Annotated in this window: 49 protein-coding genes, 2 pseudogenes and 1 CRISPR repeat array; of the genes and pseudogenes, 31 read left to right on the top strand and 20 right to left on the bottom strand. The window is 71.8% G+C overall.

The features are described 5' to 3' along the window. Positions 1 to 585 precede the first annotated feature (585 nt). Positions 586 to 3297: direct repeats of the CRISPR family, unit length 29 nt; unit sequence GGGAACACCCCCGCGTGCGCGGGGACCAC. Positions 3298 to 4085: 788 nt separating this feature from the next. The 3 genes from PV682_RS39355 to PV682_RS39345 all read right to left on the bottom strand — a co-directional run bounded on the left by PV682_RS39355 (position 4086) and on the right by PV682_RS39345 (position 7495). Beyond that, the gene (locus tag PV682_RS39355; protein WP_319737079.1) at positions 4086 to 4412 is read right to left on the bottom strand and encodes a hypothetical protein; all 327 of its coding nucleotides are present in this window, start codon (positions 4410 to 4412) and stop codon (positions 4086 to 4088) included. An 83-nt stretch (positions 4413 to 4495) separates the two neighbouring features. Beyond that, entirely contained in the window at positions 4496 to 5854 is a 1359-nt protein-coding gene (locus PV682_RS39350) for a cytochrome P450 (protein WP_319737077.1), read from the bottom strand. A gap of 225 nt (positions 5855 to 6079) precedes the next feature. Beyond that, positions 6080 to 7495 carry an FAD-dependent monooxygenase gene (locus tag PV682_RS39345; RefSeq protein ID WP_319737075.1) on the bottom strand — a complete coding sequence of 472 codons (1416 nt, stop codon included), beginning with the start codon at positions 7493 to 7495 and terminating at the stop codon, positions 6080 to 6082. A 351-nt stretch (positions 7496 to 7846) separates the two neighbouring features. Here PV682_RS39345 and PV682_RS39340 point away from each other — a divergent pair, with 351 nt between their 5' ends. Further along, positions 7847 to 9895: a prenyltransferase/squalene oxidase repeat-containing protein gene (locus PV682_RS39340; RefSeq protein ID WP_319737072.1), complete on the top strand. Its 2049-nt coding sequence runs from the start codon at positions 7847 to 7849 to the stop codon at positions 9893 to 9895. A gap of 189 nt (positions 9896 to 10084) precedes the next feature. On the opposite strand, the gene PV682_RS39335 is transcribed toward PV682_RS39340, so the two are convergent. Beyond that, entirely contained in the window at positions 10085 to 11536 is a 1452-nt protein-coding gene (locus PV682_RS39335) for a glycosyltransferase family 39 protein (RefSeq protein ID WP_319737069.1), read from the bottom strand. Positions 11537 to 11652: 116 nt separating this feature from the next. Between PV682_RS39335 and PV682_RS39330 the strand changes: the two genes are divergently transcribed. The 6 genes from PV682_RS39330 (at position 11653) to PV682_RS39305 (ending at position 17490) form a co-directional block, all read left to right on the top strand. Then, positions 11653 to 12333, top strand: a complete 681-nt coding sequence (locus tag PV682_RS39330) for a response regulator transcription factor (protein ID WP_319737067.1) — start codon at positions 11653 to 11655, stop codon at positions 12331 to 12333. Then, positions 12320 to 13846: a sensor histidine kinase gene (locus PV682_RS39325; protein ID WP_319737066.1), complete on the top strand. Its 1527-nt coding sequence runs from the start codon at positions 12320 to 12322 to the stop codon at positions 13844 to 13846. Before PV682_RS39330 ends, PV682_RS39325 begins: the two co-directional genes overlap by 14 nt. Before the next feature lie 53 nt (positions 13847 to 13899). Then, on the top strand, positions 13900 to 14307 hold the full coding sequence (locus tag PV682_RS39320) for a hypothetical protein (protein WP_319737064.1): 408 nt from the start codon (positions 13900 to 13902) through the stop codon (positions 14305 to 14307). 162 nt (positions 14308 to 14469) lie between these two features. Continuing rightward, positions 14470 to 15132, top strand: a complete 663-nt coding sequence (locus PV682_RS39315) for a nuclear transport factor 2-like protein (RefSeq protein WP_319737061.1) — start codon at positions 14470 to 14472, stop codon at positions 15130 to 15132. A gap of 23 nt (positions 15133 to 15155) precedes the next feature. Continuing rightward, positions 15156 to 16778: a hypothetical protein gene (locus PV682_RS39310; protein ID WP_319737059.1), complete on the top strand. Its 1623-nt coding sequence runs from the start codon at positions 15156 to 15158 to the stop codon at positions 16776 to 16778. 13 nt (positions 16779 to 16791) lie between these two features. Next, on the top strand, positions 16792 to 17490 hold the full coding sequence (locus PV682_RS39305; RefSeq protein ID WP_319737058.1) for a nucleotide-binding protein: 699 nt from the start codon (positions 16792 to 16794) through the stop codon (positions 17488 to 17490). A 2-nt stretch (positions 17491 to 17492) separates the two neighbouring features. Here the strand turns inward: PV682_RS39305 and PV682_RS39300 are convergent, their stop codons facing one another. Next, complete coding sequence (locus PV682_RS39300; RefSeq protein WP_319737056.1) at positions 17493 to 18323, bottom strand: macro domain-containing protein; 831 nt, start codon at positions 18321 to 18323, stop codon at positions 17493 to 17495. A 221-nt stretch (positions 18324 to 18544) separates the two neighbouring features. On the opposite strand from PV682_RS39300, the gene PV682_RS39295 reads away from it, so the two are divergent. After that, positions 18545 to 19939 carry a macro domain-containing protein gene (locus PV682_RS39295; protein WP_319737054.1) on the top strand — a complete coding sequence of 465 codons (1395 nt, stop codon included), beginning with the start codon at positions 18545 to 18547 and terminating at the stop codon, positions 19937 to 19939. A 189-nt stretch (positions 19940 to 20128) separates the two neighbouring features. Here PV682_RS39295 and PV682_RS39290 read toward each other — a convergent pair whose 3' ends face one another. Beyond that, on the bottom strand, positions 20129 to 21256 hold the full coding sequence (locus PV682_RS39290; protein WP_319737052.1) for a sensor histidine kinase: 1128 nt from the start codon (positions 21254 to 21256) through the stop codon (positions 20129 to 20131). A gap of 266 nt (positions 21257 to 21522) precedes the next feature. On the opposite strand from PV682_RS39290, the gene PV682_RS39285 reads away from it, so the two are divergent. Further along, positions 21523 to 22038: a hypothetical protein gene (locus PV682_RS39285; protein ID WP_319737049.1), complete on the top strand. Its 516-nt coding sequence runs from the start codon at positions 21523 to 21525 to the stop codon at positions 22036 to 22038. A gap of 3 nt (positions 22039 to 22041) precedes the next feature. Here PV682_RS39285 and PV682_RS39280 read toward each other — a convergent pair whose 3' ends face one another. Both PV682_RS39280 and PV682_RS39275 read right to left on the bottom strand, forming a co-directional pair. Beyond that, entirely contained in the window at positions 22042 to 23127 is a 1086-nt protein-coding gene (locus PV682_RS39280; protein WP_319737046.1) for an alpha/beta hydrolase, read from the bottom strand. Between the two features lie 32 nt (positions 23128 to 23159). Further along, positions 23160 to 24983 (bottom strand): phosphatidylglycerol lysyltransferase domain-containing protein, encoded by a 1824-nt coding sequence (locus tag PV682_RS39275; protein WP_319737043.1) that lies wholly within the window; start codon positions 24981 to 24983, stop codon positions 23160 to 23162. A 219-nt stretch (positions 24984 to 25202) separates the two neighbouring features. On the opposite strand from PV682_RS39275, the gene PV682_RS39270 reads away from it, so the two are divergent. Both PV682_RS39270 and PV682_RS39265 read left to right on the top strand, forming a co-directional pair. After that, a complete protein-coding gene (locus PV682_RS39270; protein ID WP_319737041.1) occupies positions 25203 to 25778 on the top strand; it encodes a TerD family protein in 576 nt (191 codons plus the stop codon). 41 nt (positions 25779 to 25819) lie between these two features. After that, positions 25820 to 26401 (top strand): TerD family protein, encoded by a 582-nt coding sequence (locus PV682_RS39265; protein ID WP_319737038.1) that lies wholly within the window; start codon positions 25820 to 25822, stop codon positions 26399 to 26401. A gap of 55 nt (positions 26402 to 26456) precedes the next feature. Here PV682_RS39265 and PV682_RS39260 read toward each other — a convergent pair. Next, positions 26457 to 26863, bottom strand: a pseudogene (locus PV682_RS39260) (ATP-binding protein). Positions 26864 to 26879: 16 nt separating this feature from the next. On the opposite strand from PV682_RS39260, the gene PV682_RS39255 reads away from it, so the two are divergent. Together PV682_RS39255 and PV682_RS39250 are read left to right on the top strand one after the other, a co-directional pair. Further along, the gene (locus tag PV682_RS39255) at positions 26880 to 27803 is read left to right on the top strand and encodes a helix-turn-helix domain-containing protein (protein WP_319737036.1); all 924 of its coding nucleotides are present in this window, start codon (positions 26880 to 26882) and stop codon (positions 27801 to 27803) included. Next, on the top strand, positions 27800 to 27982 hold the full coding sequence (locus tag PV682_RS39250) for a DUF397 domain-containing protein (RefSeq protein WP_319737035.1): 183 nt from the start codon (positions 27800 to 27802) through the stop codon (positions 27980 to 27982). Before PV682_RS39255 ends, PV682_RS39250 begins: the two co-directional genes overlap by 4 nt. Positions 27983 to 27993: 11 nt before the next feature. Here PV682_RS39250 and PV682_RS39245 read toward each other — a convergent pair whose 3' ends face one another. Next, a complete protein-coding gene (locus tag PV682_RS39245) occupies positions 27994 to 28284 on the bottom strand; it encodes a helix-turn-helix domain-containing protein (protein ID WP_319737032.1) in 291 nt (96 codons plus the stop codon). An 11-nt stretch (positions 28285 to 28295) separates the two neighbouring features. After that, complete coding sequence (locus PV682_RS39240; RefSeq protein WP_319737030.1) at positions 28296 to 28691, bottom strand: type II toxin-antitoxin system RelE/ParE family toxin; 396 nt, start codon at positions 28689 to 28691, stop codon at positions 28296 to 28298. 248 nt (positions 28692 to 28939) lie between these two features. On the opposite strand from PV682_RS39240, the gene PV682_RS39235 reads away from it, so the two are divergent. From PV682_RS39235 to PV682_RS39225, 3 genes are read left to right on the top strand one after another with little or no spacing between them, the layout of a single operon-like run. Continuing rightward, positions 28940 to 30205 carry a beta-ketoacyl-ACP synthase 3 gene (locus PV682_RS39235; protein WP_319737027.1) on the top strand — a complete coding sequence of 422 codons (1266 nt, stop codon included), beginning with the start codon at positions 28940 to 28942 and terminating at the stop codon, positions 30203 to 30205. After that, the gene (locus PV682_RS39230) at positions 30192 to 31379 is read left to right on the top strand and encodes a beta-ketoacyl-[acyl-carrier-protein] synthase family protein (RefSeq protein ID WP_319737025.1); all 1188 of its coding nucleotides are present in this window, start codon (positions 30192 to 30194) and stop codon (positions 31377 to 31379) included. The genes PV682_RS39235 and PV682_RS39230 overlap by 14 nt, the downstream gene beginning before the upstream one ends. Positions 31380 to 31407: 28 nt before the next feature. Further along, positions 31408 to 31587: a hypothetical protein gene (locus PV682_RS39225; protein ID WP_319737023.1), complete on the top strand. Its 180-nt coding sequence runs from the start codon at positions 31408 to 31410 to the stop codon at positions 31585 to 31587. Here the strand turns inward: PV682_RS39225 and PV682_RS39220 are convergent. Further along, positions 31574 to 31918, bottom strand: coding sequence for an antibiotic biosynthesis monooxygenase family protein (locus tag PV682_RS39220; protein WP_319737022.1), 345 nt, complete (start codon positions 31916 to 31918; stop codon positions 31574 to 31576). The genes PV682_RS39225 and PV682_RS39220 overlap by 14 nt on opposite strands. Positions 31919 to 32021: 103 nt before the next feature. Between PV682_RS39220 and PV682_RS39215 the strand changes: the two genes are divergently transcribed. After that, positions 32022 to 32558 (top strand): NUDIX domain-containing protein, encoded by a 537-nt coding sequence (locus tag PV682_RS39215; protein WP_319737018.1) that lies wholly within the window; start codon positions 32022 to 32024, stop codon positions 32556 to 32558. 65 nt (positions 32559 to 32623) lie between these two features. Beyond that, positions 32624 to 33007 carry a VOC family protein gene (locus PV682_RS39210; protein WP_319737017.1) on the top strand — a complete coding sequence of 128 codons (384 nt, stop codon included), beginning with the start codon at positions 32624 to 32626 and terminating at the stop codon, positions 33005 to 33007. Between the two features lie 15 nt (positions 33008 to 33022). Here the strand turns inward: PV682_RS39210 and PV682_RS44475 are convergent, their stop codons facing one another. From PV682_RS44475 to PV682_RS39190, 5 genes are all read right to left on the bottom strand, one after another. Continuing rightward, on the bottom strand, positions 33023 to 33316 hold the full coding sequence (locus PV682_RS44475; RefSeq protein WP_407705819.1) for an RICIN domain-containing protein: 294 nt from the start codon (positions 33314 to 33316) through the stop codon (positions 33023 to 33025). Positions 33317 to 33568: 252 nt separating this feature from the next. Continuing rightward, positions 33569 to 34018, bottom strand: coding sequence for an RICIN domain-containing protein (locus tag PV682_RS39205; RefSeq protein WP_319737016.1), 450 nt, complete (start codon positions 34016 to 34018; stop codon positions 33569 to 33571). A gap of 122 nt (positions 34019 to 34140) precedes the next feature. Next, positions 34141 to 34467 carry a hypothetical protein gene (locus PV682_RS39200; protein WP_319737014.1) on the bottom strand — a complete coding sequence of 109 codons (327 nt, stop codon included), beginning with the start codon at positions 34465 to 34467 and terminating at the stop codon, positions 34141 to 34143. 66 nt (positions 34468 to 34533) lie between these two features. Next, positions 34534 to 35406 (bottom strand): AraC family transcriptional regulator, encoded by an 873-nt coding sequence (locus PV682_RS39195; RefSeq protein WP_319737013.1) that lies wholly within the window; start codon positions 35404 to 35406, stop codon positions 34534 to 34536. Positions 35407 to 35480: 74 nt separating this feature from the next. Further along, positions 35481 to 36230 (bottom strand): hypothetical protein, encoded by a 750-nt coding sequence (locus tag PV682_RS39190; protein WP_319737011.1) that lies wholly within the window; start codon positions 36228 to 36230, stop codon positions 35481 to 35483. Between the two features lie 225 nt (positions 36231 to 36455). Between PV682_RS39190 and PV682_RS39185 the strand changes: the two genes are divergently transcribed. From PV682_RS39185 to PV682_RS39130, 12 genes are all read left to right on the top strand, one after another. Continuing rightward, positions 36456 to 37436: an LLM class flavin-dependent oxidoreductase gene (locus PV682_RS39185; RefSeq protein WP_319737008.1), complete on the top strand. Its 981-nt coding sequence runs from the start codon at positions 36456 to 36458 to the stop codon at positions 37434 to 37436. Then, a complete protein-coding gene (gene mpaB / locus PV682_RS39180) occupies positions 37429 to 38457 on the top strand; it encodes a daptide biosynthesis RiPP recognition protein (RefSeq protein ID WP_319737006.1) in 1029 nt (342 codons plus the stop codon). The genes PV682_RS39185 and mpaB overlap by 8 nt, the downstream gene beginning before the upstream one ends. Then, on the top strand, positions 38454 to 39260 hold the full coding sequence (gene mpaM, locus PV682_RS39175; protein WP_319737004.1) for a daptide-type RiPP biosynthesis methyltransferase: 807 nt from the start codon (positions 38454 to 38456) through the stop codon (positions 39258 to 39260). Before mpaB ends, mpaM begins: the two co-directional genes overlap by 4 nt. Beyond that, positions 39260 to 40510, top strand: coding sequence for a daptide-type RiPP biosynthesis aminotransferase (mpaD, locus tag PV682_RS39170; protein WP_319737001.1), 1251 nt, complete (start codon positions 39260 to 39262; stop codon positions 40508 to 40510). Before mpaM ends, mpaD begins: the two co-directional genes overlap by 1 nt. Further along, on the top strand, positions 40511 to 41752 hold the full coding sequence (gene mpaC / locus PV682_RS39165) for a daptide-type RiPP biosynthesis dehydogenase (RefSeq protein WP_319736999.1): 1242 nt from the start codon (positions 40511 to 40513) through the stop codon (positions 41750 to 41752). Between the two features lie 43 nt (positions 41753 to 41795). Then, positions 41796 to 41990: a daptide-type RiPP gene (locus PV682_RS39160; protein WP_319736996.1), complete on the top strand. Its 195-nt coding sequence runs from the start codon at positions 41796 to 41798 to the stop codon at positions 41988 to 41990. Between the two features lie 86 nt (positions 41991 to 42076). Continuing rightward, entirely contained in the window at positions 42077 to 42253 is a 177-nt protein-coding gene (locus tag PV682_RS39155; RefSeq protein ID WP_159052161.1) for a hypothetical protein, read from the top strand. A gap of 106 nt (positions 42254 to 42359) precedes the next feature. After that, positions 42360 to 43097 (top strand): ABC transporter ATP-binding protein, encoded by a 738-nt coding sequence (locus tag PV682_RS39150; RefSeq protein ID WP_319736994.1) that lies wholly within the window; start codon positions 42360 to 42362, stop codon positions 43095 to 43097. Continuing rightward, positions 43090 to 43821, top strand: coding sequence for an ABC transporter permease (locus PV682_RS39145; protein ID WP_319736993.1), 732 nt, complete (start codon positions 43090 to 43092; stop codon positions 43819 to 43821). The genes PV682_RS39150 and PV682_RS39145 overlap by 8 nt, the downstream gene beginning before the upstream one ends. Next, a complete protein-coding gene (gene mpaP / locus PV682_RS39140) occupies positions 43818 to 45530 on the top strand; it encodes a daptide biosynthesis intramembrane metalloprotease (RefSeq protein ID WP_319736991.1) in 1713 nt (570 codons plus the stop codon). Before PV682_RS39145 ends, mpaP begins: the two co-directional genes overlap by 4 nt. Positions 45531 to 45576: 46 nt before the next feature. Continuing rightward, positions 45577 to 48015, top strand: coding sequence for a class III lanthionine synthetase LanKC (gene lanKC, locus PV682_RS39135; RefSeq protein WP_319736989.1), 2439 nt, complete (start codon positions 45577 to 45579; stop codon positions 48013 to 48015). Continuing rightward, the gene (locus PV682_RS39130) at positions 48012 to 49145 is read left to right on the top strand and encodes a glycosyltransferase family 2 protein (RefSeq protein ID WP_319736988.1); all 1134 of its coding nucleotides are present in this window, start codon (positions 48012 to 48014) and stop codon (positions 49143 to 49145) included. The genes lanKC and PV682_RS39130 overlap by 4 nt, the downstream gene beginning before the upstream one ends. Here the strand turns inward: PV682_RS39130 and PV682_RS39125 are convergent. Both PV682_RS39125 and PV682_RS39120 read right to left on the bottom strand, forming a co-directional pair. Beyond that, on the bottom strand, positions 49116 to 49910 hold the full coding sequence (locus PV682_RS39125) for a hypothetical protein (RefSeq protein ID WP_319736987.1): 795 nt from the start codon (positions 49908 to 49910) through the stop codon (positions 49116 to 49118). The two genes, PV682_RS39130 and PV682_RS39125, sit on opposite strands and share 30 nt — an antisense overlap. A gap of 140 nt (positions 49911 to 50050) precedes the next feature. Then, positions 50051 to 50635: a GOLPH3/VPS74 family protein gene (locus tag PV682_RS39120; RefSeq protein WP_319736985.1), complete on the bottom strand. Its 585-nt coding sequence runs from the start codon at positions 50633 to 50635 to the stop codon at positions 50051 to 50053. Between the two features lie 447 nt (positions 50636 to 51082). Between PV682_RS39120 and PV682_RS39115 the strand changes: the two genes are divergently transcribed. Then, entirely contained in the window at positions 51083 to 51580 is a 498-nt protein-coding gene (locus PV682_RS39115; RefSeq protein WP_319736984.1) for a hypothetical protein, read from the top strand. Positions 51581 to 51586: 6 nt separating this feature from the next. On the opposite strand, the pseudogene PV682_RS39110 reads toward PV682_RS39115, so the two are convergent. Next, positions 51587 to 51952: pseudogene (locus tag PV682_RS39110) on the bottom strand (Uma2 family endonuclease); the annotation flags it as partial. Positions 51953 to 52038 lie beyond the last annotated feature (86 nt).

Raw genomic sequence — 52038 nt, 5'->3', positions numbered from 1 at the left:
TCCAGCGAGTACTTTCTGGGGGCGGCCATGGTCGATGTTCCTCTCATGAGTCCCATCTGACCCTCTGTCAACACACTCCGCATCTCGGGGGAACCTCAGGGCCGGACCTGTGCTGATCCTTTGGCGGGCATGCACAGGCCGGCCCATCTTTGCGTTGAGCCCCGGCTTGCCGGGGCGCGTGGGGGGTACGCTACCCGCGTCAGGGTGATGCCGGGGACTTTTCCCAGAAAGCCTTGTTCTGAGGGAAGTCCCCCAGTTGGTTTTGGTCTGGTGGAGCGTGAAGGGACTGGGATCTCTCCAACCCCGCGTACGCGGGGACCACGTTGACAGAGAAGTTCCCCAGGGGGCACCCCCGCGTGCGCGGGGACCAGAAGGTCGCGGTGCAGAGCCGTGAGGCGGTGCCTGGAACACCCCCGCATGTGCGGGGACCACAGTACGCCGACTCTGGAGCCGGCTGTTGAAGAAACATCCCCGCGTGCGCGGGGACAGCTACGGCGATGAGTACACCGCCATGGTCAACACGGGACCACCCCCTCGCAGGCGCGGGGACCACAGGGTCTTCGCGTTGAGTGCGAAGTAACCGCCGGGAACATGCCCGCGTGAGCGGGGACCACGACCGAGGACGCGATCTGATGCAGGGCTGGAGGGGAACACCCCCGCGTGCGCGGGGACCACTGGGGCCTCGAACTCGCCATGGACCTGAGCCGGGGAACACCTCCGCGTGCGCGGGAACCAGAAGGTCGCGTGGACCCTCGCCCCGGCCGAGTGGGGAACACCCCCGCGTGCGCGGGGACCACAAGGTCGTCGAGAAGACGAACCAGGCCATCGCGGGAACACCCCCCCGTGCGCGGGGACCACATCCCCTTCACGGCGCCGAGACGCCGAGCGACGGGAACACCCCCGCGTGCGCGGGGACCACGACGCCTGGTACGTCGTCACCGACGACCCGGCGGGAACACCCCCGCGTGCGCGGGGACCACCGCAATCCAAATGGTCGCCATCAGTCCTCCAGGGGAACACCCCCGCGTGCGCGGGGACCACAACCCGGCTGGCTGGAGGAACGGCCGCTACCGGGGAACACCCCCGCGTGCGCGGGGACCACCTGCGGTTTCCAGATCATTCCCAGGGAGTCCAGGGAACACCCCCGCGTGCGCGGGGACCACTCCGGTCACGGTGCCAGACGGTTCGTTCGGTCGGGAACACCCCCGCGTGCGCGGGGACCACGTGAAGTCCATCGAGCCGATTCCGTCCGAACCGGGAACACCCCCGCGTGCGCGGGGACCCCTGGCTGCTGCTGGCCACCGTTCCTTCGGCGCTGGGAACACCCCCGCGTGCGCGGGGACCACCCCGTGCCAGCGACGACTGCCCCACGGCCACGGGGAACACCCCCGCGTGCGCGGGGACCACCCCGATGGCGGCCCACGTGGTGCCGGCGGCCCGGGAACACCCCCGCGTGCGCGGGGACCACCGGCCGTCGCTTTCGGGAGGATCTGGTTCGTCGGGAACACCCCCGCGTGCGCGGGGACCACTCAGCATCCTCCCCCCGACCGGTTTGCTGTCCGGGAACACCCCCGCGTGCGCGGGGACCACAACCCGGCCGGGTGGCGCAACGGGCGCTACCGGGGAACACCCCCGCGTGCGCGGGGACCACGACGACGTCGGGCACATGGTGATCGCCGCGCTGGGAACACCCCCGCGTGCGCGGGGACCACCCGACGACCTTCTTCAGGGCTGTGAGTGCCACGGGAACACCCCCGCGTGCGCGGGGACCACCCGCCGTGTTCTCCTCCACGGCGGTCGTTCCCGGGAACACCCCCGCGTGCGCGGGGACCACGCTCGGGCCTCGTACCGTCCGGCGGGCTGGTAGGGAACACCCCCGCGTGCGCGGGGACCACGTTGATGAGGTCGGTGATCTGGGTGCGGTCCAGGGAACACCCCCGCGTGCGCGGGGACCACTCCTGGGCACGGCTGACGGCACGGTTGATCGAGGGAACACCCCCGCGTGCGCGGGGACCACCAGGATTTCAGGGCGCGGTCGGTGACGCCCTGGGGAACACCCCCGCGTGCGCGGGGACCACCGTTTCGGGTCCCGTTTGGACTTCCGTTTGGGGGGAACACCCCCGCGTGCGCGGGGACCACTGCTCGGACGGCGCCCTCAACAACCCCGACGGGGGAACACCCCCGCGTGCGCGGGGACCACCCGCAACCTCCTGGAGGGCGGCGGCGAGGACGGGGAACACCCCCGCGTGCGCGGGGACCACACCGTGCCCGGGTCGCCCACCCGGAGGTCGTAGGGAACACCCCCGCGTGCGCGGGGACCACCTCGGTGAGGCGACGCACGTCAAGGCCCCGGCGGGAACACCCCCGCGTGCGCGGGGACCACCCGCCGGGCCTGACCTGCGGAAACTCCCGGTCGGGAACACCCCCGCGTGCGCGGGGACCACCCGATGGGCCTCGACACCACCGGTATCCCCGAGGGAACACCCCCGCGTGCGCGGGGACCACACCCCTATATCGGTGCGCGCGTTACGGCGTTAGGGAACACCCCCGCGTGCGCGGGGACCACGCCGTGTACGACGCCTCACCGGAGGCCCCGGCGGGAACACCCCCGCGTGCGCGGGGACCACAGCTGGTCGGCCAGCTCGGACTCCCGGTGCAGGGGAACACCCCCGCGTGCGCGGGGACCACTCACAACGAGCCACGCGCCACAACCGGCGTCGGGGAACACCCCCGCGTGCGCGGGGACCACACCCCGGGGCGGTGCGTGCCGGTCCGTGGCGGGGGAACACCCCCGCGTGCGCGGGGACCACTCGTCGATCATCGGCACCAGGGCGCGGTACACGGGAACACCCCCGCGTGCGCGGGGACCACCGGACGGTGTCGAAGAGGTAGAAGCCGAGGCTGGGAACACCCCCGCGTGCGCGGGGACCACGGCCAGCCACTCCTCGGCGGCCTCGTCTGCTGGGGAACACCCCCGCGTGCGCGGGGACCACGATCGAGAACCAAGTGGTGGCCAATCAGCCGCGGAACACCCCCGCGTGCGCGGGGACCACTCGTGGAAGTTCTTGACGGCCCTCTTCGGCCTGGGAACACCCCCGCGTGCGCGGGGACCACAACACGATCACGTGCCGGTCGCCGGGGATGAGGGGAACACCCCCGCGTGCGCGGGGACCACCACCCCGGCTTGAACGACGAGATGTCCCATCAGGGAACACCCCCGCGTGCGCGGGGACCACGTGCAGCGGGGCGCCGCGTGGACCGCGACGCGGGGAACACCCCCGCGTGCGCGGGGACCACAGTGCGTGAGCTGGGGCTTTATCTGGCCGCTGGGCTGTTTTTCGTTACTTGTGGAGAAACGGACATCACGGTCACTGGTGGCAGTTTGTCGGAAGAGGGGGGCTGGGAAGTGCTTGTGCTGGTGATGCAGCGCTGGCCATTGTGGTCCGCGTGTTGGCTGATCAAGGGCGTGAAGGGCATCGGTCTCCCCAGCGTCGAGATGCTAATCGTACGGATCGCTGCTGGTTGTCAGAGGTCGTTTCGGGGGCGCGGTGGGGTGCGGGGCCGCTCCGGGCGCAGAGGCTTGCTGACGGCAGTCTGCCGGGCGTCAGTATGGACGTTTGCTAGGCGAAGTTCAGATCGTCCTCGGCGTCCTTGGCATTCATCAACAAGGTGCTTGTGGAACCCCAAGTTTCCCCCTTTTGGGCCGAGTTTGAGATGATTAAGTGCCGTCCGATCTGCGATATGGATCATCTCGACTTAGCGAATGCGAACCATTGGAGGGGTGTGCCCACCAATGGGCACGCCTTCAGGGTCGAGCTGGATCGAGGGAGATTCAAGCAGGGTGGAAACGGGTAGTTTGCCCTAGCTCGTTGGTGAAGTCGCAGGTCAGCGGCTTGTCCGTCTCGGGTTCGACTCCCCTAGGCTCCACTTCTTCTGACCCCCCTGACCTGCGGAAACGTGGTCAGGGGGGGTTTTTATCCGGATATTGTGTGCTGACGTGTCAGTACTGCGCTGCTGGCCGCCGTCGCTCTCCCGTGGATCTCCTGGGCTCATTGACCGAGGAGGCGGACGGGGCTGTAGTCCGGTCACGGGGCCGGGTGCGTTCGTAGGCTCGCGGGATGGCGGAGGTCGCCGAAGTGTCCGCTCATGCCGCCTTCCTGCGCGCCAGGCTGGACGAGAAGGAAGAGCACCTGGTCAAGCGCCTCGCGGAGGTACGTACCGAGCGCGCAGAGCTGGAGACCTTCGGAGCGGGCCGTGTCGGCGCATTCCGTGAAGCAGACGATCTCGGGGGCCCTTGTTTGGTTGGTGATCAACAGCGTCGGCCGGATCGGCAGGTCGTGCGGCAGATGACGCCACCCGGGATCCCCGGTCGCCGACCGCGCCACCCGGTCCTGCTTCCAGGCGGTGATCATCGGCTCGATCAACGCCTGCCGGGCATCCGGTGACTCGGCTCGGACTTGACGCCCACGGGAAGGAAAGGATCAGCAGGGCGGGCTCAGCGAAGGGCGCGCACGGTCGCGAGGACGGGCGCGGCCGGTCTGAGGATGGCGCCGGGGAGGGGGGCGATCCGGCCTGGGTCGACGTCCAAGTGGAAGCGTTGTGCCAATGCGGCCAGGACGAGGACGACTTGGACCTGGGCCAAGCGTGCGCCGAGGCAGGCGCGCGGGCCGGTGCCGAAGGGGAACCAGGCGTGGTCGGTGGCGGAGACCGGGGAGCCGACGGCAAAACGTTCCGGCTGGAACGTCTGGGGATCGGGGAACCACCTCGGGTCGCGGTGGACGGACCACTGGCTGCACCACACCAGGGTGCGGGCCGGAATCGGAATGCCCGCCAGGGCGGTGTCATGGAGGGCGGTCATGCTCAGCGTCCAGATGGGCGGGTAGAGCCGCAGGGCCTCCTTGACGACCTGCTGGGTGTAGGGCAGCCGGTCGTAGTCCTCGTGGGTGGGAGTCCGTCCCCCCAGGACGCGGTGCAGTTCTTCGCTCAGCCGCGACCTGGTCCGCGCGGCGCCGGAGAGCTCCAGCCAGGTCCAGGTCAGCGCCGCGGCGGTGGTCTCGTGTCCGGCGATCCACAGCGTCACCGCTTCGTCGCGCACTTCGGTGTCGGTCAGCGGCCTGCCCTGCTCGTCGCGTTCGGCCAGCAGCATGTCGAGTACGTCTTGGCGGCGGTCGCCGGGATTCGCGCGGCGCTCCTGGATGAGTCGGTAGATCACGGCGTCGATGACCGAGAGGGCGGCCAGCAGCCGCTTGCGGGAAGGGGTGCGCACCCAGCCGGGCAGGAAGAGATCGATGCCGCGCAGCACCGCCGCCGCGAGCTCGTGCTCCACGGTGGCCATGGCCGCACGCAGGTCGCGGCCGTGTGCCTGGGGGGTGTCGCCGAACAGGGTCCGGTTGATGATCCCTTGGGTGATTCCCGTCATCTCCTCGAGAACGTCGATGCGCTGGCCGTCGCGCCACTGGCCGGCGTGAGCGCCGGCATGGGAGGCCATGGTCGCGGCGTACGCGCGCACCTGGCGGGGCCGGACGGCCGCTTGGACCTTGGTGCGTTTGCGGCGCCACTGCTCGCCGCGGGCCGCGGCGACGCTGTTACCGGTGACTTGGCTGATGGTCCAGCCGACGTCGGACCTCTCGAAGTCGCTTCCGTCGGCCGCCAGCAGCGCGGCGATGTGCTGCGGGTGGGAAAGGAGTACGCAGCGCTGCGGGCCCAGCGACCAGGTGACGAAGTCCCCATGGTCCTCGCGCAGACGCACCATGAAGTCCAGCGGGTCCCGGCCGAACGAGAGCAGATTTCCCAGCACCGGCAGCCTGCGGGGGCCGGCGACGGGGCGGAGCGGTGCGGCGTCGGACACAGCCATGGGGCCCTGCTTCCGTGTCGTGGGTTCGAGCTGTTCATTCGCAAGATCAGTGGTGCCGGGCGGTGCGGGGGCACGCGGCGCTGTCGGGAGAGCAGTTGGCCGCGACCTCGCGGCTCGCCGCGCGAAGGGGGTGACGGCCTCGACAAGGAGATCGCGGAAGTCGGCACGCTTTTCGAGGCCCGCTTTCGGCGAGCACGGCCGTGGCAGCAGTCCGGTGGTGTCATCTCACGTCGTCTCATCGTGCAGAGGTCGCGTGCCTGCGGATGCGGAGCAGGGTGGCCGCGCGCCCGCTGGAAACCGGTGCTCCGTGGAAGCGGACGGCCACACGGGCAAGGCGGAGGCCGATCGGTGCCGTGTCGCCGTGGCCAGCCAGCGCAGCAGAGCCATGCTTTCGGCCACAGCAGTCGCGAGCCGCCGGAATTCCTCGGGCGTGCGGGCGACGGTCAGATCGCGCACCGTGCCGCCGATCACATCGAGCAGCGGTCGAAGGACCGCCCACCACAGCCGGGCCATCCGGTGTTCCTCGGCGGCGAGCAGGGACAGTGTGGCGGCGCACTGGGCGGGGCTGCGCCGCCACAGCCGGTACACCGACCGGCGAACGGTCCGCGCTCCCGTGCCCGGACCGGACAGCACCTCGTACAGCAGCGTGGAAAGGGTCTCGGACGTCCTGGTCGCCGCCGTGCGGTTCTCGGCGTAGTCCTCGACCGAGGCCGCTCGGGCCAGGCACTCGGCGTCGGCGAACGCCAGGGTGAGTCCGGAGGCGGTCAGCGGATGGAAGTGACCGGTCGCGTCACCCACGAGTGCGAGCCCGTCGCGGCCGTAGGCGGTGCGTGCGGCGGTCCGGTTGGCCGCCCACTGAGCCGCGCCGGAGCGGATCGCTTCCTCGAAGCCGCGACGCAGACCGGGGGGAAACACGGGGGTGTAGTGGTGGCTGAGGTACGCGGCAAGCGCGCGGTGGCGCACCTGGGGCACCGGGATGTCGACGCAGACCCGTACGACGCCTGGCGCGATGCGGTAGAGCATGACCGGCCCGGGTCCTCCCAGCAGCACGTGCGCGTAGTTCTCGTACGGCAGTGCGGCATCCCGTATGAGGAATCCCGCCATCCGCGACAGCGACGTCGAGGTCCGTTCCAGGCCGAGCGAGTGGCGTACGAGGGAGGCCCTGCCATCGGCGCCGACGATCAGGGGGGCGTGCGCGGTGCGCCGGGTCTGGGTGGCGGCGTCGAGATAGCGCACCCGGCCTTCCTCGACGTGCGTCGCACGGCACTGCTGGGCGAAGGCGACGCGCGGATGCGCACGGGCCGCCGACCACAACGCGCCGACCAGCAGCCGGTGTTCGGCGGCTTGCGCCTGGACGCCGTCCGGGTAGGGGATGACCACGGGAGAGGAGCCGTCGTCGGGATAGGTGACGAATCCCCGCCCGGGACTGTGGCCCGCACCCGTCAGATCGACCCCCAGCCCCGAGAGGATGCCGACACCGGCGGGATGGATCCACTCGCCCGCCAGCCGGCCGGTCGGTTCGAGGGCGGCTTCCAGGACCAGCACGTCCCGGCCGCCACGGGCCAGCGCGAGCGCCGTAGCACAGCCGGCGGGCCCTCCGCCGACGACGACGGCGTCGCACGTCCCGTCCACAGGCGCCATCTCTCCTCCTCGGACTGCGGAAACCGGGGCGGGTCCTCCGGGAGCATCACCCGCGCTGAAGGGCTGTCGTGTCGTGGTCACGGCGGCCCGGCATCCCGCGAGCCGGCGGCGCCGGGCCCATGCGGCGGCAGGGCCTCGGGGGTGTATGCGGTGTTGTCCGACTCCTTCTGGTGAGCCATGGGGTGTCGGTGATCACCCTGGTGGCGTCGATGCACCGACGCCACCAGGGACCAGCGAAAGGGTGATACCCGCGGTCGCGGCCTCAGTCGGTGCCCGGTGCGGGCGCGGGGTGCTCACACGGCTGCCACGCTCGGCTGTCGGCCCCTGGGGGTGTGGCCGAGTATCGCTGGTATGGACGAGATGCTCCGCACGCGTGTCCCGGCGGCCGTGACCGCGGGTGTCGAGAACCTGGTGAGACGTCAGAGCGATGACGGCAGTTGGCACTTCGCGTACACCGGTCCGACGTTTCTGCTGCCGATGTATGTGACGATGTGCCATGTCTCGGGCACGCCGATCCCCGCCGAGCGCGCGGCGCGGATGCGCGCCCACCTGGTCTCGACCATCGGGGACGACGGTTCGGTCGGCATGTACGCGGGTGGCCCGGGCTGGGTGTTCACCTCGACCCTGGGGTACGTGGCGCTCCGGCTGCTGGGCGAGGACGCGGACGCCGAGCACATGGCCCGGTTGCGCGCCTGGATCCGCGGGCATGGCACGCCGCTGCGCTCCGCGTCCTGGGGCAAGATCCTGCTGTGCCCGCTGGGCCTCTACTCGTACGAGGGACTGCACCCGCTCGCGACCGAGGCGATGCTGCTGCCGAGATGGGCGCCGCTGCATCCGAGGCGGCTGTGGATGTACGCCCGCCAGGTGTACATGCCGATGGCGTGGCTGTACGGGCAGCGCGCGGTCATGCCCGAGGACGAGCTCGTCCGCGCGCTGCGCGCCGAGCTGTACGACGAGCCGTACGACCGTATCGACTGGTCGGGGCACCGGTCGACGATCGCGCCGTGTGACAACCACCAGCCGCTGACGCGGGCGTTCCGCTGTGTCTCGACGGTGCTTCGCGGCTGGGAGCGGATCGTTCCGCGACGGCTGCGGTCTCGTGCGCTGCGGCGGCTGGCGCAGCACATCGACTACGAATGTGAGATCACCGACGGTGTGGTCAACGGTTCTGTCTGCGCCTGTCTGTATTCGCTCGTCCACCATTTCCGTGAGCCCGGCGGCGAGCGCTTCCGGACGGGGCTGGCGGCGCTGGAGGACTACCTGCGCAACCCCGGGCCCACGCTGGACCTCCGGCCCAACAACTCGACGCAGCAGTGGGACACCGCCCTGGTCGTCCAGGCGCTCGGCGAGGCGCAACGGGCCGTCGAGGGCACCGGCGCGCGCACCGCGATGCAGGCGGGACTCGACTTCGTCGACAGGCAGCAGATCCGTGACGACCCTCCGGACCGCATCCGGTTCCACCGGGACCGCTCGCGAGGCGGCTGGCCGTTCACCACGCGCGCGTACGGCTGGGTGATCAGCGACTGCACCGCCGAGGCGCTCAGCGCGATCTTCCGCGGCGAGGCACTGGCGCTGGACACGCCCGAACGTACCCGCCTGGAGGATGCCGTCGAGTTGCTGCTCGCCTATCAGAACCCGGACGGTGGCTGGCCCATGTGCGAGCGGATCCGCGGCGGGAGGTGGCTGGAACGGCTCAACCCCTCACAGATCTTCGGCGTCATCATGGTCGACTGCTCGCATGTCGAGATCACCGCATCGTGTCTGCACGCGCTGACAGAGGCACAGGCGCACGTGCCGCCGCCGGCCGCGGCCGGCAGCATCGACCGGGCGGTGGCGGCGGGCCGTGAGTTCCTGCTGCGCTCCCAGCGTACGGACGGCAGCTTCGAGGGTTTCTGGGGTGTCTGCTTCACCTACGGCACGTGGTTCGGCCTTCGCGGTCTGCTGGCCGCCGGGGTTTCCCGCACGGACCCCGCTGTCCGGCGAGCTGTCGCCTTCCTTCTGTCCATCCAGCGCGCGGACGGCTCCTGGGGCGAGTCCCCCCGAAGCTGCGTGGAGCGCCGCTACGTCCCCGCGGACGAGGGGAAGGCGGTGATGACCGCCTGGGCCCTGCTCGCGCTGGTCGAGGCGGGATACGCGCGGCATCCCGCCTGCGTACGGGGCGTGCGGTTCCTGGTCGACCGCCAACGCCCGGACGGCGGCTTCGCCCGGGAAGGTTTCCACGGTGCGTTCAACCGCACCGGACCTCTCGACTACGACGGCTACCGGCACTACTTTCCCGTCTGGGCACTGGCCATGTGGTGCAACTCGGCTTCAGGGCACGAGGTTCGTGAGGCCGATGTCGAGGGGGAACGGAACGGCGGTCTTGAGGCGTCCTCGGTGGATGCCGGTGGCCACGTATGAACTGGTCATGCTGTCCAGTCCGTAGGCGCGGACAGCCGGGGCCCCTGCCTCGTCGCGGACGGTCGTTTCCCGCTCGGTCTCGAACCCCGCAGGGGCCGCCTGCCGCAGAGCGAAGGTCGAGTGCCTTGAGCCGGACGCAAGAGGATGCCGATAGGGGTGTCGGGTTCGACTCCCCTGGGCTTCACTTCTTCAGACCCCCTCTGAGCTGTGGAAACGCGGGGCGGAGGGGGGCTTGTCGGTTCGTCTGACGTAGACGGTGATGCGTGCCCCGTGGAGTTGGGTCGAGGTGTGGGGGCGGAAGTGGTGGTGCAGGGTGTTCGTCTTGGCCTGGTCCTGGGGGGTGGGCGGGGCGGGGTTGGTGTGGAGGACGAGGATGCGGTCGAAGCGCAGCATGCGGGCGGCGATGTCCTCGGCGGGGAACTCGATGCCGGTGAGGGTGTTGGAGGCGGTGGGGGTTCGGGAGAGGGCGAGGTCGGTGGGGAGGGGGGCCGTGGGGGTGGTGAGGGTGCGGTGGTGGGTGGGGAGGTAGAGGAGGCCGTCGCCGGGGCGGGCCGCTTGGAGGATGGCGGCGGTGATGGCGGTGGCGTTGTTGGTGCGGCTCTCCGGGGTGCGGAGGGTGAGGCTCGGTGGGATCAGGGCGGTGAGGGCCGTGAGGAGCGCGGCGTACGTGATGAGGGGGGTCCGGCGGAGGGTGTGGTCCAGGCAGGCGCCGAGGAGGAGTGCGGTTCCGGTGGTGCTGTAGAGGACGTACCGGTCCACGAACAGGGGCTTGGCGAGGGAGGCGAGGAGCAGGAGGAGCGTGGGGAGCACGGCCAGGGGGAGGGCCAGTGCGGTGAGGTGTACGGGGCCTCGGGCGCGCGGCGGCGTCAGTGCGCAGGCCGCCGCCACCGCCGTCATGAGCAGGACGCCGGGGAGGCGTACCGGGCTTTCGATCCAGGCCAGTTGGGCGGACTGGCCCGCGCTGCGGATGGCCAGGGGGAGGAGGCCGGTGATGACGGAGGCGGCTGTCAGGGACCACGCCCGCAGTACTCGCCGGGGTACCCGGGAGACGAGCAGGGTGGTGCCGTGGGCGGCGAGGGCGAGGGCCGCGAACTCGTGGAGGAGGCAGGCCAGGAGCATGGTGGAGCCGTAGAGCGGCCAGCGCCACCGGGTGGGGGTGACCAGGGCGAGGGTCGCCCAGGTGATCAGGGCGCAGACCATCGCGTACGAGCGGCCTTCCTGGGCGTACTTCTGGACCTGGGGGAGGACGGCGAACGCCAGCCCGGCGAGGAGCCCGGCGCGGGGGCCCGCCAGGCGTACGCCCAGGGCCGTGACGCCGGCCGCCGCCGCGGTCGTCGCGAGGACCGAGGGGAGCCGTAGGGGGACGAGGCCGTCGCCGAAGGCGGTGAAGACGGCGTGCATCACGGCGTAGTACAGGGCGTGGACGAGGTCGATGTGCTGGGCCGTGGCCCAGATCTGGGGCAGGGTGCGGTGGGCCAGGTCGTAGGTGACCGCCTCGTCGCCCCACAGCGTGTTCCGGCGGCGGATGCCCCACAGGCCCAGGGCGAGGGTCAGGGCAGCGGGGGCGAGGGTGATCCACGCCCGGGTGGCGGGGCGGCGTACGGGGGTGGGGACCGGCTCGGTCGCGACAAGGACGGACATCGGTGGGCCCTTCGGGAGGTGGGCCGTCAGCGTGCCCGCGCCCCGTTGATCCGCCGCTGATCCGAGCTGATCGGACGGTCAGGAAGGGGGCCGCACGCTGTGCGAGGCTGCACCGCATGCGGATCCTGGTGGTCGAAGACGAGGTGGACCTTGCGCGGACCCTGCACACCGGACTGACCGCCGAGGGCTACAGCGTCGACCTCGCGCACGACGGCCGGCAGGGGCTGTGGATGGCCCGGACCGGCGAATACGCCCTGGTCGTCCTGGACTTGATGCTCCCCGGGCTCAACGGATACAAGGTCTGCGCCCAGTTGCGCCGGGAGGGCAACGCGACGCCCATCCTGGTGCTCACCGCGAAGGACGGGGAGTGGGACCAGGCCGAGGCGCTGGACACGGGCGCCGACGACTACCTCGCCAAGCCGTTCTCGTACCTGGTGCTCGTCGCGCGGCTGCGGGCGCTGGTCAGGCGGGCGGCGGCGGTCGCGCCGCCCGTGCTCGCGGTGGGGGACCTGTCGCTGGACGTCGCCGGGCGGGTGTGCCGGCGGGGCGGGGTGCGGGTCGATCTGACGCCCCGGGAGTTCGCCGTACTGGAGCTGCTCGCCCGGCGGGCCGGGCAGGCGGTGTCCAAGGGGGATCTGCTGTATCACGCGTGGCCCGACGAGGCCCTGGATCCGAATCTGGTGGAGGCGAGGGTGAGTGCGTTGCGCAAGAAGGTCGACGTCGCGTTCGGGCGGCGGTCGCTGGAGACGGTGCGGGGAGCGGGGTACCGGCTGGTGGACGACCGTGAACGGGCGTGAGGCGCGGCGGCGGTGGTGGTGGCCGCGGTCGGTGCGGGCGCTGGCCGCGCTGACCGCCGCGCTGACCGCCGCCGGCATCCTGCTGGGGATCGGCTGGTGGGTGCATGACGAGGTCGAACGCGAGAGCGCGCGGATCGTCGAGGACCAGGCCCGTGGGCAACTCTTCGCTCTCGTCGACCAGTTGACGGAGGGGGGGATGCCCAGCCGCAGGAGCACCCTGCCGTTCGAGGTCGTCGCGACCGGCCGGCGTACCCCTGTCGCCTCCGGCGGGGGCATGGACTTCTTCGATGCCGGCAGCGGCCATGTACTGCCCGCCCCGCCCGCGCTCCACGCGCCGGTGAACGCGATCACGGAGGACAGCTGGGGCTACGACGTTGAGCACCTGCGCATACCCGCGCGCCGCGACTACGACCCGCCCGCGAACAGATTCGACCTGGCGGGCGGGACCTACCCCGTCCTGTACGTCGACATCTGGGCCGGTGAGCTGGACCGCGGCAGTGCCGCCGCGCTGGGCGTCGCCGCCGGCTCCACGCTGCGGGCCTACGTGGTGGCGCTCCCGGACACGGCCCGGGCGATCACCGGCACCGTCGACGACCTGCTGCTGCGGGCCGCCCTCGTCAGCGTCGTCCTCATCGCCGCCGCGACCTACGGCGCCGTACGCGTCGCGCTGCGCCCCGTCGAGGCGATCCGGGTGCTCACCGCCTCCGTCACCCCGAACAACCCCCGCGAACGCGTCACCGTGCCCGCCTCGGGGCACGAGATCGCCGCGCTCGCCACCACCATCAACACCACCCTCCAGCGCCTCGACAACGCCGCAGCCCAGCAGCGCCGGTTCGTCGCGGACGCCGCGCACGAGCTGCGCAGTCCGCTGACGACACTGCTGGCCAGCCTGGAGGTCGCGCTCGCCTATCCGGACCGTACGGACTGGCCCGCGGCGGCGACCACCGCCGCCCGGCAGACGCGCCGGCTCCAGGCGCTCGCCGAGGACCTGCTGCTGCTCGCGCGGCTGGACACGCGGACGGGGGGCGGGATCGGGGCCGTGGACCTGGCCGAGGTCGCTGCGCGGCTGGTCGAGCAGTATCCGCTCGGGGAGCGGGAGTTGGCGCTCACGTGGGACGGCGCGGAGAGCGCGTACGTCCTCGGGGACGCCGGCGAGTACGAGCGGCTGGTGCGCAACCTCGTCGACAACGCCGTCCGGCATGCCGCGCACCGGATCCAGGTCACCGTCCGGGAGGAGGACGGGTGGGTCGTGCTCGCGGTGCACGACGACGGGCCGGGGGTGCCCGGCGAGGACGCCGAGCGGATCTTCGAGCGGTTCGTACGGCTGGACGACGCGCGCTCCAGGGACGACGGGGGGACCGGGCTGGGGCTCGCCATCGCCCGGGACCTGGCCCAGCGGCACGGCGGGACCCTCACGCTCGCGCCCCGCACCCTCGGGGCGTGCTTCCTGCTCCGCCTGCCGTCGGCCGAAGGGGGTCCAACCGCTCGCATAGTTGGATCGAACGGGAGGTAATAGCCCGCGGGATCGGGGACGTTGGGGGAAGACCGAGTGGTTGGAGGAACGGCGTGGACAAGAAGCAGCGGCGGCAGATGCTGGCCGAGGTGTACGCGGAGCGGGAGCGGCTGCTGCCGCTGCGGGGGCAGGCGTCCCGGACGACCATCGAGATGGTGCGGTCCAGCGCGGGGAATGTGGGCGAGCCGGAGATGGTGCCGTACCTCAACCTCGCCTACCTGCTGGGCGTGAAGCGGGGGCTGGGGGAGGACGCGCTGATGGCGTTCGCGCTGTCGCTGGCGAACTGGGCGGTGGCGGCGGTGGCCGAGGTCGCGCGCTCCTCGGGGCGGACGGTGGAGCAGGTGGTCGACATGTACGAGACGGCGATCATGGCGGCGGGCGAGGCGCTGGAAGAGGAGGAGAAGGTGCCGCTGAAGGAGGGGTTCCAGAACGAGGAGGGGTTCTGGGGGGACGAGGACTGAGGCGGGGGTACGGGCGGAAGCGCATCGGAAGCGGATCGGCTCTGGTGGCGGAAGCGGGCGTTCTGGTCGCATCGGCGGTGTCATCCAGCCGTTCCGTGCGCTCCTCGCCGTCGGCTCGCTGCCGGCTCGTGCGTCTCACGGGTCGTGAACGTTGGAGTACCCATGAACGACCCAGGACCACCGTCCTACCAGGGCGTCGGGCTCGTCCCGCCGGCCGGGCCCGCCCGCACCTGGGGGCTCGCCGTCGTCGGCGTACCGCTGGTGCTCGCGCTGCTCCTGACGCTGGTCGTGAGCCTGTCGGGCGGCGACGACTCCGGCGGGTCCGGCGGCGACTGGAGCGGCTCGTCGGGCTGGCCGGGGACCTCGGAGACGGCGGAGGCGACGGAGGAGACGGAGACGGAGGAGGCGACCGACACGCCCGTGCCGTACGACTCGACCGGCGATCCCCTCTACGAGGAGAGCGCGACCCCGTCCGCTCCGGCCTACGAGGAGAGCGCCACCCCGTCACCGTCCCCCTCCCCCTCCCCGTCCGACGCCACCGGCCCCGAAGCCGTCGTCACCGCCTACTTCGCGGCCATCAACGACCGTGACTTCGCGACCGCCTGGTCCCTCGGCGGCAAGAACCTCGACCGCGACTACGACACGTTCGTCGAGGGCTTCGCCACCACCGAGTCGGACAGCATCACCATCACCTCCGTGCGGGGCGACGACGTGGCGCTGACCCTCGAAGCGCGCCAGACGGACGGCACGACGAAGACGTTCGACAGCGTCTACACCGTCAGCGGTGGCGAGATCGTCCGTGCCAGGGGCACCCAGACCAGTTGACCATCCGGCAGGAGCGAACCGCCGTGACCACCCAGGTGATCCATCCCCGTCCGCCCGACCCGGGGCCTCAACCGCCGCGCACCGCCCGCGTGTACGCGTGCACCAAGGCCACCCGCCTGCTGTCCGCGGGCACTTACCTCGACGCCGGCTACCGCCGCGCGGTAATCCGGGAGCTGCTGCACAACTACCCCCGGGTCGTGGCGCCGTCGTACGGCTACGACGCCGTGTCGGTGCTCGCCCACGCGCTCGCCGCCCGCCGGCTGCACCGCCTCCAGTGGGCCGTGGGCCTCGGTTCGGCGTTCGTGGTCTGGCTGCTGCTGGTCCTGGGCGTGCTGAACTTCCTCCTGGCCGCGCTGTTCCTGGTGTGGGCGCTGTGGGCCGTGGCCTACCTGCGGCGCATCGTGACCCTGCACACCCTGATGACCCGGCTGAAGGAGACCCGCCCCGACGGCGGTTTCGACGGCGCCTACCCCGCCGACCGGGCCCTCACCGACACCGTCGTCCACAAGATCGACCACGAGCAGTCCAGCGGCAGCGGCCTCGTCTTCTACAGCGGCTTCCGGCCGTTCGTCGGTGCCGGTGAACTCCTGCGCGAGTGGTCCAACGCCCAACTCCTGCTCGGCGCGCGCAAGAAGCGGATCGACACCCGGACGAAGGCCGACGGCGGCGGCGCCACCCTGGACCTGGAGGCGCGCGAGACGCCCGTGCCGTTCACCGTCCGCGAGATCACCGACTACGTGGCCGCCCGGATGCGGGCGGAACTGCGCGACGAGGTCCGCGGCGACGAGCGCATCGAGGGCCTGACCGTCGAGCAGCGCCGCTTCACCACCGCCATCCGCACCAACGACCGTACGCGCGGCCCCGGTTGGTCCCGGCTGCCGGGTGTGGACGACCTTCCCGAGATCCACTGGCGGGAGGACTACGACTCGGCCCGCGAGTACCTGTGCGTGCGGGTCGGTTCGTGGAACGAGGAGCTGGTGACCTCGGTCTTCGTCGGGTTCGACCTCAAGGGCGACACCCTGCACACCGAGTTCTACACCTACGTGCTCGGCCCGCTGGTGGACGATTTCCACCTCGCCGACCGGCTCCCCGACGCCTTCGACGGCCGGCTGGCCGTGCGGGTCGCGTGGGGCATGGTCAAGGCCGTACCGATGCGCGTCCTGGCGCTGGCGCTGTCGCCGCTGTACCTGGTCCCGGAGCGGTTCCTGCCGGCGTCGGTACGACGGCTGCTGCGCCCCGGACGCAGCCGCGCCAGCGTCGGGGCCGGCACCGAGGTGCGGACCGCGGTGGTCGACAACAGCGAGTTCCAGCTGGGCCGTTACGCGACCGAGGCGGTCGACTGCGGTGCGCTGACCAGCGTCCGGGAGATGGCCACCAGCACCACCTACCACCACTTCTTCCAGAAGACCGACGCCGTCAAGTACATGCAGATCGTGCAGCGCCGCACGCTCCAGAACATCCGGGCGTTCCTCGCGGAGCACAACATCGACCTCGCCGAGCACGACCGCGCGCAGACCAACATCCTGATGGGGGACCGGAATCAGGTGATCGCGGGGGACAACAATCACGGCTTCGGCTACAACTACCACGAATCCGGCGGCGGTTCGTCCGGTTCATCCGGTCCGGCCGGTCCGGCCGGCGACTGAGGGGGCGGGGACCATGAGCGGGAACTTCACGTTCGGCGACAACAACCAGGTCGTCACCGGCGACGGCAACCAGCGGTTCGGCTACGACTTCCATGAAGCACCGGCGGCCTCCGCCGTCGAGAAGCGGGAGCAGCCGTCGGAGCCGGGGACACCCACGTTCCCCTCCGACGACGTCCGCGCCCGCAGCGTCTTCGTCGTGCACGGCCGCGACGAGGAGGTGCGCTCGGCGATGTTCGGGCTGCTGCGCCGCCTGGACCTGCGGCCCCTGGAGTGGGAGGAGTTGGTGCGCGCCACCGGCAAGGCGTCGCCCTTCCTCGGCGAGGTCGTCGCGCACGCGCCGTCCCAGGCGCAGGCCGCGCTGGTGCTGCTCACGCCGGACGACATCGCCAAGCTGCACCCGCAGTTGCTGGGCGACCGCGAACATGACGACGAGACCCGGCTCACCGGACAGCCGCGGCAGAACGTGCTGATCGAGCTGGGCATGGTGCTGATGGCCTACCCCGAGCGGACCGTGATCGTCGAGGTCGGCCGGCTGCGGCAGCCCGCCGACACGGCCGGGCGCAACGTCATCCGCTTCGACGGGTCGGAGGAGTCCCTCAGGAAGATCGTCGCGCGGCTGAAGGTGGCCGAGTGCCGGCTGGACGACGCCCGGCCGGACTGGCTCGACACCTCGCCCTTCGCGAACCTGTCGGCCTATCGGCGGCTCGCCTGACCTCACGGTGCGGCGGGCCCCGACGCGAGGGTGTTCAGGAAGGCGCCCAGTTCCCGCATGTCGATCCGCTCCAGGTCCGACGGCCGTACCAGCACCCGCAGTTCGCGGCAGACGGCGCCTTCCCGGGAGCGGGCGACGAAGGACATCAGCAGCAGCCGCAGCAGGCTGTCCAGGTCGAGATGGCCGAGCCGGGCGAGCCCCGAGCCCACCAACGGCATGGCCACGCACTCCAGTTGGGCGTGGTCGCGCAGCGCCTCCCACAGCCGGGTCAGCCCGGCCGAGAGGTCCTCGACGCTGGAGGCGGCCACGTAGTCGTTGCCGATCCGGCTGTAGGCGACGGCGAACACGAGCCGGGGCCGGGCGCCGAGCACCGCGACCGTGCCGATCGGGTACCGGTCCAGTTTGCCGAGCGGTTTGCGGGCCCGTTCCTCGCGCGCGACCGGGGTGAAGGGGGCGAGCGCCGCGTCCAGTTCGGCGTCCAGCCGCCGTACGTCGCCGTCGTAGCGCCGGGCCAGCAGCTGGGCCTGCACGCTGTCGCCGTTGATGACGACGGACGCTTCCGGCTCGGTGTCGAAGGTGTCGCAGAACCCGACGACGAGGTGCGCGCTCTGGTCGAAGACGTCGCCCGCCTCGACCACCACCGTCATGTCCGGCCGCCGGAACTCCTGCCGCACCCGCTGCACCGGCCGGGCCGCGCGGAGCCCCCACACCAGGCAGGCGCCCACCGACACCAGGCTGACGAGTCCGGCGTCGGGCAGGCCGCCGGGGAAGAGCTGGCCGGTGAACTGGAGCAGCGCGGACATCCCGCCGAACGCGACGGCCGTGTTCCGCACGAAGAGCTGCCGGGCGCGGCGGGTCCCGTGCCGCCGCGACGGCCGCCGTATCAGCCGGCGTATCAGCCGGGCCGGCCGTCGTATCGGCCGTCGTGGCAGCCGTGTCGCACCCGGTCCACCGGGAACACCCGGACACATCGTTCCTCCAAGGCATCGTGATAATCTGCCCGTCACTTGAGAGTTACGCAGAGTGGCGCACAGATGCGGCGGGGGCGACGCGAGTGGCCGATGCACGAACGCACATCCAAGTGAAGGTCCTGGGCCCGGTCCGGCTCGAAGTGGACGGCGTCGCGGTGCGGCTGACACCGCTGACCACCCGGCTGCTGGTCCGCCTGGTGGCCGCCGAGGGCGAGGCCGTTCCGGTACGGCAACTGCGGCGTGACGTCTGGGGGTTGGCCGACGAGCCGCGCCATCTGGCCCAGCGCAACCGCAACGAGGTGCAGAAACGCGTGCTGGAGCTGCGCCGCGCCCTCGACCCCCGGCAGGACGGCACCGGCGCCCGCGTCCTGCGCACCGAGCAGCAAGTCACCCTGCACGGCACGGAGTCGGCCTACCGCCTGGTCCTGCGGCCCGGGGAGCTGGACAGCGCGCGGTTCACCGACCTCGTCCGCGGCGCCCTGCTCGACCCGCCCGCCACCGCCGCGCACCGGCTCGACGAGGCGCTGTCCCTGCTCTACGGCCGCCCGCTGGCCGAGGTCGACGGCGAGGCTTTCGCGGAGCCCTTCATCCGCCGCCTCACCGCCCTGCGGGACGCCGCCCGCCGTGAACTCGTGCGTGTCCAGGCCGACTTGGGCCGCCCCGAACTCGCCCTGCCGGTCGCCGAGTCGATCGTCCGCGACCACCCCGACGACGCTGAGGCCGCGCACACCCTGGACGCCCTGCGGGCCACGCTGCGCGCCCGGCACGGCGCCGAACTCATGCGCCACCGGGTGCCGTTGCCGGGTCAGCGGGCCGATGTCGTCCTGGTCCGGGGCGACTTGTTCGAGCAGACGGACGCCAACCTGGTCGTCGGTTTCACGGACACCTTCGACACCGAGTCCGACCAGTCGATCGTCATCAGCGGCGAGAGCGTGCAGAGTCAGCTCGTGGACCGCCTGTTCGCCGGGGAACGCCGGCTGCTGGACGAGAAGCTCAGGTCCGGGCTGCGTACGGTGCGGGCCGTCGCGACCGAGAGCGTGCGGGCCAAACCCCGGGGGCGGCGCGTGCGTTACCCGCTCGGCACCACCGTCGTCGTCCCCGTGGACGGCGGACGCCGGGTGTTCGCGACCGCCTACTCGCGGCTCGGCAACGACCTGGTGGCCCACTCCGGGCATGACGACCTGCGCGTCAGCCTGGAGAGCCTGTGGGCGTCGGTCGCGGTGCACGGGCTGTTCAAACCGGTCGCCGTTCCGCTCATCGGGTCGGGGCTCGCGCGGGTCACCGATCTCGACCGGGGGCAGCTCGTGGGGCTGATCGTCGACTCGTTCATCGAGGCTTGTCGCCGCTATCCCGCGCTCACACCCGAACTCCGCGTCGTGGTACGGCCGGAGGACCTGGCGAGAACCGACCTGTCGCCGGTCGAGAGACGGTTCCAGGAGTTGGTGCCCGACCTGGAGCGGGGCCCGGACCCGAGGTGAGGCCGGGCGGTGGGTGGTGGTTCCCGCCCCCCGGTCCGGTGGGTTCCTCCGCATCTCTGGGCTCCCCGTCTGCGGCGCCGTCCCACCGGTCACGCGGTCCGCCACCGCCGCCCGGCCTCACCGGACTCCACTGCACCGCGCCCGCCGCTTCCGCGGGCACCCGCTCTCCGCTTCCGAACCGATTCCGAGTCACGAGGACTTCGTGGGGGCCCGTAGCTCGACGCGGTAGCCGGCGGGGAGGGTGGGGCCGGCGGTGAAGGTGCCGTCGAGGAGTTCGGCGCGTTCCCGCAGGCCGATCAGGCCGTGGTGGGCGCTGGGGAGGGGGACGGTGGGGCGGGTGGGGGCGGTGTTGGTGACGGTGACGCCGAAGTGGTGCGGGTCGTGCCAGAGGCGGATGTCGGCGCGGGCGCCCGGGGCGTGTTTGCGGACGTTCGTGAGGGCCTCCTGGACCGTCCGGTAGATCGTGCGCTGGGCGGTCGTACTGATGCCGGGAGGGAGTTCGCCGGTGAGGGTGGTCTCGATGCCGCTGCCCGCGATCAGCCGTTTGAGGTCGGCGAGGGTGGGCTGGGGGGAGAGCTCGGTCTCCTTGCCGCTGGAGGCGCGCAGCAGGGTGACCATGTGCCGGAGTTCGTCGAGGGTGTTCACGCTCAGCGTGCGGATCGCCCGGGCCCCGTCGACGGCCTGCCCGGGGTCGTGGGCGGCGACCTGGAGGGCCGCCGCCTGCACGGCGATCAGGCTGACCTGGTGCGAGACGACGTCGTGCATCTCGCGGGCAAGCTGGGCGCGTTCCCGGGCGAGGACGTTCTGCGCGTACAGCGCGCGCTCGTGCTCGCGGACCTCCTCGATCTCGACGAGCTGCCGGCGCAGGTCGCGCCGGGCCTGGACGAGCTGGCCGACGAGGACCGGGGCGAAGGACGTGGCCAGCGTGTAGACGGACTGGACGAGCGTCCAGGTCCGGTCGCCGGAGAACGACTCGGACAGGGGCCACACGAGGGTGCCCGCCGCCGCGCTCAGCAGGGCGCAGCCGACCAGCAGCGGACGGTTCCGGGTGCGCGTGGCCAGCGTGTACAGGGCGGCGAGCGGCGCGACCGCCACGTCCAGGAACAGGGTCATGGGCAGGGTCAGCACGACGACGGCCAGCGGGGCGTACCGGCGCAGCAGCAGCCCCGTACAGCCCAGGGCGACGCACGCCCACATGAACGGCGTCGCCGCCTCGTCGTGCAGGTTGCCCCACGCGTCGAGCGCGGCGAGCGCGGCCAGGCCCGCGTCGACGGCGGGACGCGGCACGCGCCGCCACAGCGCCCGGCCCGTGTTCATCGCCGACCGCTCCCCGCCGGCACCCGCATGTCGTCCACCGCCACGTCTCCTCCCGTCGGTCTCTTCCGCTGCCGACGGTACGTCCGGTACGTCACCCGGTGACCGGGTCCGCCGGGAAGGGTGGCCACCCGGCGGGGGAGGTCCAGCCGGTCGGGGGGGCTCACGTACCGTGGGCTCGCCCGAGCCCGAGCCCGAGTCCGAGCCCGAGTCCCCGCCCGAGTCCGTGGGGCGCACCGTCGTCCGTACCGCCCGAGGAACAGCCAGCCATGTCCCGTCCGTCTCTGCGTCAGTCCGTCCGCGCTCTGGCCCGGCCCCATGTGCTGTTCGGGGGTGTGTACGGGGCGGTGCTGGCCAGCTCCATGGTGGCCGCGCTGACGGGGGAGGGTGAGACGGCGCCCGGCGAGCGGCTCAGCAGCGCCCAGTGGCTCCTGATCACGGCCGTCGCGTCGGCCGTCGCGCACGGGTACGCGCATCTGATCGCCCTGCGCGGCGACCAGACCCACCACGGGGTGCGCGCGGCGGTGCGGCTGCTGGTGTCCGAGTGGCCGCTGGTGATGGCGACGGGGCCGACGGTCGTCCTGCTGCTCGGCGCGGGCTGGGGGTGGTGGCCCTCGGCGGGGGTCGAGTACGTGGCCTTCGCCGTGAACGTGGCGCTGCTGTTCGCGTGGGGTCTGCTCGCGGCCCGCGCCGCCGGGCGTACCTGGCGGTCGGCCTGGCTGATCGGGGTGGCGGACGCGCTGCTGGGGCTTGCGGTCGTGGCGGCCAACGCCGTCATCAAGTAGGCGTCACCTCGCGGCGAGCCGGCCGCCGATCCACTCCAGGGTGGGGGCGATCTCCCGTTTCCAGGTGGTGAAGTTGTGGCCGCCGCTGTCGAGGACGATGGACGAGACGCGGGCGGGCGCCCGGACCTTGCTGATGAACGCCATGGTGTCCTTGAGGTTGCGCTCGCCGGTCTTCGAGCTGCTGACCAGGAAGGACGAGGCGCGGGCGGGCACGTGGTCCAGGCTCCACAGCAGGTCGGCGCGGTTCTTCAGGTTCCGGTCGCCGTGGAAGAGGTCGCCCGTGGTGAGGTCGTGGGGGGCCTTGTAGTGCGGGGAGAGGCCCGCGCTCGCCGCGAACCGGTCCGGGTGGTGCAGGCCCAGTTTCAGCGCGCAGTAGCCGCCGGTCGAGTTCCCGATGACGCCCCAGTTGCGGGCGTGTCCGCCGACGCGGTAGGCGCCCGATATCGCCCGGGGCAGGTCCTGCGCGAGGAACGTCTCGGTCTGCGGGCCGCCGGGGACGTCCGCGCACTCGGTGTCGCGGGGCGGTGCGACGGTCGGGCGCAGCATCACCAGGATCATCGGCTGCATCTTCCCGCGCGCCGCGAGCCGGTGGGCCGTCGAGGGGTACTTCAGCCCCTTGATCAGGGACATGGCGTTGCCGGGGTAGCCGGTGAGGACGACGGACGCGGGGAACGTCCGTTTCGCGTGCTCCGGCCGGAAGTACTCCGGCGGGAGGTAGACGTACGCGGGGGCGTTGATCCTGGACCGCGCGCCCCGTACGACGACCTTCTGGATCTGCCCGCCCGCCGAGGGCTGTCTGCTCACCACGGTGAGCTGCCCCGTGCCGGACGAGTGGTTCACGACCGTGCCGTCCGCCTGCTCCAGGCCGAGGAGGTCGGCCCAGGACGCGTAGAACATGAAGGCGTTGTTCGCGACGAGGCCGACCGAGGCGAAGACCATGGTCTGGGTCGCCAGCAGCAGCCCGGTACGGCCCAGGAGCGCGCGCCAGGTACGCCGGGCGAGGCGTGGCCAGAGCACGATCGTGAGCACGAACAGCGTCACCGCCGCGAGCACGGCGAGCGTCAGGACAGCGGTACTGGTGAGACCCATGGGGAGGAACTTTCTCGGGTGTGTGCGGGGAGTCAGGAGGCGGCGCGCGACCGCCTGCGGAAGAGGGCGGGCAGACCCGGCGTCGTCACGAAGCCCTCCGCCCGGCCGCAGGCCAGCGCGATCCGCAGCAGTTCGCCGCTCTTCTGGAAGAGGATGTAGCGGGGCTCCCAGACCGGCCGGTACTTGGCGTTGGCCCGGTACAGCGACTCGATCTGCCACCAGCGGGAGAAGAACCCGAGGACGGCGCGCCACAGCCGCAGCACGGGCCCGGCGCCGAGCCGGTCCCCGCGCTCGAAGACCGACCGGAACATCGCGAAGTTCAGCGAGACCCGGGCGAGGCCCACCTCGTCGGCCCGCCGCAGGAGTCCGATGACCATGAACTCCATGAGCCCGTTGTCGCCCGCCCGGTCCCGGCGCATCAGGTCGAGGGAGAGCCCCTCGCGGCCCCAGGGGACGAAGCTGAGCAGCGCGCGCAGTTCGCCGTCCGCGTCGTGGCACTCGACCATCACGCAGCGCCCGTCGTCCGGCGCGCCGAGCCTGCCCAGCGCCATCGAGAAGCCGCGCTCGGTCGCCCCGTCGCGCCAGCGGTCCGCGTCGGCCACCAGGCGGGCCATCTCCGGCTCGGGGATGTCCTCGTGGCGGCGGACACGCACGGTGTATCCGGCGCGCTCGACCCGGTTGTACGCCTGCCGGACCCCGCGCATCGCGCGCCCCTCCAGGGTGAAGTCCGCGACCTCGACGACGGCCTCGTCGCCCAGTTCGAGGGCGCTGAGACCGTGCCGCGCGTAGATCACGCCCGCTTCCTCGGAGGCCCCCATGACGGCCGGGACCCACGCGTGTTCCCGGGCCTCGGCCAGCCAGGCGTCGATCGCGCCCGGCCACGCCTCGGGGTCTCCGACGGGGTCGCCGGAGGCGAGGGAGACACCGCCGACGACGCGGTAGGTCACCGCCGCTTTCCCGCTCGGGGAGAAGACGGCCGCCTTGTCGTGGCGCAGCGCGAAGTAGCCCAGGGAGTCGCGCTCGCCGTGCCGGTCCAGGAGGGCGCGCAGCCGGTTCTCGTCGTCCTCGGTGAGCACCACCCGGCCCCGGGGGCTGCGGAACGCCACGTACAGGACGCTCAGGAACAGCAGGGCCGCCGTCACGTTGAGGGTGCCGTCGACCCAGCCGGGGACCTCGATGAGGCGGGACGCCTTCTCGGTGGGGTCCAGGGTGACGAAGCGGGCCAGGACGTAGCCGAGCCGGTCGGTCAGGCTCGCTCCCGTGGCGGTGCCGGTCGCCTGCACCAGCGCCAGGCCCAGCGCGCTGCTCAGGACCAGGCCGCCCGCCAGGGTCGCGAGCGCCGTCCGGGGGTTGGAGCGGTCGCCCTTCGACGTGAACTCCCGGCGCCCCGCGAGCAGGGCCAGCAGGAACAGGGCGGTGAGCGCGGCGGAGGCCCAGTTCATCCAGTGGTGGCCGAAGTCGACGTCCTCGTCGGGCACGAACAGGAAGAGGGCCATGCCCGTCAGGGTCAGCGCGGTGAGGACCGTGTTGACGATCCACGCCGCACGCTTGCGCCTGCGCATCGCCACGGCCAGCCACAGCGCGAGGATCGCCGACACCAGGCCGGCGGTCAGCAGGTACGGGGTGAAGTACTCGCCCTCGTTGTGCCGCCGCACCCCGTCGTGCAGGGGGACGGAGAGCACCGCCAGGACGTTGAGCAGGGCCATGGCGCGCAGGTACCAGACGCTCGCCGCTGCCGCCGCTCGGCGGTATCGGGGCGGTTCTACGGCTGTGGTGGACGGGGTGGGCTTCGCGGCGGTCGTGGGCGGGGTGGTGGTCTGTGCGGCTGTCGTGGGCGGGGTGGTCTGTGCGGTCACGTCTACGACATTCGCGAAAGTCCGGAGCAATTGGCATCCGGCAACCGGGGGCACGTACCCCGCCGGGTGGCGGGTCGCGCCGGGCGGCGGATGCCGCGCCCGCCGTGTGGCGGGGGGTGACCGGCCACCCGTCGGATACCGGCGGCCCGGGGCGTCGGCGAGGTTGGAGACACGCCGGGAACACCGGCCGGACACACCCCGACCAGCAAGGAGAACGTCATGAGTGTTTCGCTGTCCAAGGGCGGCAACGTCTCGCTGAGCAAGGAGGCGCCGGGTCTGACGGCCGTACGGGTCGCCCTCGGCTGGGACGTCCGCACCACCACGGGCGCCGACTACGACCTCGACGCGAGCGCGCTGCTGTGCGGCGAGAACGGCAGGGTCCTCTCCAACGCGCACTTCGTCTTCTACAACAACCTCAAGAGCCCGGACGGCTCCGTCGAGCACACCGGCGACAACCTGACCGGTGAGGGCGACGGCGACGACGAGGTCATCGACGTGAACCTCGCCGCCGTCCCCGCCGAGGTCGCGAAGATCGTCTTCCCCGTCTCCATCCACGACGCCGCCGCCCGCGCGCAGAGCTTCGGGCAGGTGCGCCACGCCTACATCCGGGTCGTGAACCAGGCGGGCGGGGCCGAGATCGCCCGCTACGACCTCAGCGAGGACGCCGCGTCCGAGACCGCGATGGTCTTCGGCGAGCTGTACCGGCACGGCGCGGAGTGGAAGTTCCGCGCCGTCGGCCAGGGCTACGCGTCCGGGCTGGGCGGGATCGCCCAGGACTTCGGCGTCGACGTCTGAAACCCCCGTCCCTCTCACTTGACCGACTTCGGGAGCTCCCCATGTCCATCACCCTCACCAAAGGCCAGACCATCAGCCTGGCCAAGTCCGACACGACCCCCCTCACCTGCGTACGCATGGGCCTGGGCTGGCAGGCGCGGGCCCGCAAGGGGTTCTTCGGGAAACTGATGGGTCCCGCCGAGATCGACCTCGACGCGTCCGCCGTCCTCTACTCGGGCCGGACCGTCGTGGAGGTCGTCTTCTTCCAGCACCTCGTCTCCACCTTCGGCGCGGTCAAGCACTCCGGCGACAACCGCACGGGCGGGGAGGGGGCCGGGGACGACGAGGCCATCACCGTCGACTTCACGCGGCTGCTGTCCGAGGTGGACCAGATCGTCTTCACCGTCAACTCCTTCACCGGGGTGACCTTCGACGAGGTGGAGGACGCGTACTGCCGCCTTGTCGACGAGAACACCGGCGCGGAACTCGCCCGCTACACCCTCTCCGGCGGGGGCTCCCACACCGCGCAGATCATGGCCAAGGTCTCCCGCACGGACGCCGGCTGGCAGCTGGCCGCCCTCGGCGAACCCGCCTCGGGGGCGACCTTCCAGGACCTCCTGCCCGCCATCGACCGGCATTTGTGACGCAACCGCGCGCACGGTTGGATCGAACGGGGGGTGCGGGGTCGTCGGGCCGGGGCTACCGGCGGTACGCGCCGAACTCGCACCACACCACCTTCCCCGGGTTCCTCCTCTCCGCGCCCCACTTGTCCGCCAGCGCCGCGACGAGCAGCAGGCCCCTGCCGCCGTCCTCCCTCGGCACGGGGACGACCGGCAGCGTGCCGTCCCCGCTGTCGTGCACCTCCACCCTGACGCCGGCGTCTCCGTGCGGGCGCAGGCGCAGGAGGAAGAAGCGGCCCCGGGGGACGCCGTACAGGAGCGCGTTCGTGGTGAGTTCGCTGACGCACAGGAGGACGTCGTCGGGGGGGCCCTCGTGTTCCAGGTGGTCAGCGTGGTGCGGGTGAAGTCGCGGGCGGCGGGGACGGAGCGGCGGGCGCGGGGGTAGAGGCGCTCGCGGGTGGTGGGGAGGTGGGTTTCCACGTTCATGGGACGAGGGTTGCGGGTGGTGGACATCATGTGGCAGTGGCCCGGCTGGTACATCGAGTTTGTACCAGCGCGCGCCAGTGAGAAATGGCGTGTGGATGGGGAGTTGGGCGGCATGGGAGCGAAGAAGCCCCGGCGTAATGCCACGGCACACAAGATGGTTGGCGCGGCGTTGGCCGCGCTCCGGATGAAGTCCGGGTACACGCAGGCGGAGTTGGCGCAGGCGTTCGGGATCAGTCTGGGCAGCCTTACGTCGTATGAGCAAGGGAGGAGGCCGCTTCCGCTGGATACGGCGGAACAACTCGACGACTTTCTGGAGACGGGCGGGGTACTGGGGCGGTTGGTGAAGCATCTGCCCGAGGTGGATCTGATCGCGCTGTGGGCGGACGAGTTCCTCAGGGAGCTGACCAGGGCCCTCTTCATCTCGTGGTTCGAGGTGCATGTGATCCCCGGGTTGCTTCAGACGGACCGGTACGCCCACGCGATATTTCGGTGCCGTCTACCGGCGTTCAGCGAGGAGAAGTTCGCCGAGGCGGTGGCGGATCGCGCCGAGCGACGGGGAATCCTGCACCGGGACGAGCCGCCGATCTCGACCTTCGTGATCTGGGAACCCGCGCTGCGGATGCCGGTCGGGGGACGAGAGGTCTGGCTGGAGCAGCTTCGGTACATCCGTGAGTGCTGCGACCTGACCAACTGCACGATTCAGATCCTGCCGTTGGACCGGCCGGGCCATGCGGGTCTCGATGGACCGTTCGTCCTGCTGGAGACCCCCGACAACGACCGGCTCGCCTACATGGACAGCCAGAAGGGCAACCAACTGATCGCAGATCTGAAAGACATTGCAGTGCTCACCCAGAGGTATGGGATGCTGCGTTCACAGGCCCTCAGCCCCGACGAGACGAGGGCAGAGCTGGACCAAATGCTGGGAGAGCAAGGGCTATGAGCAACACGGCACTTCGGTGGGTCAAGTCGAGCTACAGCAATCCTGACGGTGCCGCCTGCGTCGAGGTTGCCGCCGCCACCTCCGCGATCCACATCCGCGACTCCAAGACCCCCGAAGCGCCGTACCTCACCGTCGAACCCGCCACCTGGACCGCGTTCCTCCAGAGCGCGGCCGGCTGACGGACTTTCGTCTACAGCTTCACCGAGACGTTCCCCACGGTGGCGGTTATGGTCAGCTCGCCGCCGATCGCGTGCAGGTAGGCAGCCATGGTCGAGGTGTCCAGGCTGGCGATGCCCCGCTCGATCTGGCTGACTCTCCCCTGGGTGACTCCCATGGCCGCCGCGACCTGAACCTGCGTGTACCCCTGGGCTTTACGGAGTGTGGCCAGCTCGTGTCCCCGCTCCGCGTCTGCCATCTCCGCCTTGATGGCGTCGATGCGCTCGCGCTTCTCAGGGGTGATGTCAGCCGTCAGGTCGGCCATAGTGCCGAGTTTCATTTGCTCTGCCCCTTCTTCTCGTGCTCCAGTGCTTCAAGATAGGCCGTGTACTTGTCGTCCGCTTCTTTGATCGCTTTCGGGTACCAGGCTGCCCACTGCCGTCCGGTTGCCTTGTTGCCCGCCACCAGGAAGACGGCCCGGCGTTCAGGGTCGAAGACGAACAGCATCCGGATGCTGACGGTCCCGCCACTGCGAGGGCGTAGTTCTCGCATGTTCCGGTAGCGGCTTCTTTCGATCGCGCCGACTGTCGGACGGCGAAGCGCGGGGCCAATCTCCTGGAGCCGCTCCAAGGCTGCTATGACATGGAGGTGGCTGTCCGGGTCTTCCTTGGCCAGCGTCTTGATCCAGTCCAGCACGTCTTCGAAGAACCGCAGCTCGTAAGGTTCGGGCACTCAGGAATATTAGCATGGGCTAATATGTGGGGCAAGGTTGTGAGTACAACGTGCCTTCACGCCTCAGGACTACGGCCGCTGACCGGGCCCTCGGTTTCCCGCCCTCACCCCGTACAAGCCCCGTCCCTCCCCGCCGCACCTCCCTTGGCGCCCCGACCGCCCCCCGTGTGAGTGATGACTCCCGGTGTCCACAACCGCTTTCCTGGAACCCGGCGTGCTCCTCCCCCACTCACAGAGCGAGTGATCGCATGTCCCCCACCCCCGCCTCGGTGATCCGAGGTGTCGGCGCCTGCCTGCCCGAACTCACCGTGACGAACGATGACTTGGTCGGCTCAGGGCTGGACACCTCGGACGACTGGATCAGGACCCGTACGGGTATCGCGACGAGACGCAGGGTCACCCCGGGCACGAGTACGGGTGACCTGGCGACCAGCGCGGCGCGCGAGGCGCTCGCCGGGCTCCCCCCGCCTCAGCTCCTCGTCCTCGCGACCACCACCCCGGACCACCCCTGCCCGGCCACCGCCCCGGAGGTGGCGAGCCGGCTCGGCCTGGGCACGGTCCCCGCCTTCGACCTCGCGGCGGTCTGCTCCGGCTTCGTGTACGCCCTGGCCGCGGCCGACGCCTGGATCCGCGCCGGCATGGCCACATCCGCGCTGGTCGTCGGCGCGGAGACGTACTCCACGATCGTCGACCCCGCCGACCGCAACACGGCGATCCTGTTCGGCGACGGCGCCGGGGCGGTCGTCCTGGGCCTCGGCACCCGCGACGAACCCGGCGCGATCCTCGCCACCGACCTCGGCAGCGACGGCACGGGCGCGGACCACGTGATGATCGAGGCGGGCGGATCGCGTTGGCCGGACCCGGCGCGGCTGGACGGCACGGCCGCGCACACGCTGCGGATGAAGGGCCGCGAGGTGTACGGCCAGGCGGTCCGCCGTATGACGGCCTCGGCGCGGCGGACGCTGGCCCAACTCGACTGGCCGGCCAGCACCGTTGGCGCGTTCGTCGGCCATCAGGCCAACCAGCGCATCCTGGACGCCGTCGCCGACCGCCTCGGCATCGGCGCCGAGCACCGCCACGGCAACATCCGCGACGTCGGCAACACGGCCGCCGCCTCGATCCCCCTGGTCCTCGCGGACGTCGTCCGGCGCCGCGCCGTACCGCCCGGGACCCGCACTCTCCTCACCGCGTTCGGCGGCGGCCTCACCTGGGGCTCCGCCGCGCTGACCTGGCCCGATCCGAAGAAGGAGCCCGCCATGACGACCACCGAACCCACGGTTTCCCCCGTGTACGACCACCTCGTGCACCTCCTGACGACGAAGTTCGAGGCCGACTCCCCCGCGCCCGACGCCACGTTCACCGATCTCGGCCTCGACTCCCTCGCCGTCGTCGAGCTCTTCGTCACCCTCTCCGACCACTGGTCGATCGCCCTGCCGGACACGGAGGCGGACCCCGGGCTGACGGTCGCGGCGACGGCCGCGCTGGTGGAGAAGGCGCGCGATGAACGGAACTGAGGTCGCTGTGACCGGGATCGGGCTGGTGACGCCGGGGGGTACGAGCCGTGGGGCGACGTGGCGCACGGTGCTGGAAGGGCGGCCGACCGCCACGCGGGTGCCACAACTCAAGGGCCTCAACGCCGAGTTCGCGTGCACGATCCCCGATCCGCCCGCGCTGAAGCAGAGTTGGCAGTACGACCGCCACACCCGGTTCGCTCTCGCCGCCGCCGACGAGGCGCTCGCCGACGCGGGACTCGACCCCGGGGACTGGGACGGGGAGCGGGTCGCCGTGGTCGTCGGTACGGCCTTCGGCGGCACCGAGTCCCAACTCGCCCAGCACAAACGCCTGTTGTCCGGCGCCCAGCTCTCCCCGTACCTCGTCCCGATGTTCCTGCCCAACATGGCGGCGGCCCAGGTCGCCCTCCGGGTCGGGGCGCGCGGCCCGGTCTCCGGGGTCTCCACGGCCTGCGCTTCGGGGGCGACGGCGATCGGTACGGCGATGGGGTTGCTGCGGGACGGCGTCTGCGACATCGCCCTCGCCGGGGGCGCCGACGCCGCCGTCCACCCCCTGTGGATCGCCGGGTTCGACAGCATGGGCGCGTTGTCGCGGCGCGGGCGGTCACGGCCCTTCGACGCGGCGCGGGACGGGTTCGTGATGGGGGAGGGGGCCGGGATTCTCGTACTGGAGCGGGGAGTCGACGCCCGGCGGCGGGGGCGGCGGGCGTACGCGGTCCTCGCCGGGTACGGGGCGAGTGGCGACGCGCATCATGCCGTGGCGCCGGACCCGACGGGGAGAGGCGCCGAGCGGGCGGTGCGCGGGGCGTTGGCGGCGGCCTGCGCGGGCGCCTCCGACGTGGACCACGTCAACTCCCATGGCACATCCACCCCGTTGAACGACAAGGCGGAGGCCGCGCTGATCGCCCGCTGCTTTCCGCACGGCCCGTCCGTGACCTCCGCGAAGGGCGCGCTGGGCCATCTCCTGGGCGCGGCGGGGGCGGTGGAGGCGGCACTCACGGCACTGACCCTGTCGTACGGCCAAGTCCCGCCGATCGCCGGGCTGTCGACGCCCGACGCGGCCGGCCTCGACCTCGTCACCACCGCCCGCACCGCCGCCCCGGCGGTCGCCGTCAGCCACTCCTTCGGTTTCGGGGGGCACAACACGGCGCTGGTTCTGCGCAGTTGGGAACACTGATGTCCACGGCACGCGCCGGATACTGGAGTTGGCGCGTGCGGTGGACGCCGTCGGCTTCAACTGCCTGAGTGCGGCGTACGTCGCGGGGGCGGCGACCGGCGCGATCGGGTCCGTACGGGTGCTGCGGCCGTCGGTGGTCGTGAGGCACAGCGAAACCCTGGCGTACCCCGGCCCGTTCGTGGTCCGGCCCGCCCCTATCCCCGCGTGAACCCGCTGCTGCGCTCGACCTTGGCGATATGCAGCGAGTAGCTCTCGTACCACTGCTCCCGGCCCCGCTTCTGCGCGGCCCGATGCTCCTCGTTCGCCGCCCACTCGCCGAGGGCCTCCCCGTCCCGGAAATACCCCACGGTGATCCCGAGCCCGCCCGGCGTCTGCGCGTGGTCCATCCCCAGATAGCCGGGGATGCCCTTCACCAACTCCTCCATCCTGGCGCTGGTTTCGGCGTAACCCTCCTGGTCCTGGGCTCGGATGGTGGTGAACACGGAGACGTAGTACGGGGGTTCGAAGGGAGGGACAGGTGCTTCGGGGTGGTCGCTCATGGCGCCACGGTAGGGCGGGACGGGCCCGGCGATCCACCACTTTCGAGCGGGACGCGTTTCCGCCGGGGTCACGCCACGGGGTACGCCCTCGATACTGGCCCCCATGACCTCCACCTCCGACGACCCCCCGTTCTCCCGGATCAAGGTCCGCGTCGGCGCACTCGTCTTCTGCGGCGACAAGGTCGCCCTGATCCGCCGCGACCGCCCCGACTCCGTCCACTACACGCCGCCCGGCGGGAACGTGGAGGCCGGCGAGGACTTCCGCGAGGCGCTGCGCCGGGAACTGGCCGAGGAACTCGCGCTGGACGTCGACGAGGCGGAGAGCGGCGGCCTCGTCTGGGTGATCGACCAGCGGGTGAGCCGCCCCGGGCCGACGCCGCCGCGCAAGCTGCACCTGATCTACCGGCTCCACATCACGGCGGAGACACAAAGAGGGCTGGCTGAGCGGGAGTTGGATGAGCTGCCCGACGGCACGTACGAGACCGGTGTCGTCGAGTGGGTCGACTACCGTACGACCGCCGACCTGCCGATCTTCCCGCCCATCGGCCCTGCGCTGACTGCCCTGCCGGACCCCCGCGCGGTCGTCGGTGACGCGGGGTTGGAGGCGGTGACGGACGAGAACTACACGTGGGTGGTGTGAGAGACCGCCGAGAAGGAACAGAGCGAAGCCGGTGTCCGGCTGTCAAGGGTTCGTAGACTGCCGCCATGGCATGCCGGATCAGTGAACTCGTCATCGACTGCGCCGACCCCGAGCGGCTCGCCGCCTTCTGGGGGGACGTCCTCGGGTACGTCGAGGTGGGGCGCGAGGAGGACGGGAGCATCGAGATCGGGCCGCCCGGGGTGGGGTTCGGGGGGCCGCAGCCGACCGTCGTACTCAGTCCGAGCGGGGACGCCCGGCCCGTGAAACTCCGTCTTCATATCGACGTGAGTCCCACGGACCGGGATCAAGAGGCCGAACTGGAGCGGCTGCTGGCGCTCGGGGCGCGGCACGCGGAGATCGGGCAGACCGGGGAGGAGAACTGGTATCCGCTGGTCGATCCCGAGGGGAACGAGTTCTGCCTGCTGCGGCGGCGGGTGCCGGTGGTCTAGCGGGCGGGGCCCGCGTCACGGGTTCTCGTGGTACCAGACCTGGTAGTTGCCGCCGTTGCAGCCCAGCGTATAGATCTGGCCCTGGTAGTTCGCGTCCAGGCAGCGGCCCGTGGCCTTGTTGACGATGCGGTAGGCGCGGACGTTGCGCTGCTCCCAGTCGCTCCAGCGGGTGCCGAGCTCGTCGACGCGCCAGCGCTGGTAGTCGCCGCCGTTGCAGCCGAGGCCGTAGACGCTGCCGGCGGCGTTGCTGTCGAGGCACTTCCAGACGGCGTCGTTCTGGACGATCTCGTAGTAGCCGCCCTCCTTCAGGTTGAAGGCGAAGTTGTGCGGGGGGGATGGAGATCCGGTCCTGGGTCTCCGCCGAGCCGTCGTGCAGGAACACCCACTGGCCGGTCTGGAAGTTCTCCAGCTCGTGCCAGCCCGAAGGGGCGGCGGACGCCGGGGTGTTGGAGAGGGCGAGCGCGGTGGCGCCCAGGGCGGTGAGGAAGGCTGTGCGCCAGGTGCGGGGCGTCATGGGGTGGCTCCTGTGCTCGAAGGGTGGTGTGAAGAGGGGAGGGGTGCTCATTCGCCGCCCGAGAAACACCAGTAGTCCGCCGTGCGCGACGTCGCGATGATCGTGGTCGAGTTCGGGATGCTGTAGAGCCAGTTCCCGGTCTGGCGGTTCTTCGCGAGGATGTACTGGCCCGAGGTCTGGTAGTCCCAGTTCTGGTAGTTGCCGCCGTTGCACTCCAGCCAGTACACGTTTCCGTTGGCGTTGCTGTCGAGGCACTGGTTCGCGTACGCCCGCTTGATCTGGGAGCCGACGCGGGCCCACAGCTGGGTGAGGTCACCGGAGCGGCAGGCCTGGCCGGAGACGGAGCCGTTGGGCGCCGCGGTGATGCAGTAGCCGGTGGTGGAGCTGCGGATCCAGGTGTTGCCCGCGGCACTCGCGGTGGGGGCGAACAGGGCCGCGTTGCCGATGGACAGAACAATCGCCGCACCCGCGACCAGGGACGTCCTCGTGAATGTCATGGACGGTGATCGTGCCAGCGTCGGCTGCTCGCCGGGGGCCGGGCTGGCGCGCGGGGCTTAAGTACAGGGAAAGCGGACGCGAACAGGGCGTCCAGCGCGGGGAGCCGGCGAACTCCGACCCACTACCCTGAAGCCCCCGGTACGACCCCCGTCATCCTCGTGGAGAACTTGCTGAAGTTCGTCGTCTTGCCGAAGCCCAGGGAGTGGGCGATGGCGGAGACGGGCTGTTCGGTGTACTCCTTGGTCAGCGCGGTGAGGGAGAGGTCGGGGGCAGGGCGGGCGACCTGTCGGCGCCAGGGCGCGAGGAGGCTCTCCGAGCCGGGGAACGGGGGCGGGAAGGCGGGCGTGAAGCGCAGGTGCGTGCCCTTCAGCTTGCCGCGCGGGCCGAAGCGCTGGACCTGGCCGGGGCGGACCCGGAGCAGGGTGCCGGGGACGCGGTCGTACGGCACGAAGTCGACCGTGTGCTCGCCCCGGCCCCCCGCCGGGCCCTTCGATCCGCGCCCGCCCCCCTTTCCTTACGCCCCCGACTTCGCCACCGGGATCCACAGTGCCGCGTCCGCCTCCGTGCCCGCCTCCCGCAGTGCGACCCGCAGGATCTCCGGCCCCGGCCGGCTCTCGTACGGGTTCGACGGGAACCACTGGGTGAACACGTCACGCCACAGGTACTGCAACGCCAGCGGGAACTCCCCGGAGTTCTCGAAGACCGCCCAGGTCCCGGCGGGGACCGTGAGGACGTCCAGGTCTTCGGGGATCTTCCGGCCCGGGGACGTCAACACGCCGTGGTAGTAGTCGAGTTCGGTGCCCTCCGCCCGGCTCGGGTCGAGCTGGTCGCTGACGCCCACGACGCCGTGGGGCTCCTCGTCGGACAACTCCCCGATGCGGGCCATGGTCTCCGCGCCGATCCCCCGGATGAAGTCGGCGATGGCCGGGTTGACGCCCTCGTGCACGAGCGGCACCCGCGCCTTCCTGCCCACCACACGGAACTCCCCCTTCTCCACGATCCGGTATCGCATGCTGCTGCTCCCTTCGACGACGAGCCGGAAGGACAGCCGGGGCTGGGAGCACAGCGCCGCACCCGTACGCCGGGCCTCGCCCGGGCCCACGCCGTGCAGGGCACGGAACGCCCGCGCGAAGGCTTCGCCCGAGCCGTAGCCGTACGTCGTCGCGATGTCGAGGAGCGTCCGCTCGCCCGAGAGGACCTCCGCGCCGGCCAGCGTGAGCCGCCTGCGCCGGATGTACTCCGACAGGGGCATGCCCGCGAGGGCCGAGAACAGGCGGCGCAGGTGGTACTCGGAGGTCATGGCGATCCTCGCGAGGTCGGCGGCGTCGAGGTCCTGGTCGAGGCGGGCCTCGATGTGGTCCATCGCCCGGTTGAGGTGCTCCAGCATGTCCGGTGTCCTTCCTGGTGACGGGTCCACGGTAGGAAGGGGACAGGGCGCCGGACCCGACATTCCGTGCCCGGTCAGGTCAGCTCCAGCTTGGGCTCGTCGGTCCAGTTCAGGATCAGGTCCACGACCGGCGCCGACACCAGCACGATCAGCGGCGGGCTCAGCCACCACGGCATACCGGTCCAGGCCCCGACGATCCCCACGACGCCCGATACGGCACCCACGCTCAGGGCGAGGCGGCGCGTGTACGGCGGCGGCAGGAAACGGGCGTGCTTGCGGGGGCGTACGAGACGGACCGCGCCGAGGGCGAGAAGGAACCCGGCGAGGAGGGCGGCGTACGTGCCGAGCGCCGCCTGCGGCTGGGGTTCGTCGCGGGGCTCGTCCGAGGTGTGCTGGCGGACCTCGCCCTTCGCGATCCCGACGAGCCGGTCCCGCCAGGTCGTCCCGGTGAACGCGTCGCCCTCGCGCAGCTCGTCCGCGAGGGGGCCGCTGTCGCCGAAGGAGGTGCGGTACGTCCAGAGCGGCGCCTCGGTCGCCGTCGCCGTCAGCTGCCGGCCGCTTCTGAGGTGCCGCTTGACCTCGTCGACCTGCATGGGGACGTCCCGCAGGCAGTCCTCCCCCGCCCGGAGCGGGCCGTCGCACACGCCCGTCACGCGGTACGCGTCGTACTCCTCGGCCGTCGCCGGCATCCACACCGCGAACACCACCCAGGCGACGGCCGCAGGCACCCCCGCCAGCAGGACGAGGAGGGCTCCCCTCCCCCGGGCACGCCCCGCGCTGAACTCCCTCTCGACCTTGCCCCAGGCCGTTCCGGTCACCGGCATGCGTACCCGCCCTCCTCGTCCCGCCCCATCATCGGCGGCGGGGGCGGGCGGGGGTGAGGTGAGGGGTCGGCAGTGTGCGCGGGCTGCGGGCTGCCGGGGGTCGGCAGTTTTCTGCAAGGGAATGCTGCATCAAGTTGCAGCGAAAGTCATTGCGCTCCCACAGATCCCTCTGGAAATATTCACGACGTCAGCAGCCGAAGTCGGAATTCGCGGTAGGGGGGAAGCGTGGACTACTCGATACTGGTGCCCTTTCTGCCGCGCCGGACGGAACAGGTTCTGCCTTTCGCGGCACTCGTGGAATGGACCGGGGCCGCGCGGCTCTGGCAGGGGCAGAGCCTGTTGATGGAGCCTTTTCAGAGTTTCTCGGCGGTTGCCGGTGCCGGGTTCCGGGTGCCTACGGGGCTCGGGGTGACCCTGATGCCGCTGCGGCATCCCTTCGAGGCCGCGCACAAGGTGAAGACCTTGGCGATGGCGACCGGCGAGGAGGTCGTGGCGGGGTTCGGGCCGGGCGCGAAGACGTTTCAGCAGAGCCTGCTCGGCGCCCCGTACCGCAGCCAGCTCGGGGCGGTCCGCGAGTACATGACCGTGGTCAGGGGGCTGCTCAGCGGGGAACCGGTCGACTTCGACGGCGAGTTCTACACCTGCCACGCGGGAATGGGCCCGGCGATGTCCGCGCCCGTACGCCTCGGGCTCGGCGTGCTGCGCCCCGGCATGGCCCGCCTCGCGGGCGAGGTCGCGGACGTGGCGATCACCTGGCTGACGCCCGCCGCCTACCTCGACGGCGTCGTCCGCCCCGCGCTGCGGGAGGGGGCGAGCCTGGCCGGCCGGACCGCGCCACGGATCACCGCGATGGTGCCGGTGGCGCTGGAAAGGCCCGACCGGGACGTCTCCGAATTCGTGCTGGCGAGCAATTCAGCGCATATGCAGGCGCCGCACTACATCGACATGCTCGGAAAAGCGGGAATCGACTTCGCCGAACGCGATGCGAAATCGGCGGGGCGGCTCATGGCGGATTCCGGGGCGTTCGTCCACGGGAATATCGACCAGGTCGTGAAGCAGTTGGACGAATATCGGGACGCCGGGGTCGATGAAATCGTGCTGAACCTGACGGGCGTGTGCCGGCTCTACGGGGCCGGTGCCGCGATGGACGACATGAAGAAGATCCTGGCCGCCGTCGGCGCGGATCGGAGGGACTCCGGTGAATGAGGAACTGATCGCCCGGGTGGGGCACCATCTGCGGTCCTGGGTCACCGGGCGCCCGCTGGGCGGCGACGCCGCCACCGTCGTCCTCGAAGACGCGGCCGGTCTGGACGCGCTGCTCGGCTCCGACGTCGTCGGCCCGGGGACGCTGGTCCTCGCACCGGGGGCGGAGCACAGCGGCGGTGCCACGATCGTCGGGTACGAGGGCTCACTGAGCGGCTCCGAGGGCGACGCGTCGATCGACGACGTGCTGTTCCTCCAGATCCAGGACTACGGCGTCAGCCCGTACATGTCGCTGCTCGGGACGACGCTCGTGCGGATGTCCGGCGACACGGACTTCGAGCTGTTCCTCGCGGACGCCGACGCGGCGCGGGCCGAGGGGCGGTTCGCCTCCTTCGCGGTCAGCCCCGCCGTGCAGCTCGCGGACGTCGCGGCGCTGGGCGCGCGGGTGCCCGGCGACGGGCCGGGGACCAGGCTCTACGTGGGCCGCGACGGCGGGGTCTCGGTGTCTCCGCAGGGGCTGCGGCTGGGGACCGTCGGGGACTCGGCGGCGGCCCTGCGGGCGGAGTGGGAGCGGCTGGACGCGGCGAGCGCGGTGCCGGGCGCGGTGCCGCTGGGCGCGGCCGTACCGGAGTCGCTGCGGGGGCCTGCCGTGCACGAACGGCCTTGGCTCGCACGCTACTTGGCGGTGCTCGACGTCCTGCGCGACCTCCAGACGCGCGGCGTCACCGAGCCCAGGGTCTCAGGGTTCGGCCACCGGCTCGTACCTGAACTCACCGATTTCCAAGGGGCGTTGGACGCGGACGACCCCGATGCGCCGATCCTGTGCTGGACGCCGGAGCTGGCGTACGTCAGGGTGCCGGGCCGGACCTTCCAGCTCGGGCGCCGGGCCGCCGAGATCGCGGAACTGGTGCTGGTGCTCGGTCCCGCCGGCGCGGTGGCGCACCACCCGGAGCGGGCCGAGGTCGAACGGGTCCTCGCCTTCTTCGCCGACAAGGGGATCCCCGTGCCGGAGGTGGCCGCATGACGACCACCGCAGTCGCGGCGCTCCCCGGCCTCGCCGGAGAGATCCTCGCCGCCTACGGCGACCGGGCCGACGTCCACGACCTCTACGACCCCGCAGGCGCCCCCGTCTACCACGACCTCGCCGCCGCCGACACCACCGAGATCAGGGAGTTGACGCGGTCCGTCCGTGCCGTCCCCGGCACGGTGCTCGAACTCGCCGCCGGTTCCGGCCGGTTGACGCTCCCCCTGCTCGCGCTGGGCCGCGAGGTCACCGCGCTGGAGCTGAAGGAGAGCATGGTGGACCTCCTCAGGGAGCGGCTCGCGGAGGCCCCGGCCGGCCTCGGGGCGCGCTGCACGGTGGTCCAGGGAGACATGTCCGCCTTCGACCTGGGCGCCCGGTTCGCCGTGGTCGTCCTCGGCACCACGTCCATCTCCCTCCTCGACGCCGACGGCAGGGCCGGGCTCTACGCGGCCGTACGCGCCCACCTCGAACCCGGCGGCAGGTTCCTGTTCTCGACCGTCGACGTGCGCGACGACGGCGAGGACCTGGACCTGGAGGCCACGGGTGCCAGCGGCCGGCGTTACCGGATGATCGAGCACTGGCGTGCGGGCCAGGAGGTCCGCGAGGTGACCATCCTGGCGCCCGAGCGGGAGATCCCCACGACGGGACCGGTACCGGTGTTCACCACCGCGATCCGGGTCCTGCCCCCCGACGACCTCGCGCGGGAGCTGGCGGCGGCGGGTCTGCGCGTCGTCGCGCGGCACCCCCTGCCCGCCGCGTCCGCCCGCCACACCGGCGTACTCCTGGAAGCGGAGGCCGCGTGATGCTCTGGCCCTCCCTGCTCGAACCCCGTCTGCACGGCGCGGACGACCTGTGCGCCGTCTCGGCGTCCGGCGTCCGCATCCGCTTCCTGGACGGACGCGAACTGCTCGACGGCTCCAGCGGCCTGTGGAACGCGAACCTCGGCTACGGCAACGAGGCCATCGCGCAGGCGTGCGCCGACGCCCTGCGCGACGCCTCCTACCTGTCGGTGTTCCGGTACGAGAACGTCTACGCCAGGCGCGCCGCGCGGGCACTCGTCGAGGCGGCGGGCGCCGACCACTACGGCCGGGTCGTCTTCTCGACCTCCGGCGGCGCCGCGAACGACCTCGTGATGAAGCTGGCCCGGCACCACCACGCCCTGCGCGGGGACGGCGCCCGCAAGCTCGTCGTCGGCCTGCGGGACAGCTACCACGGCCTGACGTTCGGCGGGTTCGCGCTCACCGGCGAGAACCTCGGCCAGTCCGTGTACGGCGTCGACCAGCGGCTCGTCCGCCATGTCGCCCCCAACTCCATCGAGGAAATCACCCAGTTGGCGGCCCAGCAGGGCGGCCGGATCGCGGCGGTCGTCGTGGAGCCGGTGCTCGGCAGCGGGGCGGTGGCCCTCACCCCGGAGTACGTGGCGACGCTGCTCGAACTCCGGGACCGGTACGGCTTCCTCCTGGTCGCCGACGAGGTCGCCACCGGCTTCGGCCGCACCGGGGACTTCTTCGCCTCCCAGCGCTGGCCCGCCCCGCCGGATCTGCTCATCACCTCGAAGGGCCTGACCAACGGCACGCAGGCGGCGGCGGCCGTCCTGCTGCCCAGCGCGCTCGCCGAACCCTTCGACGCGGCCGGAGACGTCTTCGTGCACGGCGAGACGCAGGCCGGAACGCCCGTCACCTGCGCGGCGATCCTGGCCACGGTCGAGGAGATGCGCCGGCTCGACGCGGTCGCCTCCGCGCGGCGGCTGTCGGCGGTGCTGGACGAGAAGCTCGCGGAGCTGGTCGCCGCCGAGCCGCTGGTCTCGGGGACGACGGGGATCGGCTGCTTCCGGTCGATCCGGCTGCGGACGCCCGGCGGGGAGCCGTTGCCGCAGGGGGAGGTGCCGGGGGTCGTCGCCGCGATCCGCGCGGCGGGCGCGATCGTGCACCCGAGCGTGAACGGCGTACAGATCCTGCCCGCGCTCGTCTACACCGACGACGAGGTCACCGAACTGCTGGACTGCGTACGGGCCGGAGTGGCCGCGCACGCCCGCCAGGCCGAGGCGGTCTGAGTGGACACCGTGTGGAACCTCAGCCCCCGGCGCCCCACCCAGGTCGTGCACGGCATCGGCGGACTGGCCAAGTGGCTCAGCCACCAAGAGGCCAAGTGGCTCAGCCACTCGAAGGCCCGGACCCTGACCCTCCTCGCCGACCCCGCCGTAGCCGACTCGGAGACGGTCGACCGGATCACCGCCTGCGCCCGCTGGGCGGACCGGACGGTCGAGCGGTACGTCCCCGAAGGCCCCGGCACGCTGGAGAGCGTGACGGAGCTGGCGCACCGGCTGCGGACCAGCGAACTCGTCGTGGCCGTCGGCGGCGGCACCCTCCTCGACCAGGCCAAGCTCGCGGCGCTGATGAGCGCGGCCCCCGTCGTACGGGACCGGCTGGCGGCGCGCGGCCGGAGCGGTCTGGTGCTGCTCCCGGCGGACGCCGAGCCCGCCGTACCCGTCGTCACCGTGCCGACCACCGTCGGCACCGGCAGCGAACTCAGCGGCGGTGCCTGTCTCGCCGGGCCGCAGGGCAAGCGGCTGGTGCTCGGGGGCGGGCTCCAGCCGGACGTGGCGGTGCTCGACCCGGTCGCCACCCGGACGCTGCCCGTGGAACTGCTCGCCGAGGGCGTCTTCGAGGTGTTCTTCCGGGTCGCCGGGATGTACGTCGGGGACCCGCGGGACCTGCCCACGGAGGACGCGTTCACGCTGACGCTGCTGCGGCGGATGACCGAGCTGGGCGCCGAGCTGGCGTCGGTCCGGCGGGCCGGTCTCGAAGCCGGGGACGCGCTGCGGCTGGAGATCGCCAAGCTCAGCGGCGTCAGCCACGGGCCCTGGTTCAACGCCGGCCGCGACCCGGCCGCCTGCAAGGGCTGGTACCTCGCCAACGAGCTGTCCACCGGGCTCGGCCTGCGCAAGATGACGGCCGCAGCCGCCGTACTGCCGCCCCTGTGGCGGCGGATCGCGGAGGGCGACGTCCCCTGGGGTTCGGCGCCCCGGCTGCACCGCCTCTGGCAGGCCGTCGCCTCGGCCCACCGCCCGGCGCTGCCCGCCGACCCGGTCGAGGGCATCGAGGCCCTGCTCGACGCCTGGCTGATCGGCCGGGACGTCGAGGCGAGCGAGGAGCGGACGGAGCTGATCGCCCGGTCCACGCTGCGCGCGTGGGGGGACGGGCTGCCCACGCTGGGCGCGCTCACCCTCACCGACGTACGGCGAGTGCTGACCGGAGCCGTCCGGCAGCCGCACACCACAGACTTCCGCCGGTAAAAGCCCGCGGACGACCCGAAACACCAAGGGAGGGGGAAACACCATGCAGACCGTGGACAACACCACGTCCGCGCCCCTGGAGCTGGCTCTCCAGGAGCTGGACCAGCAGCTCGACATGCGGGAGCTGGAGGCGCTCGACGCCCCGGACTTCAGCTGGAGCGCGGCGCTCAGCGCCGTCGGCGGCCTGAGCGCGGGGGGCGTCATCTCGTACGTCTCCATCGTCACGCTCGCCACCTGAGCCGGCTGAGTGGCTGAGCCACTGAGCCAGTGAGCCACCGAACCACTGAGCCACCGAACCGCAACGCCCGGAAGGAGGTGAAAGAAATGAAGGAGAACACGAACCCCGCTCTGGAGCTGGCCATGCAGGAACTGGCCATGGAGGAGCTGGAGGGCATGGAGGCCCCCGACTGGTGGGACAGCTTCCTCGCCAGCGCCGCCATCTCGGCCGGCGTCAGCACCGCCTACAGCACCATCGCCGTCACCTCGGTCATCGCGACCTGAGCCTGAACGGACACCGCCCTGTTCCGGAGGCCGGCCATTGGCCTCCGGAGCAGGGCCGCTGCGAACGAATATACGTGCGGCCCCGAGCCGCAGGGGAGGACATGGCGTGACCGACGCCATCGACATCACAGGACTCACGAAACGCTACGGCGACCTCACCGCCGTCGAGGACGTGACCTTCACCGTCCGTTCGGGCCGGGTGGTGGGCCTCCTCGGACGCAACGGGGCCGGCAAGACCACGACCCTGCGGATGCTGCTGGGGCTCGCCCGCCCCACCGCGGGCACCGCCACCATCTTCGGCCACCCCTACGCCCAACTGCCGCGCGCCGCGCACCGCGTGGGCGTCAGCATCGACGGCATCGGCCCCTCCGCCGCCGCCTCGGGCCGCGCCGACCTGCGGATCTGGGCGAAGACCATCGGCCTGCCCCGCACCCGCGTCGACGACGTCCTCGAACAGGTCGGACTCGCCTCCGACGCCCACCGCAAGGTCCGCGACTACTCGCAGGGCATGCGGCAGCGCCACGCGCTGGCCACCGCGCTCCTCGCCGACCCCGAGCTGCTCATCCTCGACGAGCCCGCCAACGGCCTCGACCCCGACGGCATCCGCTGGCTGCGCGAACTCCTGCGCTCCCTCGCGGCCGAGGGGCGCACGGTGCTGGTCTCCAGCCACATCCTCGCGGAGGTCGAGCAGATGGCCGACGACATCGTCATCGTCCAGAAGACCCTGCGCTACAGCGGCAGCACCGCCGAGCTGACCCGTGACGGCGAACTCAGCCTGGAGAGCCGCTTCTTCGACCTCGCCGGTCCCGCTGGTCCCGTTGCGAAGGAGGACGTCCGTGCGTGACCTGATCGCAGCCGAGTGGCGCAAGATCTGGACCGGGCGCGCCTGGTGGGGAGTCGCCGCGTTCATCGTCCTCATGTGTGTGATGGCCGACGCCGGGTTCGTCCAGCAGGACGACGCGAAGAGCGGCGCCAACGGGGACATCACCTCCACGCTCGTCCAGGGCTGGTTCATGGTCGAGCTCGCCGCCGCCGTGATCGCGATGCTCGCGGTGACGCGGGAGTTCGGGAACGGCGCGATCAGCCGGTCGGTGCTGCTGGGCGGGGGCCGGGCGCGCGTGCTGACGGCGAAGCTGGTCGCCGTCACCGGCTGCGGCGCGGTGTTCGCGCTGGCCGCCGGGGCGCTGGCCGCCGTCAGCCCGTGGCTGTTCCTCGCCGGGCGCGAGCGGGGGCCCGAGTGGACGGCGACCACGACGTGGACGCTGCTCGGGGTGATGCTGACCATCGTGGTCGGCGCGGTGTGGGGGGCGCTGCTCGGGCTGCTGATCCGGCAGCAGGTCGCCGCGATCATCGTCCTGCTGGTGAGTACCTGGCTGGTCGGCGAGGGGCTGCTGCGGCTGGTCCCGTCGGTCGGGCGGCTGACCATCGACGAGGCCATGGCGTCCGTGTACCGGGGCGGCAACGAGAACCTGCTGCCGATCCCGTGGGCCCTGCTGGTGCTCGCGCTGTGGATCGGGGCGGGCACGATCGCGGCCCGCGCCCTGTTCCTGCGCCGGGACCTGCCGTGAGAACGGCGCTGAAGGAGACCGGCGCCGGCGAGGGCCGTCGCCGGGGCTTCAAGCGCGTACCCGGCAAGCGGGCCCAGGACGAGGCACCCCCGGCCCTCCTCCCCGAGCGCCCCCGCCTCGCCCCCGACGTCCGGGTCCACGAACCCGTCGAGGAGGGCGCCCCCTGGCTCGTCCAGTCCGGTTCCCAGCGCTACCTGCGGGTCGCCGAGGGCATGGCGAGGCTGCTGACGCTGGCCGACGGCACCCGTGACGCCGGGGACATCGCGCGGGAGCTGGGCTGGTCGGTGGAGCTGGTCCGCGAGGGCCTGACGCGGGCCCAGCGCGGGCGGCTCCTCGACGACCCGGCGAACGAGCCGCGCCGGGAGCGCCGGATCACCTTCGTGCCGCCGCTCACGATCCAGTTCACCGTGGTCCGCCCGGAACGCATGCTGAACGTGTTCCGCCCGCTCACCGCCCGCCTCGCGCACCGGAGTTGGGGGATCGTCGCGGCGCTCCTCGCCGGGTCGGGGCTGCTGGCCCTCGCCGTCCAGGCGCGGACGACGGTCGCCGCCCTGTCCGAGCCGGTCTCCTGGCCCGCGCTGCTCGCGCTGCTCGTCGTCACGTACTGCGGCACGATGCTGCACGAGCTGTCCCACGGCCTGGTCCTGAGCCACTACGGCGGCCGGCCGAGCCGGATGGGCTTCATGCTCTTCTACCTGACCCCGGCGTTCTTCTGCGACGTCTCGGACGGCTGGCGGCTGCCGAGGAACCGGCAGCGCGTCCGCGTCGCCCTCGCCGGGATCGCCACGCAGTGCCTCATCGCCGGGCTCGCGGGCGTGGGTTCGGTCGCCGTGGCGCTCGCCGGGGGCCCTGCGGGGCTGCGCGACTTCCTGCTCCTGCTGACCGTCACCAACTACGTCTCCGGCCTCTTCAACGCGATCCCGTTCGTCAAGCTCGACGGCTACCTCGCGCTGATGAGCCACCTCGACGTCTCCCACCTGCGCGACCGCTCCATCACCGACGCCCGCCGCCTCGTCGCGCGGCTGCTGTTCGGCGGCCGGTACGAGCGCGCGCTGCCCGGCGTCGACTGGGCGCCGCTGTTCGGGCTGGCCTGCATGCTGTTCCCGCTGTACGTCGTCAGCATGGCGTTCAGCCTCTGGGGCTCGGTCCTGGAGAGCGCGGGCATGGTGGGCGCCGTCCTCGTCTCGATCGCCCTCGGCTATCTGTCGCTGCGCGTGTACGTCGGTGTTCTCAAGCTGCTCGCGGAGGCGCGGACGGCGGGGTCGGCGGCCTGGCGCCGGGTCACCGTCTCCCTCGCGGCGGCCGGTGTCGTCGCGGCGGCGCTGCTCGGCATCTCCGTGCCGTACACCGTGACCGGCGGTTTCGTCGTCGAGGCGCGGGGCCGGACGGTCCTCGTGGCGACCGGGACGACCGACCGGGACGCGATCTCGCCCGGCGCGCAGGTGCGGCTGACGAGCGGCGGCGTCGTCCTCCAGAAGGAACTCGGTACGGGGACGGTCGCGTCCGGCGGGTTCGTCGGACTGTCGGTGCCGTTCTCGGCGTTCGTGCCGGTGACCGGGCTCGACTCGCTGAACGTGCCGGTCCACGGCGTGGTCCTCGACGGGGCGCGGCTCGCGCCCGGGACCACCGGGCAGGCCGTGGTGGACGCGGGGCAGCGGAGCCTCGGCGACTGGCTGTACCTGAAGTATGTGGCGCCGTTCTGGCGTTGACGCTGCCCCCTGAACTCCCGTACTCCTGAAAGCGGTTGAACCTGACATGGACGCGTATCGGCGTGTGATGTTCCTGGCGCCGGGAACCCCCTTCTTCGACCGGACCGAGGCCGACGCCTCCGACCCGGACGACGACTTCCTCGCACTCCACGCGTCCGAGCCGCCCGCCGACTGGTCCTGCCACACCGGCACGGACTGGACGATGCTCACCCCGCACGGGTACCAACTCCCGGCGCAGGGCTGGAAAGTCCACGTCTCGGCGACCTCCGAGAACGCGCGGACCGTCCTCGACCGGTCCTGGGCGTGGCTCGTCGAGCAGCGCATGGCGTTCAAGTTCATCCGCAGCCGGCAGGTGCTGCTGCGCCGCAACGGCAAGTACGGCGACCGGGGCGCCAGCGGCAAGTTCATCACCGTCTACCCCGAGGACGAGACCCGACTCGCCTCCGTCCTAGCCGAGTTGGGCGACCTCCTCGACGGTGAGCGCGGCCCGTACATCCTCAGCGACCTCCGCTGGCGGTCCGGCCCCCTCTACGTCCGCTACGGCGGGTTCGTCGCGCGCGTGATGAAGACGGCGAAGGGCGACACCGTCCCCTGCATCGAGGACCCGGACGGCAACCTCGTCCCCGACGTACGCGGCCCCTCCTTCCGGCCCCCCGAGTGGGTGACCATCCCCGACTGCCTCGCCCCGGCCCTGGAGGCGCGCAACGCGGGCACGCTGCACGACTTCCCGTACCGCCCCGAACGCGCCCTGCACTTCTCCAACGGGGGCGGCGTGTACCGGGGGACCGACACGCGCACGGGTGAGCCGGTGCTCCTGCGGGAGGCCCGCCCCCTCGCCGGGATCGACACGCACGGGGAGGACGCCGTCGCCCGCCTCCAGCGCGAGCGCGACTGCCTGGAGCGCCTCGCCGGGCTGCCCTGGGTCCCCCGCCTGATCGAGGCCCGGGTCGGACACGAACACCACTTCCTGGTCCGGGAGTTCGTCGAGGGCGAGACCCTCGCGATCCGGACGACCCGCGACAACCCGGCGTCCCCGTCCGCCGACCCGGCCCGGACGGCGGAGTACACCCGCTGGGCCGTCGACGTCCTCGACCAGATCGACCAGGGCGTCCAGGCCATGCACGCCCGGGGTGTCGTCTTCGGCGACCTCCACCCCGGCAACATCATGGTCCGCCCCGACGACTCCATCGCCTTCATCGACCTCGAAACGGCGACGACCGACCTCACGTCCCGCCAGATCCACGCGGCCCCCGGCTTCGCAGCCCCGCCCACCCACCGGGGCCCGTCCATCGACCGCTACGCCCTGGGCTGCCTGCGGATAGCCCTGTTCCTCCCCCTGACCAGCCTGCTCGCCTGGGGCCCCGAGAAACTGGACCACCTGATCGAGCTGATCGAGACGCGGTACCCGGTGCCGGCGGACTTCGGCGCGAAGGTACGGGCGGACCTGGGCGCGGGCGTCCAGGACCAGGACGTGACCCCTGTGGAGAGGCCCACGTCCTCGGTCGCTTCCGGCATCCTCGCCACCGCCACCCCCGCCCGCGAGGACCGCCTCTACCCCGGCGACACCTCGCAGTTCCTCCTCCCGGAGGGCGGGACCTGTCTCGCCTACGGGGCCGCCGGGGTCCTCTGGGCCCTCTCCGAGACCGGTACCGAGGTGCCCGCCGCGCACGTGGACTGGCTGGCGGAGGCCGCGCGGCGGACCGTCCACCCGGCCCCCGGCCTCTACACCGGCACCTCCGGTGTCGCCTGTGTCCTCCAGCACCTCGGGCGGACCGACTCCGCCGCCGCGCTTCTGGAGGGCGTGGGGGAGCCCGTCAACGACACGCTGCTCGACGGCCGGGCCGGACTCGGGCTCGCCCAGCTGTACTTCGCGCGCGCCACCGGCGACGACGCCGCGCTCAAGCAGGCCACCCTGCACGCCGAGCGCCTGGTCGAGAGCGCGGCGGACCGTCCGCCCCGGCGGGGCGAGGCGGGGCTGCTGCGCGGCCGGGCCGGTACCGCGCTGCTCCTGCTGCGCCTGCACGCCCTCACCCCCGACACCGCGCTCCTCGACGCCGCCCACGACCTCCTGGACGCCGACCTGCGCGCCCTCGGCTGGACGGACGACGGCTGGACGCCCGGCTCGGCCGGCACGCGGCCCACGTTCGCGGCGGGGAGCGGCGGTACGGCCCTGGTCCTCAAGGAGTACCTCGGCCAACGCCCCGACCCCCAGTACGAGTCGGCCTGCGACACCGTCCTGCGCTCGGCCCTGGACTGCGTACCCCACACCGTGGGCCTCTTCCACGGCTTCGCGGGCGTCCTGCTGGCGGCGACCCGGCTGGGCGGCCCCACGGACGCGCGTCACCTCCGCCTGTACGAGGTCCCGCACGAGGGCGCCCCCGCCTTCCTCGGCCTGGAGAACGTCCGCCTGACGACGGACCTGGCGACCGGCGCGGCAGGCGTCCTGCTGGCCCGCAACACCTCGACTCCCCTGGCGTTCCTGTGACTCCGCTCGTGTCGGTGATCTGCCCGACGTACAACAGGTCGCGGAAGATCACCGAGACCATCGACTCGGTCCGCGCCCAGACCGTCCAGGACTGGGAGCTGCTCGTCGTCTCGGACGGCTCCGACGACGACACGGACGACCACGTACGGGACGCGGCGCGCGCCGACCCTCGCGTGAAGCTCCACCGCCTCGACCGCACCGGCCACCCCAGCGCCCCGCGCAACGCCGGACTCGCCCTCGCCCAGGGCGAGTTCATCGCCTACCTCGACCACGACGACCTCTGGCGCCCCCGCCACCTCGACGTCCTGCTCGAACTGCTGCGCACGGGCGCGGACTTCGCGGTGACGGGCTGCACGTACCACGACGCGGCCGGCGCCGAAGCCGCCGAGTTCGCCCCGCTGTCCGCCTTCTGGCACCCCCAACTCCAGCTCCTGGGCCCGATGTTCGAGCCGTCGCGGGCGGGCCACCGGCGCGGTGTCGTGGAGGGCGTCGGCGGCTGGCGGGGCGGCGCGGGCCTGGAGGACTGGGACCTGTGGCTGCGGGTCGCCGACGCGGGCCACAGCTTCCGTACGGTCGTCGAGCCGACGGCGGCCCTGCTGATGGACGGCGCCACCCGCAGGAACCGCATGGCGCGCCCGCACCGGCTGCCGCTGGCGGTCGTCGACGACGCGCGCAGGGCCCACGCCCTGCTGGGCGAACTCCGCTCCGGCCGGTACGACGAGGCGTTCCGCGCGGCCGTGTTCGCGGACACGCGGGAGTGGTACCGGCGGATGGACGAGTCGGGCGAGCTGGTGAAACCCCGTGACTGGGCCGGGGACTTGGACGAGGAGATCCGGCGCGTGGTCTCGGGCGAGGTGCGCCTCTTCGACGAACTGGTGCTGGTGCCGTCGGCGGGCCGGTACGCCATCGCCCGCAACCTCCTGTGCTCACGGGCCGAACACGCCCGCCGGGCGGCCGAGTTGGTGCCCTCGGTCCAGCCGAGGGTGCTGCGGCTGGTGAGGGACCTGGCCGAGGGCGTGCCCGGCGGACGGGCGGGCCTGCCGGATGCCGGTGGGCGGGCCGGCGTATCGCATTCCGCCGCGCCCGCCCCCCGGCCCCGGTCAGATGAGGCCCAGCTCCTTCGCCCGTAGCGCCGCCTGGAAGCGGGTCGCCGCCTGGAGGTGCTTCAGCAGCTCGGCGACCCGGCCCCGGTAGGTGCGGACGGAGATGCCGAGTTCGCGTGCGCCGACCTCGTCCTTGTCGGCGCGCGCCATGGCCTGGAGGACCTTGAGGTGCGTGCCGTCCAGCAGGACGGGGTCGAGGAGCGTCGACGCGTCCACCGCCTTCGACCAGCACAGGTCGAAGAACGACAGGAGGACGCCGGCCAGCGGCCCCTGCTCGACGAGCGCGCGGCCGGGTGCGGTGTCGTCGGGTGCGGTGCCTGGTGCGGTGTCGCCGTCCGCCTGGACGAGGGCGGTCTCCCGGTCGGCGATCAGCACGCGCTGGAACTCGCCGTCGAGGAGCCGGACCTGCGCGCCGTGCCGGATCAGCTCGGCGAAGAGCGCGGACGCGGCCTCGTCCGCCAGGGCCCGTCTCTGGGCCAGCACCTTCACGGTCACCCCGCGCCGCAGGCAGGCCAGGCCGGCGCGGCGCGCGGCGAGGATCGCCTCCGGTGTGAGGGTGCGCTCCGGCTGCATCGTCAGGATCTCGCGCCGGGCCCGGGCCGTGAGGTCCACGGCCCAGTCGCAGACGCTCCGGTCGTCCTGGCGCAACTCCCCGGCGGGGTGCCGCAGAAGCGACTGCCGGATCAGGGAGTAGCCGAACGACAGGATCTCCTGCTGTTCCGCCTGGAGCTTCTGGAGCCGCTCGTCCAGCAGCCGTCCGACGCTCTCGATGTCCTCGCCGGTCTGAGGCAAGGGTGTTGGGTGTACGAAAACACTCACGACTGTTTCCCCCGTGGTCGAGTCGAGTGGTGGTGCGGGTGGATGGGAGCCTGTGTCACATCCCGTGCGCCGATCCGACCGGGGACGCGACACAGGCTCTTACTGCGGGTCGGTCACAGCGCGGCCGTGGCGATGACCGCCGTGAGCGCGCCGATCGTCGTCCGGATCGCGTCGCCCAGTTCGGCGGCCTGGCCCTGCTCCTCGGTGAGCGCGGTCAGCCGCTCGTCGAAGCCCTGCGGGAGGACGGCCGTGAGCCCCGAGTGGCGCAGGACGGCGAGCAGGACGGCCGTACGCTCGTCCGGCTCCTGCCCCTCCGCGAGGACGGCGGTCAACCGCCCGCGCAGCGCGACGAGTTCGGACGGGTCGGTGACCGGGTGCTTCACCGAGCCGAACGCGCCGAGGACGCGCCGCCCCTGCTCCTGCACGATGCCCTTCTCCAGGAGCCCCTGGTAGGCGGCGTCGAGCGCGGGCTCGCGCACGGCCAGCAGCCACTCCCGGGGCGTCTCCTCGGGGTGCGCGCGCCGGTGCTCGTCCATGAGGCCGGCCGCCGCGCTCCGCGGCTCGGGCAGTTCCAGTTCCAGCAGGGCCGCCGCCGAGGCCGCGAGGGACACCCGCAGCGGGGCCTCCCGCAGGTCGCCGGTCTTCTCGTCGAGCGCGAGCAGCACGATCTGCTCGCCGGTGGTCAGATTCGTGGTCATTGAATCCCCCGGATTTTCACAGAGAGGTGAACAAAAGGAGTCGGAGGGGGTACCTCCGTGATGCCGTGCGCTCCTGCGGACGCGCAGGAGGAGGCGGGGCTGAAGAGGCCCTCACGGACGGGGCCTTCGAGGGCCGTCCGGGTTACGTGTGAATCGTGTAAGTGGTACGGATCGTGTGATTGTTCTGTACATTTCAATCCCCCTTGCGTGCATGACGCCAGGACAGGATCGCTGCGGCGCCATCGAGCGGAGAACTGGTCTTCCCCGGCGGCGGGGTGCGACCCCGACGGCCGCCCCGACCGGCCCGTCCAGGCACTTGTCGAGGTGCTCGTGCGCCAGACTAAGCACGGGACTTCGCCACGATCAATGCAGAGTTTGGTGAGAAACGCCATGATCGAGACTCGGCCCTGAAGAACGGAACTGACGTTGGAAACCTCACGGGGAACCATGATCGGCCTGTACTGGATCGAGGAGGCCCGCGTCTGCCTGGGCGCGCCCCCGGCGGAGGGATACACGGGCGTGTTCCTCTCCCCCACGGAACTCTCGATCACCGGCCCGGCCCCCCACGTCATCCCCTGGCCGTCCATAACGGACATCCAGATCGAGCACATCCCCATCCGCTCCGCCCCCGCCCGCTGGGCGCTGCGCGCCGCGTCGGTCGCGGCGGCGGCCCTGGACGTCTGGACCCCGGCCGACCCCCCGGACCTGACGGTCCTGATCCACACCCCCGACCACACCATCGAAACCACGGCCCCCTCGGCCGCGGCCACCGCCTACACCCAACGCGAGGTCGACCTCTCCCTCGCCCTCCTCTCCCACTTCGTCCGCGGCACGGCCTCCCCGGCGACCCTCACCGACTGGTGGACGACCACCCACCCCACGGAAACCCTCCACTCCCGCGACCGCGAAGCCGTCCTGGAACAGTGGACGGCGCCGCTGCTCTGACGCCCGTCAGGGCAGGAGGCTCCCGAGGTCGAGGTCCAGCGGGAAGGGCACGGCGGCCTTGAGCCGGTCCCGGTAGATGCCCGTAGCGACGTACGCGCTGGTCATGGTGTCGAGCTCGTACACATGCACAACCGGCGCCCCGCCCTCGTCCTCCACCCGCCAGAAGTGCGGGATCTTGGCCTGGGCGTACTTGATGGGCTTGAGGGAACGGTCCCGGGCCGCCGACTCCTCGGACACGACCTCGACGACCAGGACGACGTCCTCGGGGGCGTACCAGGTGCGGTCGGGGTCGTACGCGGCGGTGGTGACCAGGACGTCCGGCTCGAAGCGGCTCCTCCTGTCGAGCCGCGCGGTCATCTCCCCCGTTACCTTCTAGACGGCCTCGATCATGAGGCTCCCGGCCTTCTGGCCCGGCATGACTTTTGCCCCCTGTCGACCATGACCCGGGGGGTGGTGTC

The organism is Streptomyces niveiscabiei, from assembly GCF_033794345.1.
Taxonomy (GTDB): domain Bacteria; phylum Actinomycetota; class Actinomycetes; order Streptomycetales; family Streptomycetaceae; genus Streptomyces; species Streptomyces niveiscabiei.
Note: the sequence above shows the minus strand (reverse complement) of the source record. Positions and strands in the feature narration are given on the sequence as shown.

Excerpts from the sequence above, each read along its gene's own strand:
- PV682_RS39355 (WP_319737079.1), bottom strand. The coding sequence starts at position 4,412 with ATGATCACCGCCTGGAAGCAGGACCGGGTGGCGCGGTCGGCGACCGGG.
- PV682_RS39350 (WP_319737077.1), bottom strand. The coding sequence starts at position 5,854 with ATGGCTGTGTCCGACGCCGCACCGCTCCGCCCCGTCGCCGGCCCCCGC.
- PV682_RS39345 (WP_319737075.1), bottom strand. The coding sequence starts at position 7,495 with ATGGCGCCTGTGGACGGGACGTGCGACGCCGTCGTCGTCGGCGGAGGG.
- PV682_RS39340 (WP_319737072.1), top strand. The coding sequence starts at position 7,847 with ATGGACGAGATGCTCCGCACGCGTGTCCCGGCGGCCGTGACCGCGGGT.
- PV682_RS39335 (WP_319737069.1), bottom strand. The coding sequence starts at position 11,536 with ATGTCCGTCCTTGTCGCGACCGAGCCGGTCCCCACCCCCGTACGCCGC.
- PV682_RS39330 (WP_319737067.1), top strand. The coding sequence starts at position 11,653 with ATGCGGATCCTGGTGGTCGAAGACGAGGTGGACCTTGCGCGGACCCTG.
- PV682_RS39315 (WP_319737061.1), top strand. The coding sequence starts at position 14,470 with ATGAACGACCCAGGACCACCGTCCTACCAGGGCGTCGGGCTCGTCCCG.
- PV682_RS39305 (WP_319737058.1), top strand. The coding sequence starts at position 16,792 with ATGAGCGGGAACTTCACGTTCGGCGACAACAACCAGGTCGTCACCGGC.
- PV682_RS39290 (WP_319737052.1), bottom strand. The coding sequence starts at position 21,256 with ATGAACACGGGCCGGGCGCTGTGGCGGCGCGTGCCGCGTCCCGCCGTC.
- PV682_RS39285 (WP_319737049.1), top strand. The coding sequence starts at position 21,523 with ATGTCCCGTCCGTCTCTGCGTCAGTCCGTCCGCGCTCTGGCCCGGCCC.
- PV682_RS39280 (WP_319737046.1), bottom strand. The coding sequence starts at position 23,127 with ATGGGTCTCACCAGTACCGCTGTCCTGACGCTCGCCGTGCTCGCGGCG.
- PV682_RS39270 (WP_319737041.1), top strand. The coding sequence starts at position 25,203 with ATGAGTGTTTCGCTGTCCAAGGGCGGCAACGTCTCGCTGAGCAAGGAG.
- PV682_RS39265 (WP_319737038.1), top strand. The coding sequence starts at position 25,820 with ATGTCCATCACCCTCACCAAAGGCCAGACCATCAGCCTGGCCAAGTCC.
- PV682_RS39250 (WP_319737035.1), top strand. The coding sequence starts at position 27,800 with ATGAGCAACACGGCACTTCGGTGGGTCAAGTCGAGCTACAGCAATCCT.
- PV682_RS39245 (WP_319737032.1), bottom strand. The coding sequence starts at position 28,284 with ATGGCCGACCTGACGGCTGACATCACCCCTGAGAAGCGCGAGCGCATC.
- PV682_RS39235 (WP_319737027.1), top strand. The coding sequence starts at position 28,940 with ATGTCCCCCACCCCCGCCTCGGTGATCCGAGGTGTCGGCGCCTGCCTG.
- PV682_RS39230 (WP_319737025.1), top strand. The coding sequence starts at position 30,192 with ATGAACGGAACTGAGGTCGCTGTGACCGGGATCGGGCTGGTGACGCCG.
- PV682_RS39220 (WP_319737022.1), bottom strand. The coding sequence starts at position 31,918 with ATGAGCGACCACCCCGAAGCACCTGTCCCTCCCTTCGAACCCCCGTAC.
- PV682_RS39215 (WP_319737018.1), top strand. The coding sequence starts at position 32,022 with ATGACCTCCACCTCCGACGACCCCCCGTTCTCCCGGATCAAGGTCCGC.
- PV682_RS39210 (WP_319737017.1), top strand. The coding sequence starts at position 32,624 with ATGGCATGCCGGATCAGTGAACTCGTCATCGACTGCGCCGACCCCGAG.
- PV682_RS39205 (WP_319737016.1), bottom strand. The coding sequence starts at position 34,018 with ATGACATTCACGAGGACGTCCCTGGTCGCGGGTGCGGCGATTGTTCTG.
- PV682_RS39195 (WP_319737013.1), bottom strand. The coding sequence starts at position 35,406 with ATGCTGGAGCACCTCAACCGGGCGATGGACCACATCGAGGCCCGCCTC.
- PV682_RS39190 (WP_319737011.1), bottom strand. The coding sequence starts at position 36,230 with ATGCCGGTGACCGGAACGGCCTGGGGCAAGGTCGAGAGGGAGTTCAGC.
- mpaM (WP_319737004.1), top strand. The coding sequence starts at position 38,454 with ATGACGACCACCGCAGTCGCGGCGCTCCCCGGCCTCGCCGGAGAGATC.
- mpaD (WP_319737001.1), top strand. The coding sequence starts at position 39,260 with ATGCTCTGGCCCTCCCTGCTCGAACCCCGTCTGCACGGCGCGGACGAC.
- PV682_RS39160 (WP_319736996.1), top strand. The coding sequence starts at position 41,796 with ATGCAGACCGTGGACAACACCACGTCCGCGCCCCTGGAGCTGGCTCTC.
- PV682_RS39155 (WP_159052161.1), top strand. The coding sequence starts at position 42,077 with ATGAAGGAGAACACGAACCCCGCTCTGGAGCTGGCCATGCAGGAACTG.
- lanKC (WP_319736989.1), top strand. The coding sequence starts at position 45,577 with ATGGACGCGTATCGGCGTGTGATGTTCCTGGCGCCGGGAACCCCCTTC.
- PV682_RS39120 (WP_319736985.1), bottom strand. The coding sequence starts at position 50,635 with ATGACCACGAATCTGACCACCGGCGAGCAGATCGTGCTGCTCGCGCTC.
- PV682_RS39115 (WP_319736984.1), top strand. The coding sequence starts at position 51,083 with ATGATCGGCCTGTACTGGATCGAGGAGGCCCGCGTCTGCCTGGGCGCG.